The sequence below is a fragment of the Roseinatronobacter monicus genome, assembly GCF_006716865.1.
Taxonomy (GTDB): Bacteria; Pseudomonadota; Alphaproteobacteria; order Rhodobacterales; family Rhodobacteraceae; genus Roseinatronobacter; species Roseinatronobacter monicus.
Genome location: NZ_VFPT01000001.1, coordinates 1352432 through 1410102, shown reverse-complemented (window position 1 = coordinate 1410102; position 57671 = coordinate 1352432). Strand labels below are relative to the sequence as shown.

Annotated in this window: 54 protein-coding genes (2 of these 54 running past the window's edge); 28 read left to right on the top strand and 26 right to left on the bottom strand. The window is 59.6% G+C overall.

What is annotated here, in order from left to right; all coding sequences use genetic code 11:
• Both tsaB and BD293_RS06590 read right to left on the bottom strand, forming a co-directional pair.
• A protein-coding gene (gene tsaB, locus BD293_RS06595; RefSeq protein ID WP_142080404.1) for a tRNA (adenosine(37)-N6)-threonylcarbamoyltransferase complex dimerization subunit type 1 TsaB crosses the window boundary here: on the bottom strand, positions 1-43 show its start. The gene continues 602 nt to the left of window position 1, outside the view; the window shows 43 of its 645 coding nt (coding positions 1-43); the start codon lies at positions 41-43; its stop codon lies off the left edge, out of view.
• Entirely contained in the window at positions 33-590 is a 558-nt protein-coding gene (locus tag BD293_RS06590) for a NifU family protein (RefSeq protein WP_142080403.1), read from the bottom strand. The genes tsaB and BD293_RS06590 overlap by 11 nt, the downstream gene beginning before the upstream one ends.
• A gap of 119 nt (positions 591-709) precedes the next feature.
• Between BD293_RS06590 and BD293_RS06585 the strand changes: the two genes are divergently transcribed.
• Positions 710-1756 carry a threonine aldolase family protein gene (locus BD293_RS06585; protein WP_142080402.1) on the top strand — a complete coding sequence of 349 codons (1047 nt, stop codon included), beginning with the start codon at positions 710-712 and terminating at the stop codon, positions 1754-1756.
• 33 nt (positions 1757-1789) lie between these two features.
• On the opposite strand, the gene BD293_RS06580 is transcribed toward BD293_RS06585, so the two are convergent.
• Positions 1790-4864 (bottom strand): efflux RND transporter permease subunit, encoded by a 3075-nt coding sequence (locus BD293_RS06580; RefSeq protein WP_142080401.1) that lies wholly within the window; start codon positions 4862-4864, stop codon positions 1790-1792.
• Positions 4861-5958: an efflux RND transporter periplasmic adaptor subunit gene (locus tag BD293_RS06575; RefSeq protein ID WP_142080400.1), complete on the bottom strand. Its 1098-nt coding sequence runs from the start codon at positions 5956-5958 to the stop codon at positions 4861-4863. The genes BD293_RS06580 and BD293_RS06575 overlap by 4 nt, the downstream gene beginning before the upstream one ends.
• Positions 5959-6040: 82 nt before the next feature.
• Between BD293_RS06575 and BD293_RS06570 the strand changes: the two genes are divergently transcribed.
• Complete coding sequence (locus BD293_RS06570; protein WP_142080399.1) at positions 6041-6601, top strand: TetR/AcrR family transcriptional regulator; 561 nt, start codon at positions 6041-6043, stop codon at positions 6599-6601.
• A gap of 31 nt (positions 6602-6632) precedes the next feature.
• Here BD293_RS06570 and BD293_RS06565 read toward each other — a convergent pair whose 3' ends face one another.
• On the bottom strand, positions 6633-7685 hold the full coding sequence (locus BD293_RS06565; protein WP_142080398.1) for an ABC transporter ATP-binding protein: 1053 nt from the start codon (positions 7683-7685) through the stop codon (positions 6633-6635).
• A 3-nt stretch (positions 7686-7688) separates the two neighbouring features.
• Positions 7689-8495 (bottom strand): IclR family transcriptional regulator, encoded by an 807-nt coding sequence (locus BD293_RS06560; RefSeq protein WP_142080397.1) that lies wholly within the window; start codon positions 8493-8495, stop codon positions 7689-7691.
• 114 nt (positions 8496-8609) lie between these two features.
• Between BD293_RS06560 and BD293_RS06555 the strand changes: the two genes are divergently transcribed.
• The 11 genes from BD293_RS06555 (at position 8610) to BD293_RS06505 (ending at position 19820) form a co-directional block, all read left to right on the top strand.
• The gene (locus BD293_RS06555) at positions 8610-9857 is read left to right on the top strand and encodes an ABC transporter substrate-binding protein (protein WP_142080396.1); all 1248 of its coding nucleotides are present in this window, start codon (positions 8610-8612) and stop codon (positions 9855-9857) included.
• Positions 9858-9930: 73 nt separating this feature from the next.
• Positions 9931-10842: a carbohydrate ABC transporter permease gene (locus BD293_RS06550; protein WP_142080395.1), complete on the top strand. Its 912-nt coding sequence runs from the start codon at positions 9931-9933 to the stop codon at positions 10840-10842.
• Positions 10842-11192, top strand: a complete 351-nt coding sequence (locus BD293_RS06545; RefSeq protein WP_142080394.1) for an MmcQ/YjbR family DNA-binding protein — start codon at positions 10842-10844, stop codon at positions 11190-11192. The genes BD293_RS06550 and BD293_RS06545 overlap by 1 nt, the downstream gene beginning before the upstream one ends.
• A 1-nt stretch (position 11193) precedes the next feature.
• On the top strand, positions 11194-12042 hold the full coding sequence (locus tag BD293_RS06540; protein WP_142080393.1) for a carbohydrate ABC transporter permease: 849 nt from the start codon (positions 11194-11196) through the stop codon (positions 12040-12042).
• Positions 12039-13391 carry an alpha-glucosidase/alpha-galactosidase gene (gene melA, locus BD293_RS06535; protein WP_142080392.1) on the top strand — a complete coding sequence of 451 codons (1353 nt, stop codon included), beginning with the start codon at positions 12039-12041 and terminating at the stop codon, positions 13389-13391. Before BD293_RS06540 ends, melA begins: the two co-directional genes overlap by 4 nt.
• Before the next feature lie 227 nt (positions 13392-13618).
• Positions 13619-14386, top strand: a complete 768-nt coding sequence (locus BD293_RS06530; RefSeq protein WP_142080391.1) for an SDR family NAD(P)-dependent oxidoreductase — start codon at positions 13619-13621, stop codon at positions 14384-14386.
• Positions 14383-15294, top strand: a complete 912-nt coding sequence (locus BD293_RS06525; protein WP_142080390.1) for a 2-dehydro-3-deoxygalactonokinase — start codon at positions 14383-14385, stop codon at positions 15292-15294. Before BD293_RS06530 ends, BD293_RS06525 begins: the two co-directional genes overlap by 4 nt.
• Complete coding sequence (locus BD293_RS06520; protein ID WP_142080389.1) at positions 15282-15881, top strand: 2-dehydro-3-deoxy-6-phosphogalactonate aldolase; 600 nt, start codon at positions 15282-15284, stop codon at positions 15879-15881. The genes BD293_RS06525 and BD293_RS06520 overlap by 13 nt, the downstream gene beginning before the upstream one ends.
• Positions 15878-16717 (top strand): SMP-30/gluconolactonase/LRE family protein, encoded by an 840-nt coding sequence (locus BD293_RS06515; RefSeq protein WP_142080388.1) that lies wholly within the window; start codon positions 15878-15880, stop codon positions 16715-16717. The genes BD293_RS06520 and BD293_RS06515 overlap by 4 nt, the downstream gene beginning before the upstream one ends.
• A 28-nt stretch (positions 16718-16745) precedes the next feature.
• Positions 16746-18677, top strand: a complete 1932-nt coding sequence (locus tag BD293_RS06510) for a beta-galactosidase (protein WP_142080387.1) — start codon at positions 16746-16748, stop codon at positions 18675-18677.
• A 79-nt stretch (positions 18678-18756) separates the two neighbouring features.
• A protein-coding gene (locus BD293_RS06505) for an IS630 family transposase (RefSeq protein ID WP_142079576.1) occupies positions 18757-19820 on the top strand; the annotation gives its coding sequence in 2 pieces (ribosomal slippage) (positions 18757-19242 and positions 19245-19820; 1062 coding nt in all).
• 63 nt (positions 19821-19883) lie between these two features.
• On the opposite strand, the gene BD293_RS06500 is transcribed toward BD293_RS06505, so the two are convergent.
• Genes BD293_RS06500 through lepB form a run of 4 tightly spaced genes read right to left on the bottom strand, consistent with a single transcriptional unit; the run spans position 19884 to position 22595 of the window.
• Positions 19884-20210 (bottom strand): DUF1491 family protein, encoded by a 327-nt coding sequence (locus BD293_RS06500; RefSeq protein ID WP_142080386.1) that lies wholly within the window; start codon positions 20208-20210, stop codon positions 19884-19886.
• Complete coding sequence (gene era, locus BD293_RS06495) at positions 20207-21127, bottom strand: GTPase Era (protein ID WP_142080385.1); 921 nt, start codon at positions 21125-21127, stop codon at positions 20207-20209. Before era ends, BD293_RS06500 begins: the two co-directional genes overlap by 4 nt.
• Entirely contained in the window at positions 21124-21810 is a 687-nt protein-coding gene (gene rnc / locus BD293_RS06490; RefSeq protein ID WP_142080384.1) for a ribonuclease III, read from the bottom strand. The genes era and rnc overlap by 4 nt, the downstream gene beginning before the upstream one ends.
• A complete protein-coding gene (gene lepB / locus BD293_RS06485; RefSeq protein ID WP_142080383.1) occupies positions 21807-22595 on the bottom strand; it encodes a signal peptidase I in 789 nt (262 codons plus the stop codon). Before lepB ends, rnc begins: the two co-directional genes overlap by 4 nt.
• A 310-nt stretch (positions 22596-22905) precedes the next feature.
• Between lepB and BD293_RS06480 the strand changes: the two genes are divergently transcribed.
• From BD293_RS06480 to BD293_RS06445, 8 genes are all read left to right on the top strand, one after another.
• Positions 22906-24471 (top strand): 2-isopropylmalate synthase, encoded by a 1566-nt coding sequence (locus tag BD293_RS06480; RefSeq protein ID WP_142080382.1) that lies wholly within the window; start codon positions 22906-22908, stop codon positions 24469-24471.
• A 282-nt stretch (positions 24472-24753) separates the two neighbouring features.
• Positions 24754-25791: a rod shape-determining protein gene (locus BD293_RS06475; protein WP_142080381.1), complete on the top strand. Its 1038-nt coding sequence runs from the start codon at positions 24754-24756 to the stop codon at positions 25789-25791.
• A gap of 25 nt (positions 25792-25816) precedes the next feature.
• A complete protein-coding gene (gene mreC, locus BD293_RS06470; protein ID WP_142080380.1) occupies positions 25817-26755 on the top strand; it encodes a rod shape-determining protein MreC in 939 nt (312 codons plus the stop codon).
• Positions 26748-27347, top strand: coding sequence for a rod shape-determining protein MreD (locus BD293_RS06465; RefSeq protein ID WP_142080379.1), 600 nt, complete (start codon positions 26748-26750; stop codon positions 27345-27347). The genes mreC and BD293_RS06465 overlap by 8 nt, the downstream gene beginning before the upstream one ends.
• Positions 27344-29281, top strand: coding sequence for a penicillin-binding protein 2 (gene mrdA, locus BD293_RS06460; protein ID WP_142080378.1), 1938 nt, complete (start codon positions 27344-27346; stop codon positions 29279-29281). Before BD293_RS06465 ends, mrdA begins: the two co-directional genes overlap by 4 nt.
• Positions 29278-30426, top strand: coding sequence for a rod shape-determining protein RodA (gene rodA / locus BD293_RS06455; RefSeq protein ID WP_142080377.1), 1149 nt, complete (start codon positions 29278-29280; stop codon positions 30424-30426). Before mrdA ends, rodA begins: the two co-directional genes overlap by 4 nt.
• Positions 30423-31355, top strand: coding sequence for a 2-hydroxyacid dehydrogenase (locus tag BD293_RS06450; RefSeq protein ID WP_142080376.1), 933 nt, complete (start codon positions 30423-30425; stop codon positions 31353-31355). Before rodA ends, BD293_RS06450 begins: the two co-directional genes overlap by 4 nt.
• Positions 31356-31527: 172 nt before the next feature.
• Complete coding sequence (locus BD293_RS06445) at positions 31528-33675, top strand: malate synthase G (protein ID WP_142080375.1); 2148 nt, start codon at positions 31528-31530, stop codon at positions 33673-33675.
• Positions 33676-33703: 28 nt separating this feature from the next.
• Here BD293_RS06445 and BD293_RS06440 read toward each other — a convergent pair whose 3' ends face one another.
• The gene (locus BD293_RS06440) at positions 33704-33898 is read right to left on the bottom strand and encodes a hypothetical protein (RefSeq protein WP_142080374.1); all 195 of its coding nucleotides are present in this window, start codon (positions 33896-33898) and stop codon (positions 33704-33706) included.
• 185 nt (positions 33899-34083) lie between these two features.
• Between BD293_RS06440 and BD293_RS06435 the strand changes: the two genes are divergently transcribed.
• On the top strand, positions 34084-35112 hold the full coding sequence (locus tag BD293_RS06435) for an IS110 family RNA-guided transposase (protein ID WP_142080373.1): 1029 nt from the start codon (positions 34084-34086) through the stop codon (positions 35110-35112).
• A 430-nt stretch (positions 35113-35542) separates the two neighbouring features.
• Positions 35543-37231, top strand: a complete 1689-nt coding sequence (locus tag BD293_RS06430) for an IS1634 family transposase (protein WP_142080372.1) — start codon at positions 35543-35545, stop codon at positions 37229-37231.
• A 344-nt stretch (positions 37232-37575) separates the two neighbouring features.
• Here the strand turns inward: BD293_RS06430 and BD293_RS06425 are convergent, their stop codons facing one another.
• Both BD293_RS06425 and BD293_RS06420 read right to left on the bottom strand, forming a co-directional pair.
• Positions 37576-38604 (bottom strand): IS110 family RNA-guided transposase, encoded by a 1029-nt coding sequence (locus BD293_RS06425; RefSeq protein ID WP_142080371.1) that lies wholly within the window; start codon positions 38602-38604, stop codon positions 37576-37578.
• Positions 38597-39307, bottom strand: coding sequence for a tetratricopeptide repeat protein (locus BD293_RS06420; RefSeq protein ID WP_170207079.1), 711 nt, complete (start codon positions 39305-39307; stop codon positions 38597-38599). The genes BD293_RS06425 and BD293_RS06420 overlap by 8 nt, the downstream gene beginning before the upstream one ends.
• Before the next feature lie 137 nt (positions 39308-39444).
• Between BD293_RS06420 and BD293_RS06415 the strand changes: the two genes are divergently transcribed.
• Positions 39445-40068, top strand: coding sequence for a hypothetical protein (locus BD293_RS06415; RefSeq protein ID WP_142080369.1), 624 nt, complete (start codon positions 39445-39447; stop codon positions 40066-40068).
• Between the two features lie 18 nt (positions 40069-40086).
• Here BD293_RS06415 and lpxK read toward each other — a convergent pair whose 3' ends face one another.
• From lpxK to BD293_RS06395, 4 genes are all read right to left on the bottom strand, one after another.
• Positions 40087-41082 (bottom strand): tetraacyldisaccharide 4'-kinase, encoded by a 996-nt coding sequence (lpxK, locus tag BD293_RS06410; RefSeq protein WP_142080368.1) that lies wholly within the window; start codon positions 41080-41082, stop codon positions 40087-40089.
• Positions 41082-42284, bottom strand: a complete 1203-nt coding sequence (locus tag BD293_RS06405) for a 3-deoxy-D-manno-octulosonic acid transferase (protein WP_142080367.1) — start codon at positions 42282-42284, stop codon at positions 41082-41084. Before BD293_RS06405 ends, lpxK begins: the two co-directional genes overlap by 1 nt.
• A 184-nt stretch (positions 42285-42468) precedes the next feature.
• A complete protein-coding gene (locus tag BD293_RS06400; RefSeq protein ID WP_142080366.1) occupies positions 42469-43251 on the bottom strand; it encodes an inositol monophosphatase family protein in 783 nt (260 codons plus the stop codon).
• Positions 43238-44599 carry a TldD/PmbA family protein gene (locus BD293_RS06395; RefSeq protein ID WP_425467919.1) on the bottom strand — a complete coding sequence of 454 codons (1362 nt, stop codon included), beginning with the start codon at positions 44597-44599 and terminating at the stop codon, positions 43238-43240. The genes BD293_RS06400 and BD293_RS06395 overlap by 14 nt, the downstream gene beginning before the upstream one ends.
• Positions 44600-44773: 174 nt before the next feature.
• Here BD293_RS06395 and BD293_RS06390 point away from each other — a divergent pair, with 174 nt between their 5' ends.
• Positions 44774-45355 carry a LysE family translocator gene (locus tag BD293_RS06390; protein ID WP_142080365.1) on the top strand — a complete coding sequence of 194 codons (582 nt, stop codon included), beginning with the start codon at positions 44774-44776 and terminating at the stop codon, positions 45353-45355.
• Between the two features lie 97 nt (positions 45356-45452).
• On the opposite strand, the gene phaZ is transcribed toward BD293_RS06390, so the two are convergent.
• Positions 45453-46733 (bottom strand): polyhydroxyalkanoate depolymerase, encoded by a 1281-nt coding sequence (phaZ, locus tag BD293_RS06385; RefSeq protein WP_142080364.1) that lies wholly within the window; start codon positions 46731-46733, stop codon positions 45453-45455.
• Between the two features lie 171 nt (positions 46734-46904).
• Between phaZ and BD293_RS06380 the strand changes: the two genes are divergently transcribed.
• From BD293_RS06380 to phaR, 3 genes are all read left to right on the top strand, one after another.
• Entirely contained in the window at positions 46905-48665 is a 1761-nt protein-coding gene (locus BD293_RS06380; protein WP_342781391.1) for a PHA/PHB synthase family protein, read from the top strand.
• Positions 48666-48799: 134 nt separating this feature from the next.
• Positions 48800-49246 carry a Phasin gene (locus BD293_RS06375; RefSeq protein WP_142080362.1) on the top strand — a complete coding sequence of 149 codons (447 nt, stop codon included), beginning with the start codon at positions 48800-48802 and terminating at the stop codon, positions 49244-49246.
• 141 nt (positions 49247-49387) lie between these two features.
• Complete coding sequence (gene phaR, locus BD293_RS06370) at positions 49388-49933, top strand: polyhydroxyalkanoate synthesis repressor PhaR (protein WP_142080361.1); 546 nt, start codon at positions 49388-49390, stop codon at positions 49931-49933.
• A gap of 56 nt (positions 49934-49989) precedes the next feature.
• Here phaR and BD293_RS06365 read toward each other — a convergent pair whose 3' ends face one another.
• The 8 genes from BD293_RS06365 to BD293_RS06330 form a co-directional block, all read right to left on the bottom strand.
• Complete coding sequence (locus tag BD293_RS06365; protein WP_142080360.1) at positions 49990-51285, bottom strand: NAD(P)/FAD-dependent oxidoreductase; 1296 nt, start codon at positions 51283-51285, stop codon at positions 49990-49992.
• Positions 51282-52637: a glutamine synthetase family protein gene (locus BD293_RS06360; protein ID WP_142080359.1), complete on the bottom strand. Its 1356-nt coding sequence runs from the start codon at positions 52635-52637 to the stop codon at positions 51282-51284. The genes BD293_RS06365 and BD293_RS06360 overlap by 4 nt, the downstream gene beginning before the upstream one ends.
• Positions 52634-53338: a type 1 glutamine amidotransferase gene (locus BD293_RS06355; RefSeq protein ID WP_142080358.1), complete on the bottom strand. Its 705-nt coding sequence runs from the start codon at positions 53336-53338 to the stop codon at positions 52634-52636. The genes BD293_RS06360 and BD293_RS06355 overlap by 4 nt, the downstream gene beginning before the upstream one ends.
• Positions 53339-53422: 84 nt before the next feature.
• Positions 53423-54742 (bottom strand): glutamine synthetase family protein, encoded by a 1320-nt coding sequence (locus tag BD293_RS06350; RefSeq protein WP_142080357.1) that lies wholly within the window; start codon positions 54740-54742, stop codon positions 53423-53425.
• A 3-nt stretch (positions 54743-54745) separates the two neighbouring features.
• Positions 54746-55597: an ABC transporter permease gene (locus BD293_RS06345; RefSeq protein ID WP_142080356.1), complete on the bottom strand. Its 852-nt coding sequence runs from the start codon at positions 55595-55597 to the stop codon at positions 54746-54748.
• Complete coding sequence (locus BD293_RS06340; protein WP_142080355.1) at positions 55594-56475, bottom strand: ABC transporter permease; 882 nt, start codon at positions 56473-56475, stop codon at positions 55594-55596. Before BD293_RS06340 ends, BD293_RS06345 begins: the two co-directional genes overlap by 4 nt.
• 68 nt (positions 56476-56543) lie before the next feature.
• A complete protein-coding gene (locus tag BD293_RS06335) occupies positions 56544-57275 on the bottom strand; it encodes a transporter substrate-binding domain-containing protein (protein WP_142080354.1) in 732 nt (243 codons plus the stop codon).
• 42 nt (positions 57276-57317) lie between these two features.
• On the bottom strand, positions 57318-57671 hold the 3' portion of the coding sequence (locus tag BD293_RS06330; protein WP_142080353.1) for an ABC transporter ATP-binding protein. Its footprint extends 420 nt past the window's final position; only the last 354 of its 774 coding nucleotides appear in the window; its start codon lies beyond the right edge, outside the window; its stop codon occupies positions 57318-57320.

Sequence of the window (57671 nt, the reverse complement as noted above, 5' to 3'; positions counted from 1 at the left end):
CGGCCGACGTGTCGAAGGCCAGAATGCAGGGGTCAGACGGCAACGGGTCGAACCTCGGTCACTTCGGGAATGTAGTGGCGCAGCAGATTCTCGATACCCATCTTCAGCGTCAGGGTCGATGAGGGGCAACCCGCGCAGGCCCCTTTCATATGCAGATAGACGACGCCACGTTCAAACCCGTGAAACGTGATATCGCCCCCGTCCTGTGCCACAGCGGGGCGCACACGGCTGTCCAGCAATTCCTTGATCTGACCCACGATTTCAGAATCGGGGCCGTCATGTGCGGCGTGGCTGGCCGCGGCTTCGCCTTCCATGACAGCGGCACCCGACTGGAAATGCTCCATGATGGCACCCAGAACCTCGGGCTTGATATGCTGCCACTCGACACTCTCTGCCTTGGTGACCGTGATGAAATCACTGCCCAGAAACACGCCTGTCACGCCTGACACCTGAAACAGGCGTTGGGCAAGTGGCGATGGGGCAGCCGCTTCGGCATTCGGGAAATCGGCAGTGCCAAGCCCCAACACTTCCTGACCGGGCAGGAATTTCAGCGTGGCCGGGTTGGGGGTAGATTCAGTTTGGATGAACATTATGCGCGCCTCCTGTTCGTTACAGGGGATATGCGCCTTGACCTGTAATCTGTCAAGGCAAGCGCCTTGACACGGCCCGCACTTGACCGCAGCTTTGCGCCCTATCCTACGGAGGGATCATGTATTTCGCATCAGACAACACCTCGGGAATGCCCGAGCGCATCATCGACGCGATTGCGCGCGCGAATGCCGGCTATGCACCGGGATATGGCACCGACCCCCTGATGGCAGAGGTTCGCGCCCAAATCCGCACGTTCTTTGAGGCACCAGAGGCAGAGGTCTTTCTTGTAACCACCGGTTCTGCCGCGAACGCACTGGCTTTGGCCAGTTATTGCCCACCTTGGGGCGCGGTCTATTGCCATGCGCTGGCCCATATCGAAGTCGATGAATGCGGCGCGCCGGAATTCTACACAGGGGGCGCAAAACTGACGCATGTGGCGGGCGAGAACGGCAAGATGGCCCCGGACGCGCTGCGCGATACGCTGGCGCGCGCGGGACGCGGTGTTGTGCATAATGTGCAGCCCGGCATCCTGAGCCTGACCAACCTGACCGAATGCGGCACGCGCTACACCCCGGACGAGATTGCCGCAGTGTCGGCCATAGCAAAGGCGCACGGCCTGCCTGTGCATCTGGACGGCGCGCGCTTTGCCAATGCGCTGGCGGCCGAAGGGTGTAGCCCCGCCGAGATGAGCTGGCGCGCGAGCGTAGATGTGCTGTCGCTTGGCGGCACAAAGAATGGGCTGATGGGCGTGGAAGCAGTGGTTATGTTCGACCCTGCGCGCGCGTGGGAGTTTCAATTGCGGCGCAAACGTGGGGGGCATCTGTGGTCAAAGCACCGGTATCTGTCGGCGCAAATGGCGGCTTGGCTGCAAGACGGGTTGTGGCTGGAGCTGGCCACGCAAGCAAATGCAATGGCGGCGATGCTGGAGGCCGGCTTGGCAGGGCGGGCAGAGCTGTTGTTTCCGCGCGGCGGCAATATGCTGTTTGCCCGCTGGCCCCGCGCCACACACCAACAGATGCAGCAGGCAGGCGCGCAATATTTCCTGTGGCCCGACACCGAGACCCTCGATGGCCCCGACGACGCCCCTGTCAGTGCGCGGATGGTCTGTTCGTGGAACACCACAGACGCACAGGTGGAGCAGTTTCTTGGGCTGATGGCTGGATAAGCGACCGCTGGCCTTTGTGCCAGCGCTCCCCCCTCACTTAACCGCCACAGTGCCCGCCTGCCTCTCGGGATCAGTGGCAATCTCTTTCTTCGAGATCAGCACATAGAAAGTTGGCACAACGATCAGCGTAAATATCGTGCCAACGGTGATGCCCGAGAAAATCACCAGACCCATAGCGAACCGTGCTGCGGACCCCGCACCATCGGCCAGCATCAGGGGCACCACCCCCAATGCAGTGGCGGCTGTTGTCATCAGGATCGGACGCAGGCGCAGCCGGGCCGATTCAACGATGGCGGCGCTGCGGTCCAGCATCTTTGTGACGCGCAACTGATTGGCAAACTCGACCAGCAAGATACCGTGTTTGGTAATCAACCCGATCAGCGTAATCAGGCCCACCTGCGTATAGATGTTCAGCGTGCCCAGCCCAAGGTTCAGCGGCACAATCACCCCGAAGATCGACAGCGGCACCGACATCAGCACGATGAACGGGTCGCGCAAGCTTTCGAACTGGGCGGCCAGCACCAGATAAATCACCACAATCGCCAGCGCAAAGGCTATGGCAACCGTGTTGCCCTCGGCCATTTCCAGCCGCGACTGGCCCTCATAATCAAGGAAGAACCCGTCGGGCAATTCGGCCTGCGCAATCTCTTCCAGCGCGGCCAGCCCGTCACCGGTCGAGGTGCCGATCATCGGCAGTGCGGTCAGCGTGGCAGAGTTAAGCTGGTTAAATTGCTCGATGGATTGCGGGGCAACTGCGGTTGAAATATCAGCGACAGCAGACAGCGGCACCAACTCGCCCGAGCGCGCGCGCAGGTATATGTCGCCCAACCGTTCGGGGTTGTCGCGGTATTCCTGCGGCACCTGCATGATTACATCATAGCTTTGGCTGTCGCGGTCGAATTGCGCCGTGGCCCCGTCGCCCACAAGCAGGCTGAGGGTCTGGCCAATCTGGCTGGCGGGCAGGTTCAGTGCGGCCACGCGGTCACGGTCAATCGTGACGACAACCTGCGTGGTGTCAAAGGACATGGAGTTCTGGACGACAAGAAACCGCCCCGACGCCTCGGCCTGTTGGCGGATGCGGTCTGCGACCTCATACACCTCTGACGGATCACCCGTGGACTGGATCACCAACCCGATGGGCAGCCCGCCGCCCGCGCCCGGCAAGGATGGCGGCGCAAAGACGAAGGCCTGCACACCCGCAATGGGCGCGATGCGCGCTTGCAGGTCTTGTTGTATGTCCGCCTGACTGCGGTCGCGGTCGGCCCAATCCTCGAACGCCCATAGCATGATGCCGGAATTGGTCTGCCCGCCAAACCCCACAATCGAGAAATTCGCGGCCAGTTCTGGCAAGTCGGCAGTGCGTTCGCGCATCTGGCTGACGTAATGGCTGGTATAGTCGATGGTGGCGTAAGACGGTGCGTTGATGAAGGAAAACAGCGCGCCCGAATCCTCTTCCGGGGCCAGTTCGGACGAGGTGTTGAGAAACAAAAACCCCGTCAGCCCGGTCAGAACGACAACCGCCATCACCGTGACCGGCACAAAGCGCAGTGTCCCTTCAAGGCGGCGCACATACCACCCTTCCAACCAGGTAAACGCCCCGTTCAGCGACCGTTGAAAGCGGTTCTCGCCTCCGCCCGGACGCAGCACCCTTGCTGCCATCATCGGCGAGATGGTCAGCGCCACAACGCCCGAGATAAAGACAGCCCCCGCCAATGCTGCCGCAAATTCACGAAACAGCGCGCCGGTCAGCCCGCCAATGAAGAACAGCGGCAGGAACACGGCAAATAGTGTGGTCAGCATGGCAATGATCGCCACGGACAACTCGCGCATCGCGGTAAAGGCCGCCTCCATCGGGGCCTGCCCCTCGTCGATATGGCGCTGCACGTTTTCAACCACGATAATCGCATCATCCACCACCAGACCGATGGCCAGCACCAGCGCCAGAAGTGTCAGCAGATTGATCGAGTAGCCCATCACGAACAGGATAAACAGAGTGCCCACCAACGACAGCGGAATCGCCACAAGCGGGACCGACACAGATCGGGTCGAGCCTAGAAACAAAAGGATGATCAGGGCCACAATGGCGGTGGCCTGAACGATGGTCAGCAGCACCTCGTTGATAGAGGCCGCGATCTGCTCGGTCGCGTCATACATCAACTCCATTGTCATGCCGTCGGGCAAGCTGGCCTGCAAGGCGGGCAGCTCCTCCAGCACAGCGGCAGACACATCCAGCGGGTTGGAACCGGGGCTGGGGAACACACCGATAAACGTGCCCGCCACGCCGTCGAAACTGACCACCATATCGGTTGAGGCCGCCGCCAACTCTACCCGCGCGACATCGCTCAGGCGGACAACTTCGGTGCCTGACCCCGCCACGGGCAGGTTGCCGAACGCCTCGGGCGTTTGCAGGGTCGAGTCCATTGTGATCGCATAGCCGACCAGTTCATTGCGCGTCCGGCCCGGTGCGGCCAGAAAATTGGCGTCATTTATCGCCTGTGTGACTTCGCCTGCTGTCAGCCCCTGCCCCGCCAGTCGCACCGGGTCAATCCAGACGCGCATGGCGTAATTCGCCGCCCCCATGACCTGACTTTCGGCCACGCCCTCAATCGTGGACATGCGCGGCACGATCACGCGCTCGATATACTCGGTCACCTGCTCGGATGTCATCGCAGGGTTCTGCACCGCCAGATACATGGTTGCGAAGGTCTGGCCGGTGCCCTTGACGATGCTGGGGTCTTGCGCATCCGATGGCAGGCGCGCGCGCACTTCCTGCACCTTGGACATGACTTCGGTCAGGGCAACATCAGGGTCTTGCCCCAGCCGCATCTGCACTGTCACCACCGAGGCAGAGGGGCGCGACTGGCTGGTGATGTAATCCACCCCTTCAGCCGAGGCGACAGCCGCCGAGATGGGTGCCGTGACAAAGCCTTGGATCAGGTCTGCCGATGCGCCGGGATAGACCGTTGCGACAGTAATCACCGTCTCGTCAACTTGTGGATACTGGCGGGTTTGCAGGCCAAAGACGCCCATCAAACCGACAAGCATAATCATGATGCCCAGAACGCTGGACCCGATAGGACGTTTGATAAACGGTGCAGACAGGTTCATCGCGCGGCCCCCGGTGCCTGCGTGTCGGACAGTGTTACCGGCGCGCGGTTCGACAGGCGGTTCTGGCCGGACGAAACCACCCGCTCACCCGCCTCCAGCCCCTCGACAACCTCGATCTGTCCATTGTCGCGCCGCCCCAAGCTGACGAAAACCTGACGCGCTTCGAGTGTGTCAGGATCATCTTCGCGTTCGCGCACGGCATAGACAAAATCACCGTACAGGCTGATGGTAATGGCCGTTTGCGGCAGGGTGATAACGCCGTCTTCTTCGGGCAGGTCGACGCGCAGGCGGGCAAACTGGCCCGGCGTGAGCGCGCGGTCAGGATTGTCGACACTGCCGCGCACCGCAACCATGCGCGAGCCGGGATCTACGCGCGGATCAACGCCCGTGATCTCGCCTTCAAACTCGCGCGTATCGCCATCAATGCGCATATGCAGCCGCTGACCGATGAACAGCGATGGCAAGGCCTGTTCCGGCAGGCTGAAATCCACCCGCATCGTGTCCAGATCCTGCAATGTCGCAACCGTCGCTCCGGGCGAGACATAGGCACCCTGATCCACGCGTGGCAGGCCAATGGTGCCATTGAAAGGTGCGATCAGGCGGCGCTGCGCAATCACCGCCTCGCCGCGCGCGACTTGGGCTGTGGCCGCGTCAAAGGCCGCGCGCGTCTGGTCAAGCCGCGCCTCGCTGGCAACACCACGGCTTTGCGATTCCTGCTCTCTGGCAAGTGTCGCGCGCTCCAAGTTCAACTGGCTGCGCGCGGCGGTCAGATCGGCCTGCTGCACTTCGTCATCAAGTTGCAGCAGCGTCTGCCCAGCCTCAACGTCGGCATTGGCCGCGAACGCAATTTCGCGCACGATGCCAGCGGCCTCAACTGTCAGCTCGACGCCTTGGGCCGCGTTCACTGTGCCAATGGCGGACAGCGAGGGCTGCCATGTCACGGCCTCTGCCGTCACTGTTTCGACCGGCAAGGGGTCGATGGGCCTGTCTGCCAAAAACTGTTGGATCATCTGGTCACGGAACATATTGAAGCCGACCAGCCCCCCGCCGATCAGCGCGAGTAGGACTATTGCGATAGCGAAGCGCTTTTTCATTCGAGGTATCCATCACTTGGGCTTGCAAAATTTGACCGCTCGCTATACCGTCTGGACGGTAAAGTCAACGTATGGAAACAACATGTCCCCCGAACGCTTGCCACGCCAACCAACCGAGACGAAACGCCGCTTGCTGGAGGCAGCGGAATCGTTGGCACGCCGGCTTGGTCCGGGCAATATGTCGCTGGACGCGGTCGCCGCCGAAGCCGGTGTTTCAAAGGGCGGATTGCTTTATCACTTCCCGTCAAAAGCCAAACTTATGGAAGCGCTGGTCGAGCATCATCTGTCGCGCCTTGATGCAGCCTTGCGCGCCGAGGAAGCGACAGGCCGCCCGAACGCTGCGATTAAGGGTTATATGAACCAGTTTCTTGAAGAATGCGCGCGGCACACGCCGCCCTCTTCTGGGCTGCTTGCAGCGCTCGCCGAAAACCCGGACCTGCTGAGTCCCGTCCGTGCGCGCGAGCGCGATTTTCTGGATCGCATTCGTGCCGATGCCACGGACCCGGATTTTGCCACAGTCGCTTTTCTTGGCATCCACGCCTTGCGCGCCATGCGGATGCTGGGCACCGAGGTGCTGGACGCGGACGAAATCGAAGCGATTGTGGGCTGGATGGAAAAGGAAATCGGCGCGCGCGGACAATAACGTTGCACCCGCACCGCCTGCGCGCGCTGCCCTAGCGCAGCCTGTGGCCGGTGAGTTTGTCGAACAAAAACATCTCATCCGGGTCGACATGAACGCTGATATCTGTACCCGGTCGCTCGACATGATTGCCCTTTGTTTCGATCACCAACTTCGGCTGCCCGTCCCGCGCGCAATGGATGAAGGACACGCCACCGAGGGCTTCGGTCATTTCCACGCTGTGAGTGTCACCGGCACCTATTCTAAGGCTTTGCGGGCGGAACCCGGCCACAAGCTCTGACACATGGCCCGGTGGGCGACAGGCAATAACCTCTGGGCCCAGTGCAGGCACATGAATGCCGCCTTCGGTGGGGTGCGCTGGTAGCAGGTTCATTGCAGGCGAGCCAATAAATCCGGCCACAAACAGATTGTCGGGTTCACGATACAGGTCCAGCGGCGCGCCGACTTGTTCAACCCGGCCGCCCCGCAGCACGACGATCTTGTCAGCCAGTGTCATGGCTTCGACCTGATCGTGGGTGACATAGATCATCGTTGCGCCGATTTCGCGGTGCAGGCGCGCAATCTCAACCCGCATTTCAACGCGCAATTCTGCGTCAAGGTTCGAGAGCGGCTCGTCAAACAAGAACACTTCCGGCCCGCGCACAATGGCGCGCCCGATGGCCACACGCTGACGTTGTCCGCCGGACAAGGCTTTGGGCTTGCGGTGCAGATAGTCATCAAGATGCAGGATGCTGGATGCTTTCGCAACTTTCTCGCGGATTTCAGCCTTGGGGTGGCCATTCATCTTCAGTCCGAACCCCATGTTCTCTGCGACAGACATATGCGGGTAAAGCGCATAGGTCTGAAACACCATCGCCACCCCGCGCTGCGCCGGGTCCAGTCTTGTCACATCACGCGTACCGATCCTGATCTCACCCGCCGAGGTTTCCTCTAACCCCGCGATCATGCGCAGAAGCGTGGACTTGCCACAGCCAGAGGGGCCGACAAAGACACAAAATTCGCCCGGATCAACAGTCAATTCCACCCCGTGAATGACCTGCGTTTCACCGTATTTTTTGACGACGTTGCTCAGAGTGACACCGGACATGGATCAGGCCTTCTTGCGGATGGGATGCGCACCCTCTTCGGGGAAACGCCATGTTTCGGCTTCCTGCGCGATGGTCCGGGCGATATCCGAAATAACGGGAACAAGGCCCTCCAGCGCATCAAGGCTGGTGCGCGAGGTGGTCGAGGTGACAGACAGCGCCCCCAATACCCCGCCGCGCGACGACAGGATCGGAAGCGCCACGCAGATGATGCCCGGCTCGTGTTCTTCAGCGTCAAACGCAAACCCGCGCGCACGAATGGTGGCCAGTTCCGCCTGCAACGCGTCCGGTGTGGTCAGGGTGTTGTCAGTGAAGCGATGCCAGCTTTGTTGTGCAAGCAATGCTGGCAATTGGGCATCTGGAAGATACGCCAGCATCACCTTGCCCACACCTGTGCAATAAGCTGGCCCGACCTTGCCTGCCTGCGAATACATATGCACAGGCTCGCGCGCATTACGCTTGTCGACATACAGCACTTGCGCATGGTCCAACTGCGCAAGATGGACCGTCTCGCCCACTTCGCTGGACAGCCGGTCCAGATGCGGGCGCGCTATCGGGGCGAGCGAGCTTTGCGCCCATGCGACATGGGCCAGCCGCACCAGACGAATGCCCATTGTGTAGCACCCGCGATCCGCCTCATAGGCGAGCATTCCTTGGCTGACCAAGGTCTGTAGCAACCGGTAGAGCGTTGCTTTGGGGTATGGGCTGTGTTCCAGCAGGTCCGAAAACCGCACAGGCCGCCCGAAAGCCGCGACAAGGTCCAGCGCTTCGAGCGCTTTTGCAACCGTGCCATCTGATGAACCAGCGGCCATCCCCCCTCCCACTACGCGGACAAACAATTTCTTGACAAACCGTAACGAGTCGCGCCATCTTTTTCAATATATAAAAACAAGTTCCAAATAATGAAACCTGCAAGGGAGGAAAACATGCAGTTTACATTCAAGGGCGCACTGGCGGCACTGGCGACAAGCACGATGCTTGTCGGGACGGCACAGGCCGAACTGACCGGCGATCTGCGCATCTTCTTCAATGACCAGAACCCCGCACCCCGCGCCGCGATTGAGGGCATGGTCGAGCGTTTTCAGGAAATGCACCCGGACCTAAACATCGACCTGACTCTGATCGACCGGGAAGCAAACAAAACCCAGATCCGCAACTACCTGACGGCGAATGCGCCCGATGTGAACGGATGGTATGCGGGCAACCGGATGCGCCCCTATGTCAATGCGGGCCTGTTTGAAGACGTGTCCGACCTATGGGACGGCCCAATGGGCGAGGAACTTGCCTCGACCCGCCCTGCGCTGACACTGGACGGCAAGCAATGGGGCGTGCCCTACACCTATTACCAGTGGGGGATCTATTACCGTAAGGACATCTATGAAGAATTGGGCCTGACACCTGCGACCACTTGGGAAGAGGAAAAGGCCAACTGCCAAGCCATCCTCGATTCCGGGCGCAAATGCTACACAATTGGCACCCGCTTTTTGTGGACGGCGGGCGGCTGGTTCGACTATCTGAACCTGCGCACGCATGGCTATGATTTCCACATGGCCCTGACCGCAGGCGAGGTGGAATGGACCGATGACCGTGTGCGCGAAACCTTTGCCAAGTGGCGCGAGTTGATCGACATGGGGGCGTTTATCGACGACCACACGGCCTATACATGGCAAGAGGCGCAGCCCTTCATGGTCAATGGTGACGCCGTGTCCTACCTGATGGGCAATTTCGTGGTCGAGCCGATGCGCGACGCCGGCCTGACCGATGACCAACTGGGGTTCTACCAATTCCCGGAAATAACCCCCGGCATTCCGATGGCCGAAGATGCGCCTACAGATACGCTGCACATTCCGGCACAGGCCCAGAACAAGGACAATGCGCGCGCCTTCCTGCAATATGTGGCCAGCGCCGAAAACCAGACCATCGCCAATGAAGTGCTGGGGCAATTGCCGATCAACAGCAATGCCGAAGTGGCCGATGACAAGTTCATTCAGGCAGGCTTCGAGATGCTGTCGAATGCCACAGGCGGGATCGCACAGTTCTTTGACCGCGACGCCGATGCTGAAATGGCCTCGGCGGCAATGCAGGGGTTTCAGGAATTCATGGTCATGCCAGACAGTCTGGATGCAATCCTTGACCGGCTTGAAAGCACCCGGCAGCGCATCGCCGAAGACTGAAGAATAGGCCGCAACACTCGGGGCGGGCATTTGCCGCCCCGATCCCTTTCGTGACAACCGGGATTCCGTGCCAATGACGTCCAGCACAGATCAATCGCGGCGAAGCTGGTGGGCACGCAATCAGGTGCGCGCGGCACCTTGGCTGTTTCTGGCCCCCGGCATCGCCTTTTTCGCGCTCTACGTCATCATCCCCATAGTCCAGAGCTTCCATATCAGCGTCTATCGCTGGGACGGGCTGGGCGAGGCGCGCTATGTCGGTATGCAGAATTATGAGCGCCTGTTCGATGACCCGGCCTTCTACACCTCGTTATGGAACAATCTGCGCTGGCTGTTGCTGTATTTGCTGGCCATTCCGGGCGGGCTGTTCATTGCCCTTTTCCTGAACCAGCAAGTGCGCGGCATCCGGCTGTATAAATCGCTGTTCTTCTTTCCCTTCGTAATCTCTCAAGTCGTTGTCGGCCTTGTTTTTGCATGGTTCTACAACCCCTCCATCGGGCTGTTCAATCCGCTGATCGGGTTGTTCGGCCTTGGCCCCATGAACATTCTCGGCAACCCGAATACAGTGACTTATGGCATCATCGCCGCAGGCCTCTGGCCCCAGATTGCCTATTGCATGATCCTGTATCTGACAGGTCTGAACGCGGTCGATCCCGAACAGGTCGAAGCCGCGCGGCTGGATGGCGCCAAGGGCTGGAAGATGCTGTGGTATGTGATCCTGCCACAACTGCGCCCGGCCACGTTTATCGCGGTGGTCGTCACCGTGATCGGCGCGCTGCGCAGTTTCGACATGATCAGCGTCATGACCAGTGGCGGGCCGTTCGGGTCCAGCCGCGTGCTGGCCTATTACATGTTCGAGGTGTCGCTGTCGGAATATGGCTTCCGCATGGGTTACGGCGCTGCGATTGCGGTCATCCTGTTCCTGATCATGCTGGTCTATATCGCGTTTTTCTTATGGCGTATGTGGCGCGAAGAAAGGGGCTATTGATGACATGGCGCGATGAAATCAATGCCATCTGTGCGGCCCTGCCCGGTGCCGAGAAATCCGACCCATGGGACGGCGGGCATGACTGCTGGAAGATCGGTGGCAAAATGTTCGCCCTGCATGGGATGGAGCCGGGCATCTGTGTGAAATGCCGCGACATCGAGACTGCCGAGGTTTTGCGCGACACCATCAATGCCGAGCGCGCGCCATATTTCCATCGCTCATGGGTCCGTCTGCCGGAGGGCACCGACCTGAACGAGGCGCGCCACCGCATACACCTGTCCTACGTGTTGATCCGCTCTGGCCTGACCAAAAAGCTGCAAGCCAGCCTGCCCGCATGGGAGGGGCGCTAAGATGTTCCCCACGCCTGTCGAGCAACGCTCTGCCGCCATTCAGGCCAGCTACAAGGCGCTTTTGCCAGTCGCATTGCTCCTGTGGTTGCTGCCGCTGCTGATGGTCGCGCTGTTCTCCATCAAGCCAGACAGCGATTTCACCCAAGGCAATCTTTGGGGCTGGCCCTCCAGTTTCGCAGGGTTCGAGAATTACGCCCGCGTCTTCACCGACAGCGCCATGCCGCGCTACCTGCTGAATTCGGTTTTCATCACGGTGCCGACAGTTATCGGGGCAGTTGCGCTGTCTTGCATGACGGGCTTTGCGCTGGGCGTTTACCGGTTTCGCGGCAATATCTGGATTTTCTTCATGTTTGTCGCGGGCAATTTTGTGCCTTTCCAGATCCTCATGGTGCCAGTGCGCGACCTGACATTGAGCATGGGGTTATATGACACCCGTTTGGGGTTGGTGCTGTTTCATATCGCGTTTCAAACCGGGTTTTGCACGCTGTTCATGCGCAATTTCATCCGCGCCCTGCCCCGCGAACTGATCGAGGCTGCGCGCGTCGAGGGCGTGTCAGAAATACGCATCTTCTGGTATGTGGTGTTGCCGCTGATGCGCCCTGCCATTGCCGCATTGTCGGTGCTGATCTTCACCTTTATCTGGAATGACTATTTCTGGGCGATCGTGCTGACCCAAGGGGTGGAAACCCAGCCCGTAACCGCAGGGATCACCGCCTTCAACAGCCAGTTTCGTGCTGCCTATCACATGATGAGTGCAGGCAGCATCATCGCTGCATTGCCCCCTGTGATGATGTTCTTTCTGATGCAAAAGCACTTCATTGCGGGCCTGACCCTCGGAGCCGTCAAATGACCAAAATCGCGTTTATCGGGGCCGGATCGACCGTCTTCATGAAAAACCTGATCGGCGATGCCTTGCTGCGCCCTGCGCTGGCCGATGCCCATATCGCGCTGATGGATATCGACAGCGCCCGACTGGAAGAAAGTGCCCTTGTCGCGCGCAAACTGGTCGCCTCGCTTGGGACAGGCGCGCGTGTCAGCACGACCACCGACCGCCGCGCCGCGCTGGAGGGTGCGGATTTCGTGATCGTCGCGTTCCAGATCGGCGGCTATCAACCCTGCACCGTGACAGATTTCGAAATCCCAAAGGCATACGGGCTGCGCCAGACCATTGCCGACACATTGGGCGTGGGCGGGATCATGCGGGGCCTGCGCACTGTGCCGCATCTATGGGCCATAGCCCAAGACATGCGCGCGCTCTGCCCCGATGCGCTGATGCTCAATTACGTCAACCCGATGGCCATCAACACATGGGCGCTCACCGCCCGCTACCCGGACATAAAGCAAGTGGGCCTGTGCCACTCGGTACAAGGCACAGCGTTCGAGTTGGCGCGCGATCTGGGGCTGGATGTGGCCGATCTGCGCTACCGTGCGGCGGGCATCAACCACATGGCCTTCTACCTGTCATTGGAGCTGCGCGATGGCACAGGCTGGCGCGACCTGTATCCCGCCTTGCGCGACGGCTACCGCGCAGGCCGCATCCCGCTGGAAAGCCACTGGAACCCGCGTTGCCCCAATCTGGTGCGCTACGAGGTGATGGCGCAATTCGATTACTTCGTCACCGAATCCTCTGAACATTTCGCCGAATATGTGCCTTGGTTCATCAAATCCCACCGCCCCGACCTGATCGAGCAATTCCGCATCCCGCTTGATGAATACCCCAAGCGCTGCGAGGAACAGATCACCGCATGGGCCACACAGGCGCAGGCGCTGAAATCAGCAGACCGGATCGAACACAGCCCCTCGAACGAATATGCGGCCACCATCATGGACAGTATCACAACCGGCACGCCTTCGGTCATCTACGGCAATGTGGCCAACCACGCCTATATCCCGCAACTGCCCCATGGGGCTGCTGTCGAAGTGCCCATCTTGGTGGATGCCAATGGCCTGCACCCCACATCCGTCAAGGATCTGCCCCTGCATCTGGTGGCCCTCATGCGCACCAATCTGAATGTGCAGGAATTGACGGTGCAGGCACTTCTGACCGAAAACCGCGCCCACATATACCACGCCGCCATGCTCGACCCCCATACAGCGGCCGAGTTGGACCTGCGCCAGATCCGGGCGCTTGTCGATGATCTGCTTGCCGCCCATGGCGACTGGATGCCCGACTGGTGCCGTGCCGAATATGCTGCCTGATCATTTTCTTGCCAAAAATACTCAAATCCAGCCTATGCCACAGGGACGACGCTGCACCATGAAGACACCCCGCCGATCAACCGCACGGGCTGGCAACCTGATCCGCCACATTATACACGCGTCGGTGCGCACCTGCGTATCATTTACCTCCTGCACGCCGACACCGGCACCGATCAGGGTGTTCCTGTCAGCAAGAAGGCCCGCACCGTGACAAAAGAGAGCCAGCAATGACCCTGCCCATCTATCCCGACCTTCACGACACTTCCGTCTTTATCACCGGCGGTGGCTCTGGCATTGGCGCGGGCCTGACTGAAGCGTTTTTGCGTCAGGGCGCGAAGGTCGCCTTCGTGCAGCGCTCGGATGCGTCCGAATTTTGTGATGCGATGGCGCAATCCACAGGCAACCGCCCCCTGTTCACTTCCTGCGACATCACCGACCCGGACGCAGTGCGCGCTGCCATCGAACAGGCCGCCGCAGTGCATGGGCCTGTTCAGGTATTGGTTAATAATGCCGCCAATGACCAGCGCCATACATTGGCCGAGGTGACGCCGGATTTTATGGACTGGGCGCTGGCGATCAATTTCAAATCCTATGTCTTTACCGCGCAGGCCGTGATCCCTGCGATGCAGGAAATGGGGGGCGGGGCGATCATCAACATCACCTCGATCAGCTATATGATGGGCAATGCGGGCTACCCGGTCTATACGGCAGCCAATTCCGCACTCAATGGCCTGACCCGCAGCCTTGCGCGCGAATTCGGCCCCGACCGCATCCGCGTTAACGCCCTTGCCCCCGGCTGGGTTATGACGCCAAAACAGTTGGAGCAGTGGGTCACGCCCGACGCGTTGGCTGAACATCTCAAGCGCCAATGCCTGCCCGATAGCTTGAACCCCGAAGATATTGCAGGCGGTGTGCTGTTTCTGGCGTCCAACACCAGCCGCGCCATGACCGGACAGGCGCTGGTGATTGACGGCGGTGTGGTGGTGACAGGATGAGCGCGCTGGACTGGATCGCCGCCGATTGGGGCACATCGCATCTGCGGGTCTGGGGGCTGGCAGGGGATCATGTGGTCCAGCAAGCGCAGTCAGACCAAGGCATGGCGCAACTTGGCCGCGACGGATTTGAAGCCGCCCTTCTAGCGCTGGTGGGCGACTGGCTGCCTAACGGACAAATCACACCTGTTATCGCCTGCGGGATGGCAGGCTCGCGTCAGGGCTGGGTCGAGGCGCCCTATCGATCTGTCCCCTGCACGCCCTTGGGCGCGACATTAACCCCTGCGCCCACCCGTGAATTACGCTTGTCCGTGCATGTGGTGCCCGGCCTGAAGCAGGTCAAACCCGCCGATGTGATCCGCGGCGAAGAGACCCAGATCGCAGGGTATCTTGCACGCAATCCCGGCTGGGACGGCGTGATCTGCCTGCCCGGCACGCACAGCAAATGGGTGCATATCAGTGCGGGCGAAGTGGTCAGTTTTCAGACCTTCCTGACCGGCGAGATGTTCGCGCTGCTGACGCAGCACTCGGTGCTGCGCCATTCAGTTGCGGGCTGGGATAGCGCAGGTTTCGCTGACGGTGTCGCGCAAGGCATGGAACGGCCAGAGCGGCTGATGGCGCGGTTGTTTTCTATTCGTGCCGAGGGGCTGCTGGACGGGCTGGACCCCGCCCTTGCCCGCGCACGCCTGTCGGGCCTGCTGATCGGCGCGGAACTGGCTGCCGCCAAACCCTATTGGCTGGGCCAGCGCGTGGCAGTCATTGGCGCGGACGGGTTGGCAAAAGCCTATGCGACCGCGCTGGCCGGGCTGTCCGTGCCTGTCAGCATACATGATGCAACCGAGATGACGATTGCGGGGCTCAACGAGGCCCGCGCCCACCTGCCCCCATCGGAGCGGCCATGCGTGAACTGATCGCCATTCTACGCGGCATCACCCCGCCCGAGGCTGTGCGCGTCACACAGTCCCTGATTGACGCGGGTATCACAAGAATCGAGGTGCCACTGAACTCGCCCGATCCGCTGGACAGCATCAGCGCCATGGTGTCCGCCTGTGGCGATCAGGCACAGATCGGCGCGGGCACAGTGCTGGACGAGGCGCAAGTGGCGCAGGTGGCGGCCACGGGCGCGCGGCTGATCGTCTCGCCCGATTGCAACCCTGCGGTTATCGCGGCTACAGGCGCCGCCGGAATGCTCAGCTATCCCGGTGTGTTCACCCCGACCGAAGCCTTTGCCGGGCTCCGCGCAGGTGCCACCGGGCTGAAGCTGTTTCCCGCCTTCAAGCTTGGCGCAGATGGGTTGGCCGCCCTGCGCGCAGTTCTGCCCCACGATTGCGCCGTCTATGCCGTGGGCGGCGTCGGCCCCGATGATTTCGGCACATGGCTGCGGGCGGGCGCGACCGGCTTCGGGCTTGGCAGCGCACTCTATGCGCCGGGAATGTCCGCCAGCGAGGTGCGCGCGCGCGCGCGCGATATCGTCGCTGCTTGGGACGCATGCCAATGACGCCCCTGAATGACATACGGTGCGATCTGGGCGAAGGCGCGTTCTGGCACCCCGCGCGGGCAGAGTTCTTCTGGTTCGACATTACCGGGCAGCGCCTGCATTCGCTGGCCCGAAGCTGGGACTTTGATGAAATGGTGTCGGCTATGGGCTGGGTGGACAAAACCCGCGTGGTGATCGCGGCCCAAACGCGGATGCTAGTGTTTGACCTGCACAGTGGCACCTCCCGCACCCTGTGCGCGCTGGAGGCCGAGAATGCCGCCACCCGCTCGAACGATGGCCGCATCGATCCGCAGGGCGGTTTCTGGATCGGCACGATGGGCAAACGCGCCGAGGCAGGTGCCGGCGCGATCTGGCGGTGGCACAAGGGCGAGTTGCGCAGGCTGTTCGCTGGCCTGACCATCCCCAACGCAATCTGCTTCGCGCCTGACAGGCAAAGCGCCTGCTTCACCGACACAATGACGCGGCGCATCATGCGCGTGGCGCTGGACGCAGAGGGGTGGCCAAAAGGCGCGCCCGAATGCTGGCTGGACCTGAGCGCTGAGCGCTTGAACCCCGATGGCGCGGTTTTCGATGCGGCAGGGAATTTCTGGGTGGCGCAATGGGGTGCGGGCCGCGTGGCGGCCTACGCGCCCAGTGGGCAGTTCTTGCAAGCCGTTGATTTTCCTGCCCCGCATACATCTTGCCCTGCCTTTGGGGGCGATGATCTGCGGCAATTATATTGCACCACGGCGCGGCAAGGCCGCCAGAACCCCAACAACCTTGATGGCGCGACATTCGTGACACCTGTGCCCGTGCAAGGTCTGCGCGAATATCAATTTCACCTTGACGATGCCTGACGCAGTCCCTTCCCCCCGGAGTCCCGTCATGAAACCAACCCTTGGCGTTTGCTACTATCCCGAACACTGGCCCGAAGACATCTGGCCACAGGATGGACGCCGAATGGTCGAAGCGGGGCTAACATGGGTGCGGATCGGGGAATTTGCATGGTCGCGGCTGGAACCCGCGCCGGGACACTATGAATTCGGCTGGCTGGACCGCGCCATCGCGGTCTTGGGCAAAGCTGGTCTTCGCGTGGTGCTGGGCACGCCCACGGCCACGCCGCCCCGCTGGATGATCGCGCGCCATCCCGACATGCTGGCCGTCGATGCGCAGGGACGCCTGCGCAAATTCGGATCACGCCGCCACTATTGCTTCAGTCATCGCGGCTATCTGGAAGACTGCAAGCGGATCGTCACCCTTCTGGCCGAACGCTATGGTCGCAACCCCCATGTCGCGGCATGGCAGACAGACAACGAGTATGGCTGCCATGACACAACCCTCAGCTATTCCGACGCGGCGCGCGCTGCCTTCCGCGACTGGCTGGGGCAGAAATACCAAAGCCCCGACATGTTGAACCGGGCATGGGGCAATGTCTTCTGGTCGATGGAGTATCGCAGCTTTGACGAGATTGACCTGCCCAACCTGACAGTCACGGAACCCAACCCCGCCCATGTGATGGATTTTCGCCGTTTCGCATCGGATCAGGTGGTCGCCTTTAACCGCGCACAAGTGGATATCCTGCGCCGCCACACAGACGCGCCGATTGCGCATAACTATATGGGCCGTGTCACGGATTTTGATCATTTCAAACTGGGCGCTGATATGGAAATCGCAAGCTGGGACAGCTACCCGATCGGGTTTCTGTCAGACCGGCTGGAAGCCAGCGCAGCACATAAGGCCGCGTTCCTGCGGCAGGGTGATCCTGATTTTCAGGCGTTCCATCATGACCTTTATCGGGCGGTCGGTCGTGGCCGCTGGTGGGTCATGGAACAGCAACCCGGCCCGGTGAACTGGGCACCCTATAACCCAGCACCCCTGCCCGGCATGGTGCGCCTTTGGACATGGGAAGCGTTTGCCCATGGGGCCGAGGCCGTGTGCTATTTCCGCTGGCGTCAGGCCCCCTTTGCACAAGAGCAGATGCATGCAGGGCTGTTGCGCCCCGATAGCGCCGACGCACCCGGATTGAGTGAGGCGCGCGAAACCGCACATGACCTGACCAATCTTCCCTACATCGGCAGCCGCGACGGCGATGTCGCACTGGTGTTTGATTATGAGAGCGCTTGGGCATGGGATACGCAGCCACAGGGCGCGGATTTCGACTATTTCAGGCTGGTTTTCGCATGGTATCGCGCGTTGCGGCGGCTGGGATTGAATGTTGACATTCTGCCCCCCGATACGGGTGATCTGTCGCGCTGGAAGCTGGTCTTGGCACCGGGTTTGTTCACGCTGTCACCAGATTTGCGCGCCGCAGTGCATAGTTGTCCGGGGACGGTCCTGTTCGGGCCCCGCGCCAATTCCAAAACTGGTGATTTCGCTATTCCCGACCCTCTGCCCCCCGGATTGCCGGGGCTGGATGTGCGGGTAACGCGGGTGGAAAGCTTGCCGCCTGGGGTGACTATGGACTTGGAGGGCGGCGGCGGGTTCGTGCATTGGCTGGAAGACATGGAAGGCACAGCGCCCGTCATGCGGCGGCGTGCAGATGGACAGGCTGCACTGGTTGGCAATGGCCCTGTCACGTATCTGGCCGGATGGCCGCAGGATGACACGCTGCGCGCAATTTTGCGCGATCTGTGCGACACGCACGGGATCGAGACGCTGGATTTACCCGATGCGCTGCGCAAGCGCGACACAGACACGCTGCGTTTTTGGTTCAATCATGGGGCGCATCCCATAGTTTGGGACGGGCAGGAAATCCCTGCTGCCGGTGTGGTCTGGAAGGCGCGCGCTGAATGTTATACCAAGTCTCGCGAAATCTGACTCTTCTGAGGGTTTTGGGATTCCCAAATCTATGAAGATCTGACTCAATGGCGTCAGATTTTCTGGGGAGGGCCTCTCTATGGGCGCAGCGCTCGCGTTACGGACAGACTACGACGGCATGAAGTTGAGAGAACTTGCGCGAAAGACAAAGGATGCCAACCAAGCCCGCAGGCTTTTGGCGCTGGCGGAGATCTATGATGGCGGTCGGCGCAGCGATGCTGCTCGGATTGGTGGTGTTGGCCTACAAATTGTCCGTGACTGGGTGGAGCGGTTTAATGCCCGCGGGCCTGACGGCTTGATCAACGGCAAAGCTCCTGGTCAGCAGTCTAAGCTTAACGATGAGCAGCGCAGGGCGCTTGCTGCAATTGTTGAGAGCGGTCCGACCTTATCGGTCCATGGGGTCGTCCGCTGGCGCCTGAGTGATCTGAGGAAATGGATTGCAGACACATTTGGGATTTCACTTCACGAGACGTCGATAAGCCGGGAACTCAGGGCGCTTGGTTATGTCAAACTCACAGCACGCCCGCGCCATCACGCGCAAGATACAGCCGCACTGGAGGACTTTAAAAAAAAGGGTTTGCAGCCGCAGTAGCAAAGCTCCGCGCACGGCTCCTGCAAGGCACTGTGATCGAAGTCTGGTTCCAAGATGAAGCGCGTGTCGGCCAGAAAAACAAGATCACGCGCCGATGGGCGAAGCGCGGTACGCGACCTTCCGCCCCACATGATCAGCGCACGAGTTCAAGCTACATCTTTGGAGCGATTTGCCCAGCCCTCGGGAAAGCTGCAGGTCTTGTGCTGCCAGCGTGCAATACCGAAGCGATGGCCCTGCATCTTGCTGAAATCTCCCAAACTGTCGCACCCAAAGCACATGGGGCTGTGCTCGTGGATCAAGCCGCATGGCACATGACTGACAAGCTGGTCATTCCGGACAACATCACCATCATCCCGATCCCCGCAAAATGCCCAGAACTCAATCCAGTCGAAAACATCTGGCAATTCATGCGAGACAACTGGCTATCAAACCTCATCTTCGAAACCTATGAAGACATCGTAGATCATTGCTGCAAGGCTTGGAACAAATTGGTCAGCATGCCCGACACAATCACCTCCATTGGAACCCGCGACTGGGCTCAAGAGTTCTGATCAATGCTGATTGGTATTAGGTGTCAGGACCGTGTGCGCATCTCGATTGCGGTTGGCCGCACTCTAGCCCATCTCAGCCAGAAAATCGCGCCCGCGCGCGTCTTCCACTTCAATTACCCACAGGTCTGGATCAAAGCTGCGCTGGCGGGCAATGGCGGCGTCGACATCGCGCTCGGCCCCCTCCACCAGAACTTGCCAGACGCGGGCATCCGCCTCCAGATCGAAGCCGCGTGTATAGGCGCGCGCCAATCCGTTCATAAGTGCAAGCTTCACCAGCACGGCACCCGCCGTGTCATCACCGCGCGTGATGACATAGGCCGCGATCCCTTCGAGTTGCAGCCGCCGCAGATAGGCCGACACCCAGATGCCCGATGCCAGCCGTGCGGTCATGTGTTCCCGTCGCGGAACTCCAGTCCCATCTCGGAATAGCGCTCTGCCTCTTCCAGCCAGTTTTCACGGACTTTCACTTGCAGGAACAAATGCACGGGGCGGCCCAGAAACTCAGCAATCTCGACCCGCGCGGCCTGCGAGATGGACTTGATCGTCTCACCCTTGTTGCCCAGAACAATCCCCTTATGGCCGTCGCGCACCACATAGATCAGCTGGTCAATCCGGACAGAGCCGTCCTTGCGTTCCTGCCAGTGTTCCGTCTCAACGGTGATCTGATAGGGCAGCTCTTCATGCAGGCGCAAGGTCAGTTTCTCGCGCGTCATTTCTGCCGCGATCATGCGCATGGGCAGATCGGCGATCTGGTCTTCGGGGTACAGCCACGGCCCTTCTGGCAACTCTTCGGCCAGCCAGCCGCGCAGCGCATCCACGCCATGCCCTTTTTCAGCCGAGATCATGAAGGTCTGCGAAAAGGGATATGCCGCGTTCAGTTTCTCCGACAGCGCCAGCAGCACTTCGGCCTTGACGCGGTCGATCTTGTTGATGGCCAGCACCACGGTCCGTCCCGCGCTGACACGGTCTTTCAGCGCATCAATGATGGCCTGCGTACCTTCGGTCAGGCCACGATGCGCCTCAACCAGCAACACCACGATATCGGCATCGGCAGCGCCCCCCCACGCGGCGGCGACCATCGCGCGGTCCAGACGGCGGCGCGGACGAAACAGGCCGGGCGTGTCGACAAAGACAATCTGCGCGGCCCCTTCAATCGCAACGCCGCGAATACGGGTGCGGGTGGTCTGCACCTTATGGGTCACAATGCTGACCTTGGCCCCGACCATGCGGTTGGTCAGGGTCGATTTGCCAGCATTGGGTTCGCCGATGAGGGCGACAAAGCCCGCGCGGGTCGGGGTGTCAGTCATGTGTCGGCCTCCAGCCGTTGAAGAAGGGCGCGCGCGGCCATTTGCTCGGCCTGCCGCTTGGATCCGGCGACAGCTTGCGCGGCCTCGCCACTGTCAAGCTGCGCCTGAATTGTGAATTCCGGTGCATGGTCCGGTCCTGCGCGCAGGATTTCGACATAGGTGGGCGGGGCCTGTCCGCGCGCCTGCGCCCATTCTTGTAGCATGGTTTTGGCATCGCGGGCATCTGCATCGACACCGCTCAGGCGCGTTGACCAGTGGCGCAGGACAACAAACCGCGCCGCCTCGAACCCGGCATCCAGATAGACCGCCGCAATCACTGCCTCAATGGCGTCGGCCAGCACAGCATCCTTGCGCCGCCCGCCAGACAGCATTTCAGAGCGTCCAAGTTTCAGTGCAGCACCCAGATCAATGGCGCGCGCAATTTCGGCGCAGGCTTCTTTGCGCACCAACGCGTTGAAACGTGGTGCAAGCTGGCCTTCGGTCGCGGCTGTGTCGGCCTGAAGCAAAGCCTCGGCCATAACAAGGCCCAGAACCCTGTCGCCCAGAAATTCCAGCCGCTGGTTGTCAGGGCGCGAGGGGGAGGAAATCGAGGGGTGTGTCAGCGCCCGCACCAACAATTCAGGGCGGGAAAACGCATGTCCCAACCGGGCAGCAAAGGCAGTCAGGTCAGCCGACAGTTTCACTGCAACCTCGTGAACAGCCGGTCGCTGCGCCATGTCCAGACGAAGAACAGCGAGCGCCCCTCGGCAGAGAAGACAACATGGCGTGCGCGCCCGATCAGGTGGTCGAACGGAACCATCCCAACACCGCCAACCTGACGCGGCATACGGCTGTCGAGCGAGTTGTCGCGGTTGTCGCCCATGAAGAAATAATGCCCGTCCGGCACAGTAAAGACGGGGGTGTTGTCGCCCGGACTGCCATCAGAGATATTCAAAACGGGATAGCTGACGCCATTGGGCAAAGTCTCGGTCATGCGTGATTTGCGGCATTCACCGCCCTGCCCCACTGGTGCATTCTCGCAGCGCGGAAATTGCCCGGCACTGCCCTGACGCTCGTAAACCTCGACAAACTCGCCTGCGGGTTCCTGCGGCACGGCTTCATCATTCAGCCATAGCTGACCATCGCGCATTTGCACGCGGTCGCCGTGCACGCCGATCAGGCGCTTGATGTAATCGGCGCCGGTGCCGGGGTGGCGAAATACGACAATGTCGCCACGCTCTGGCTCGGTGCCGAAAATCCGTCCGTCAAACGGGCACATTGCGAACGGGCATGAGAAGCGCGAATACCCGTAGGCCATCTTGTTAACAAACAGGAAATCCCCGATCAGCAGCGTTTCTTTCATCGAGCCGGAGGGAATCCAGAACGGTTGAAAGAACAATGTCCGGAACAAGCCCGCAATCAAGAGCGCGTAGATAATCGTCTTGATATTTTCCCAAAGCCCGTCTTTCTTGCCATCCATCGTCGTCATGCGTTCTGATCCATTTCGGCTGCCTGTCGCGGGCTTCATGGGCGGGGCCGCGGGCGGAGTCAAGCAAGACCACGTAGCACGCGCGGTTGTGACGTTGCAAAAATGGGGTTTTCAAGCCTCGCATCGCTGCCTATAGTCGCACTATGATTATTTGCGCTCAAACAGTCAGCTTGCGCTTTGCGCTGCCTTCCAGTGGCCTGCTACTTCTTAGCAGCCTCTGAGCGTGTCCCTTGCGGGCGCGCCGCTCAGAGGTGACCAGCGCCCCGAAATGCAAGACGACATATTCAGACATCCTTGACAGGAACATCCTATGACCATGACCCCAGCTGAGCAGGACCGCGTCCTGATCTTTGACACAACCCTGCGTGATGGCGAACAAAGCCCCGGCGCGACCATGTCCCATTCCGAGAAGCTGGAAATCGCGGCCCTTCTGGATGAGATGGGTGTGGATATCATCGAGGCGGGGTTTCCCATAGCCTCGGAAGGGGATTTCAACGCGGTATCGGAAATTGCGCGCAATGCCAAAAACTCTGTCATTTGCGGGCTGTCACGTGCCAACCTGACCGATATCGACCGCTGCTGGGAGGCTGTGAAACATGCACCCCGCGGGCGCATTCACACGTTTATCGGCACCTCGCCGCTGCACCGAGAGATTACGGCGCTGGATATGGATGGCATGGTTGCGCGCATTCATGACACAGTCACCCACGCCCGCAATCTGTGCGACGATGTGCAATGGTCGCCCATGGACGCAACCCGCACCGAGCATGACTATCTGTGCCGCGTTGTGGAAACCGCGATCAAGGCAGGGGCCACCACTGTTAATATCCCTGACACGGTGGGCTATACATACCCACGCGAAAGCGCCGATCTGATCGCCATGCTGCTGGAGCGCGTGCCCGGCGCAGACACAATCACTTTTGCCACGCATTGCCACAATGACCTTGGCATGGCGACCGCCAATGCGCTGGCGGCGGTGGAAGCGGGCGCGCGCCAGATCGAGTGCACGATCAATGGTCTGGGCGAACGCGCGGGCAACACTGCGCTGGAAGAAGTGGTCATGGCGCTGCGCGTGCGCAACGACATCCTGCCCTACGCAACGCGGATCGACACCACCAAGATCATGGGCATTTCGCGCATGGTCGCGGCCGTGTCAGGCTTTCCTGTGCAGTATAACAAGGCCGTCGTGGGCAAAAACGCCTTCGCGCATGAATCCGGCATCCATCAGGACGGAATGCTGAAGAACAAGGAAACCTTCGAGATCATGCGCCCCGAAGATATCGGGCTGGCGGCCACCAATCTGGTGATGGGCAAGCATTCGGGCCGTGCGGCATTGCGCTCGAAGTTGTCGGATCTGGGCTACGAGTTGGGCGACAACCAGCTCAAGGATGTGTTTGTGCGCTTCAAGGCGTTGGCGGACCGCAAGAAGGAAGTCTATGATGATGACCTGATCGCACTGATGGCCGAAGCCAGCCTGAGCGACGAGGACGCCTATCTGCAACTGCGCAAACTGCGCGTGATCTGCGGCACCGACGGCCCGCAAGAGGCTGAAATGACGCTAAGTATTGGCGGCGTGGAGCAGTTTGTCGACGCCACTGGCGACGGCCCTGTCGATGCGACATTCAATGCCGTCAAGATGCTGTTCCCGCATGAGGCGCGGCTGGAACTGTATCAGGTGCATGCTGTGACCGAAGGCACAGATGCGCAAGCCACGGTCAGTGTACGGCTGATGCAGGATGGCATTGTGTATTCGGGACAATCTTCGGATACCGATACAGTAGTTGCTTCGGCCAAGGCCTATGTCAACGCGCTCAACCGTTTGGTGATGCACCGCCATCGCGGCAACCTGTCTGAACTGATGACCAGCGCAGGCTGACCGCGGCAATGACAGGCGGCCCCGGATTTGATGCCGGGGCCGCCTGCCCGTGGACGAAAGTCGCGCCCAAACACGCGGGGCGCATTGGCAAAAATCACTTTTGGCAGGTGACTTGGCACCCCCACTACCCACCATTCACGCCTCTGTGCGGTTATACCGGCCAATTCCCGCCAATCTCTGGACGCCCCCCCCTTTACCGCATGCCGTGCCGCACCCTATAAGGCCCCAACAGGCTTACATGATAATGTAGGTCCGACTCAGCATGAACGACGGGATATCCGCATGAAATTCTTCCCCAGTCTGTTCTCGTCAGACATGGCGATTGATCTTGGTACGGCGAATACGCTGGTCTATGTAAAAGGACGCGGGATCATATTGAACGAGCCCTCGGTGGTGGCCTATCATTCCAAAGACGGGCGCAAGGCCGTGTTGGCTGTGGGCGAAGACGCGAAATTGATGCTGGGCAGAACCCCCGGCAGCATAGAGGCGATCCGCCCGATGCGCGACGGCGTGATTGCCGATTTCGATGTCGCCGAAGAAATGATCAAGCATTTCATCCGTAAAGTGCATCGCAACACAGTGTTTTCAAAGCCAAAAGTGATTGTTTGCGTGCCCTACGGCGCCACACCTGTTGAAAAGCGCGCGATCCGTCAGTCTGTGTTGTCGGCAGGCGCGCGGCGTGCGGGGCTGATTTCCGAACCCATTGCAGCGGCAATCGGTGCCGGTATGCCCATCACTGACCCGACCGGCTCTATGGTGGTGGATATTGGCGGCGGCACCACGGAAGTGGCGGTGCTGTCCTTGGGTGATATCGTCTATGCCCGTTCGGTGCGGGTGGGTGGCGACCGCATGGACGAGGCGATTGTCAGCTTTTTGCGTCGCAACCAGAACCTGCTGATCGGCGAATCAACCGCCGAAAAGATCAAATGCGCCATTGGCACGGCACGCATGCCCGATGACGGGCGCGGAAAATCCATGCTGGTGCGCGGGCGTGACCTGCTGAACGGTGTGCCAAAAGAAGCCGAGATCACACAGGCGCAAGTCGCAGAGGCCCTGTCCGAAACCGTGACCACAATCTGCGAGGCGGTGATGATCGCGCTGGAAACAACGCCGCCCGATCTGGCCGCCGATATCGTGGACCGCGGTGTCATGCTGACAGGCGGCGGCGCATTGCTGGGCGAGTTGGATCTGGCGCTGCGCGAGCAGACTGGCTTGTCCATATCGGTTGCAGATGAGGCGCTGAATTGCGTCGCCATCGGCACTGGCAAGGCGCTTGAATATGAAAAACAGCTTCGTCACGCCATTGATTATGACAGCTGACGGGGCGCGTCACAGGGTGTAGCGCGTGGCAGAAGATCGCAGACAGGATCAGGATTTTATCCGCCCGGTTCGGCGCATCCTGATCGGGTTGCTGGCGACGTTGATGCTGCTGATCTTTATCGTATGGCGCATTGACAGCCCACGGGTTGAGCAGTTCCGCATGGCCGTCATTGACCGTGTCGTCCCGTCATTTGACTGGGCGATGCGCCCTGTTGCGCGCGGCGTGGCACTGGCCGAAAATTTCCGCTCCTATGCGCGGATCATCGAGCAAAATCAGGAATTGCGGCGCGAATTGCAACAAATGCGCGCATGGCGCGAGGCGGCGCTGCAACTGGAGCAACGCAACGCACAATTGCTGGACCTCAATCAAGTGCGGCTTGATCCGCAATTGACGCATGTGACAGGCGTTGTGATGGCTGATAGCGGCTCTCCCTTCCGCAAGTCTGTGTTGCTGAATGTCGGCGCGCGCGATGGGGTGCGGGACGGCTGGGCGGTGATGGATGGGCTGGGGCTGGCGGGGCGCATTGCGGGGGTCGGACAACGCACGTCGCGGGTTGTGTTGCTAACAGATACGGCCAGCGCTGTTCCGGTGGTTATTCAACCCTCTGGCCAGCGCGCAATGCTGATTGGCGACAACTCGGCCTTTCCAATCCTGGAATTCATCGAATCCCCCGACGACCTGCGCCCTGGCGACAGGGTAATCAGTTCCGATGATGGCGGTGTTTTTCCTGCGGGCATTCTTGTGGGCGAAGTGGTGGCAACAAGTGATCGCAGATTGCGGGTCCGTATTTCTGCGGATTTCGGACGTCTGGAATTTCTGCGCGTTCTGCGTTCGCGCCCGATGGAGCGGATTGTCGACACAGGCGATCTTATCGCACCCGACCAATTGGAATTAAATCCCTTGGAGCTTGAAGAGCCGGACACTTTGATCCCGCCCCTGCAAAGCGATGCCGGCGATGGTTGAACGGCGCCAGACCCAGCGGCTGCTCTATGTGTCCTTGTTTCTGGGGCTTGCCGCGCTGATGACATTCTACCGGCTGTTGCCCTTGGGCAGTTACGGCATTTCACATGACCTGGCCGGGCAGGATGCGATTCCCGGATCAAGCATCGGCTTCACCCTTGGAAGCCTGCCCGCGCCCGATTTCCTGTTATGTCTGACGCTTGCTTGGGTGGTCAGACGCCCCGACATGCTGCCTGCGCCGATCATCGTCGGATATTTCTTTATTGAAGATATTCTTTTGCTGCGCCCGCCGGGGCTGTGGGCGCTGATTGTCCTGCTGGGAAGCGAATACCTGCGCACCAGAACCGAGCAATTGCGCGGCTACGGGTTCTGGCTGGAATTTCTGCTTGTGATCGGGCTGATGCTGACAATGTTTTTGGCCAACCGCGCAATGCTCGCGATTGTGATGATGCCACAAGCCCCACTTGGCTTGAGCTTTGTGCAGTTTCTGGGCACGGTGGCGGCCTACCCTGTTGTGGTCGCAGTGTCGCATTTCATTTTCGGGCTGCGCAAACCAGCAACGGGCGAAGTAGATTCTTTGGGGCAGAGATTGTGAAACGCTCGGAACGCGAACAGGACTTAAGCAGGCGTGTCATCAGTCGCCGTGGACTGCTTTTGGGGGGCTTGCAAGTCGGGGTGGCGGGCACGCTGTTCTGGCGGTTGCGGGACATGCAACTGAACCAGTCAGAGCAGTATCACCTGCTGGCCGAAGAGAACCGCATCAACCTGCGCCTGCTGCCGCCTACGCGCGGCCTGATCGTGGATCGCAATGGCGTGATGCTGGCCGGGAATGAACAGAATTACCGCGTCGTCATCAAGCGCGATGACGCAGGCGATATTGATCTTGTGCTGGCCCGACTTGCCCGCCTGATCCCGCTAAGCGAAGAAGACATTGAACGTGCGCGTCGCGACATGTTGCGCAACCGGCCATTCGTGCCGGTCACTGTGGCAGAGCGACTGAGTTGGGAAGAAATCAGTCGCGTTGCCTCGAACGCGCCGGCTTTGCCCGGTGTCACGCCGGAAATGGGCCTGTCGCGGAACTATCCGCTGCGCGAGGACACAGCGCATGTGGTGGGGTATGTCGGCCCTGTATCAGAACGCGACCTTGAAGCGCTCGAAGCGCCTGATCCGGTCTTGATGATCCCGCGCTTTCAGATCGGCAAAAGCGGGGTCGAGCGGATGGCCGAAGACCGGCTACGCGGGCGCGCGGGCTCGCAACGTGTGGAAGTAAACTCGGTCGGCCGCGTCATGCGCGAGTTGGACAGGGTTGAGGGCACGCCGGGCGGAAATGTGCATCTGACGCTGGATGCACGCCTGCAAAACTATGCGCTGGAGCGGTTGCACGGGCACAGTGCGGCGGCGGTCGTTATGGACATCGAAAGCGGCGATATTCTGGCGCTGGCCTCTGGGCCCAGCTTTGACCCCAATCTGTTCGTACGCGGAATCTCCACCACCGATTTTCGTGGGTTGCTGGACAATGAATACCGGCCCTTGGTGAATAAAACCGTGCAGGGCATGTATCCGCCCGGTTCAACCTTCAAGATGGTCACAGCACTGGCCGCGCTGGACGCAGGCGTCACCGATGGGCAAGAGCGCGTGTTCTGCCCCGGTCATATGGATGTGTCGGGCAATCGTTTCCATTGCTGGAAACGTGGCGGGCATGGCCGCGTGAACCTTGTCTCGGCGCTGTCGGAAAGCTGCGACGTCTACATGTATGAAATGGCGCAACGGTGCGGCATCGACAAGATCAACGAGATGTCGACGCGGCTTGGTCTGGGCATACGCTATGATCTACCCATCACATCCGTGGCGAGCGGGCTGAACCCCACGCGCGAATGGAAACGCAACAACCGCAATTCCGAATGGCGTATCGGGGACACAGTCAATGCCTCGATCGGGCAGGGTTTTGTGCTGACAACGCCGTTGCAGCTTGCTGTCATGACTGCACGTCTGGCGTCAAACAAAGCCATTCTGCCTCGGTTGATGCGCGACCCCGCAGAGAGCGCGCTGCCCGAGGCCGCAAGCCTTGACCTGCGCCCCGAATGGCTGCGCCTGATCCGGCGCGGGATGAGCGAGACTGTCAATGACCGGCGCGGCACGGCCTATTCTTCGCGCGTGGTCGCGGATGATCAGGTGATGGCAGGCAAGACCGGCACCAGTCAGGTGTTCTCGATCACGCGCGCCGAACGCGACGCGGGGGTGCGCAGGCAAGAAGATCTGCCTTGGAACCGGCGCAACCACGCGCTGTTTGTCAATTACGCCCCGGTCGAGGCACCGCGTATTGCGGTTTCCATCGTGGTCGAACATGGGGGCGGCGGATCGTCAACGGCAGCCCCGATCGGGCGCGACATCATGCTGGCCGCGTTGAATGGCGGTGTGCCACCGCTTTCCGCCTACCCTGCCCCGCAACGCAACCGCATTCATTCCGAGCAACAGGAAATGCAAGAGCGCTTGCGCAAACCCGAAGACATGCGGATCAGTCGCGCATGAGCTATCTTGAATACAACACCAAGCGGATGCCTGCGGGGCTTGCCAAGGTTCTGTATCTGAACTGGCCTTTGGTCGCGCTGCTGATTGCGGTGGGCTGTTACGGCGTTCTGATGCTGTATTCCATCGCCGGTGGCAGTTGGTTCCCTTGGGCCGACCCGCAGATGAAGCGCTTTGCCCTTGGGCTGGGGATCATGTTCCTTGTGGCCTTTGTGCCGCTATGGTTCTGGCGGTCCATCGCGGGGGTGGCCTATGCCATATCGGTGTTGCTGTTGTTCGGGGTCGAGTTCTTCGGCACGATCGGTATGGGCGCAAAACGCTGGCTAGAGCTTGGCCCCTTCCGGCTGCAACCCTCGGAACTGGCCAAGATCACGACGATCATGGCGCTTGCCGCCTATTTTGACTGGCTCGACCTCAAGAAAGTCTCGCATCCGTTCTGGGTGCTGCTGGCCGCCCTGATTGCCTTGGTCCCGGCACTTTTGACGCTGCGCCAGCCAGATTTGGGCACGGCAATGTTGCTGGCAGTCGGCGGCGGTGTCGTAATCTTTGCCGCCGGGGTGCATTGGGGGTATTTTGCTGCCCTGATCGGCAGCGGCTTCGCGCTGGTTGCGACGGTCATGTCATCGCGGGGCACCGAGTGGCAAATCCTAAAGGATTATCAATATCGCCGCATTGATGCGTTCATGGACCCCACACTGGACCCTTTGGGCGCGGGCTATCACATCAACCAGTCGATGATCGCACTGGGGTCCGGCGGCTGGTCGGGGCGCGGTTTTATGGAAGGCACACAGGCACGCCTGAACTTCTTGCCTGAAAAGCATACCGATTTCATCTTTACCACGCTCGCCGAGGAGTTCGGTTTTGTCGGAGCATCGTCGCTGCTCATTCTATACATGGCGGTGATTGCGGTGTGCCTGCTGACTGCGATGCGCACGACCAATCGCTTTGGCGCGTTGGTGGTGATGGGTGTTGTGGGCACGTTCTTTTTGTATTTTGCCGTCAATATGGCCATGGTGATGGGGCTTGCGCCCGTTGTCGGTGTGCCCTTGCCGCTGGTGTCTTATGGGGGGTCTGCGCTGATCGTGATCATGGTCGGGTTCGGGTTGGTGCAATCCGCCCATATTCATCGCCCGAGGTTGCCATCATGACGCTGACCGTCCTGTTCGCTGCGGGCGACGCGGCTTTCGCAGAATACCGCGCGCCGCTGACACAGGCCTTCGCGCAACACGATCTTAAGATCGACCTTGTGACCGAGGCCGCGCCGGAAGCTGTCGACTATATCATCTATTCGCCCGCCAGCACCTTGCGCGATTTCACGCCCTACACGCGCTGCAAGGCGGTGCTCAATCTATGGGCCGGGGTTGAGAAGATCGTGGGCAACCCGACCCTGACGCAACCCTTGGCACGTATGGTCGACCCGGCGCTGACACGCGGGATGGTCGAATATGTCTGCGGTCATGTGTTGCGCTACCATCTGGGAATGGATGCCCATATCAATGCCACCCCCGGCGCGTGGGTGCAGGATGAGCCGCCACTGGCCCCGGAACGGGTGGTCGGCATATTGGGCTTGGGCGAATTGGGGCGCGCTTGTGCCAGCGCATTGGCGGCACTTGGCTTTGCCGTCGAAGGGTGGTCATCGCGCCCGAAATCGGTGCAGGATGTGACGTGCCATCACGGGGCAGACGGGTTCAAGACCCTGCTGCGCCGCGCAGATATCCTTGTCACTTTGCTGCCCCACACCCCCCAGACCGAAAACATCCTGAATGCGGCAGCTTTCGCGCAGATGCGCACTGGCACGCGGATCATAAACCCCGGACGCGGCGCATTGATTGAGGATGAGGCACTTCTGGCCGCCCTCAACACCGGCCAGATCGCGCAAGCAACACTGGATGTATTCCGGGTCGAACCTTTGCCCGCGGAGCATCCGTTCTGGGCGCATCCGAATGTCACGATCACGCCGCATATCGCCGCCACCACACGCGCCAAATCTGCCTCGCAGGTCATTGCCGAAAACATTACGCGGGTCGAGGCGGGGGCGGAGTTACTGCACAAGGTGGACCCCGCGCGCGGCTATTGAACCAAGCCAGCGCATCAAGCCCCCTTTGCAGAGCGCCGCGCTTTATTGCATAATCTTGAAGGTTTTTCTTGAAAACCCATCTTTCTTTGCCCTTGTCGCGGCGCTACAAGGCAATACTGTACACCTTTGTGTACAAATCCGACACGACGCGATCAAAAAATAAGGACCAGGCATGAACAAGATGATAGAACGCGGCCACCTGAAGGTAAGTGAGGTACTTTGTGCGTTTATCGAAGACCAGGCCTTGGCTGGTACCGGGCTGGACGCGGCACAATTCTGGCAGGGTTTTTCGGCCCTCGTCCATGATCTGAGCCCCAAGAACCGGGCTTTGCTGGACAAACGTGCCGATCTGCAACAGCAGATCGACCAGTGGCATATCGCGCAGCGCAATCAGGTTCATGACCGCGAGGGCTATAGGTCATTTCTGGAAGAGATTGGCTATCTGTTGCCCGAGGTGGCCCCTTTTCAGATTGAAACAACCAATGTCGACCCCGAGATTGCTCAGATTTCCGGCGCGCAGCTTGTGGTGCCGATCACCAATGCGCGCTATGCGCTGAACGCCGCGAACGCACGCTGGGGCAGCCTGTATGATGCGCTTTATGGCACCGATGCGATGGGCAACATGCCCCCCAAAGGCGGCTATGAACAAGGGCGCGGCGCGCGTGTCGTAGCGCGGGTTCGGGTGTTTCTGGATGCATCCTTTCCGCTTGCGGGGCACAGCCATGCAGATGCGCGGCTATATCACGTCAAGGGCGGCGCGCTGCTGGTTGATGGCAAACCGCTTGAAGACCCTGCAAAATTCGCTGGCTATCGCGGTGATCCGCGCGCGCCTGACTCGGTGTTCCTTGTCAATAACGGGCTGCATATTGAACTGGTCTTCAACCGCGCGCATCTGATTGGCGGGCGCGATCAGGCCTGTATGGCCGATGTGCGCGCCGAATCTGCACTGTCGGCAATCATGGATTGCGAAGATTCCGTCGCCTGTGTCGATGCCGAAGACAAGGTGCAGGCCTATTCCAACTGGCTGGGGTTGATGCGCGGTGATCTAAGCGCCGATTTGGAAAAGGGCGGCAAGACCGTCACCCGCCGCCTGAACCCCGATGTCGAGATTACTGCCCCCGATGGCAGTGCCAAGACCCTCAAGGGGCGCGCGCTGCTTTGGGTGCGCAATGTCGGCCACCTGATGACCAACCCCGCAATCCTCGATCAAGACGGGAATGAGGTGTTTGAGGGGATGATGGATGCCATGGTCACAGCGCTTTGCGCGATGCATGATCTGCGCAAGCAAAGCGGCCCGCGCAACTCTGCCGAAGGGTCCATCTATATCGTAAAGCCGAAGATGCACGGCCCCGATGAAGTCGCCTTCGCTGACGAAATTTTCGCCCGCGTCGAACAGGTGCTGGGACTGGCACCGAATACAATCAAGATTGGCGTCATGGATGAAGAACGCCGCACAACTGTGAATTTGCAGCAATGCATCCATGCCGCGCGCACCCGCGTCGCCTTTATCAACACGGGTTTTCTGGACCGTACCGGCGATGAAATTCACACCAGCATGGAAGCAGGCCCGTTTTCGCGCAAGGATTTCATCAAGCGCAAAGGCTGGATCAAGGCCTATGAGGACCGCAATGTCGATATCGGCCTTGAATGCGGGCTGATGGGACGCGCACAGATCGGCAAGGGCATGTGGGCCATGCCAGACCAGATGGCCGCGATGCTCGAGACGAAAATCGAGCATCCGAAATCGGGTGCGTCAACGGCATGGGTACCCTCGCCCACCGCCGCCACATTGCATGCGCTGCATTACCATCAGGTCGATGTGCGCAAAGTGCAGGAAAAGCTGGCAAAAGGCGGGCGGCGCGCCCATGTCGAGGCGCTGCTGGACATACCGCTTGCGTCGTTCCGCAAATGGGGCCGCGACCAGATCCTGCGCGAGGTCGAGAACAACGCGCAAGGTATTCTGGGCTATGTCGTTCGCTGGATCGATCAGGGGGTGGGCTGTTCCAAAGTGCCCGACATCAATGATGTGGGCTTGATGGAAGACCGCGCCACCTGTCGCATTTCCAGCCAGCACATTGCCAACTGGCTGCATCACGGTGTGGTATCAGAGGCCGAAGCCATGGATGCAATGCGGCGCATGGCCGAAGTCGTGGACCGCCAGAATGCAGATGATCCGGCCTATCGCCCAATGGCACCCGCATTTGACAGCATCGCCTTTCAGGCCGCCTGTGATCTGGTGTTCAAGGGGCGCGCGCAGCCTTCGGGCTATACCGAGCCGGTGCTACATGCCCGCAGGTTGCAACTGAAGGCGGCAAGCTAAACCGCCTTATGCGGCTGGGGGGTGTCCCTCAGCCGCACAGATCGGGGTTGGTTTCGCATTGCGCAACCAGCCCCTCGGCCTGTGCAATCGCATCTGCTGGCATCACCTCGCGCAATGCGTCGATAAGGTGTTCGGCGGGGCCATGCCCCAAGGATTGCGCCATCATCGCCAGTGCCAGTGCCTTGCGGAAATTCTGCACCCCGCCGCGCCCCTGTGCCTGCATCAGCGCCAGATTGTAGGTTGAGGGCGCATAGCCCGCTGCGACCGCGCGCAGATAGTGACGCCGCGCGGCCGCTGCGTCCTGAGGGCGGCCAACCCAAGATGGTATGGTTGCCGCCCTTCCCCGAGAGGCATCAAAGTGCCAACATGAGTGGTGTATACGCCACAGAAATGGAGAAGGACGGCGGGATGTATGATACAATGATCGGGGTAGATTTGGCAAAGCGAGTTTTTCATCTGCACGTCGCGTCGATGACAGGGCATGTGAGAGATCGCAAGAAGCTGACGCCATTGCAGTTTCGGCGCTACATGGCGGACGCGCCGAATTGCGTTGTGGTCTTTGAAGCCTGTGGGAGCGCGCATTACTGGGCGCGGCAAATGATGGAGCTGGGCCACGAGGCGCGGATCATCCCAGCGCAGTACGTAAAGCCGTTTGTAAAACGCCATAAAAATGACCGGAATGACGCAGAGGCGATCGTGGTGGCGGCGCAGCGTCCCGAGATGCACTTCACGACGGTGAAGAGTGAACAGCAGCAGGCACGCGCGGTCGTATTTCGGGCGCGCGAACGACTTGTAAATCAGCGCACTGAGCTGGTGAACGCTTTGCGCTCAACGCTCTATGAATACGGGCACACATTCCCTGTGGGATTTGGCCATGTGAAACGGATCGCCGAACTGTTGGAGGCACCCGATTGCGACCTACCCGCCCTTGTCGTGACGGAGTGTCAGGACTTGGTGGCGCAAATTGCTGAGAAGACAGAACGCATCACAGCGAAGGACAAGCTGATCAAGCAACTCGCAAAAGAAAGCGCTGTGGCGCGGCGCCTGCAAACGATGCCGGGTGTGGGGCCGATGACTGCATTGGCGGTTGAGGCTTTCGCACCGGATATGGAGCAATTCTCCTGCGGACGGGACTTTGCGGCCTGGCTGGGATTGGTGCCGTTGCAAAAATCGACCGGTGGCAAGAGCCGTTTGGGTAAGCTGTCCAAGATGGGCCAGGTCGATATCCGACGTTTGCTGATCATCGGGGCGATGTCGCGGATCATCGGGCGGGCGCGTCATACGATTCCAGATGACAGCTGGCTTGGCAGGAAAGTGGCCATGAAGCCGAAGATGCTGGTTGGCATTTCGCTGGCGAACAAGATGGCCCGCCAGATCTGGGCGATGCTGACGAAGAATGAGGATTACAGAGATCCGGCGCTGGTGGGCGCGGCATGACAGCCATGTCGTAACCTGCAAGCGTCGGTGCCAAGGGGAGTGTGAGAGTGCTATGACCTGAATGGGCGCAACGATCGAATAGATCTGGATTGGGAAAACCATAGTTGAACTTTGCGCCAAAAGCGCTTCCCCAAGATTTGGACCCTATCCGCTGATCACCATACCGGCCGCGGCTTCCGGAAACGCCGCTCAGAACAGGCCTGAAAGAAGCACGCAATCGATCACACGCACTGAAACGGTCAAAAGACTCTTGCATCACGGGCGGCAACCAAAGAAGTTTAACACTTTTGGCCGGGATTCTGGCCGATTTTGAGGGCTAAGGTGTTGAATTCCTTTGGGTTGGAGGGGCAAATTCTCTTAAGCGTTGTTGTGTCACGCGATGGTAATATTGATTATTGATAGATAGCTAAAATAACGGTATCGTCGTGTCATGTATGTGCGCGTATCAAAATCAGGCAACCGCAGCTACCTGCAAATCGTCGAGGGCTACCGCGACGAGGCAGGGCGTGTGAAGCAAAAGGTCATCGCCAATCTGGGCCGGCTGGACAAGATGGGCGAGAAAAATCTGTCGGCGCTGATCCACGGCCTTCAGCGCGCGGCAGGCCGACCAGAAATGCTGCCCGAGCCTCCGAAATTCGACAGCTCCAAGACATTTGGGGATGTCTGGGTGCTCCATCAGCTCTGGCATGAGCTGGGATTGTCAGATGCATTGCGCCGCGCCCTGCGCTCCTCACGCCGTCAGTTCGACGCAGAAGCTCTGGTGCGGGCGATGGTTTTCAACCGGTTGATCGACCCCACCAGCGAGATCGGCGTTGTCGAATGGCTCCGCGCAGAGACAAGCATGCCCGGCATTGATCCTGAAGCTGTTCATCACATGCAGCACATGCGCGCCATGGATGCGCTCGAAGAGAACAAGGACGCGGTGGAGCAGGCGGTCGCGAACCAGCTGCATCCCTTGCTGGATAAGGACCTGAGCGTCGTCTTCTATGATGTGACTTCTGTTCGCATCCATGGGACTGCGCAGCTGGAGGATGACCTGCGCGCCTATGGGCAAAGCAAGGATATCCATGGGATCGGCCGTCAGTTTGCCTTGGGTGTTATCCAGACTGCCGAAGGCCTGCCGATTGCGCATGAGGTCTTCGAGGGCAATGTGGCCGAGACCAGAACGCTAGTCCCGATCCTGCAACGGCTGCAAAAGCGCTTTGCGTTGAGGCGGATTGTTATCGTGGCAGATCGGGGGCTGCTGAGCCTCGACAATGTTGCCGCCCTGGAAGAACTGGGCCGCGCACAAGGCGTGTGCGTGGATTACATTCTGGCGGTCCCAGCCCGCAGATATTCGGCCTTTGCAGAAATCCTGCGCGAGGTGCAGCCTGCATTGGACAGCGCTGATGGCCCGGTTGATCAGGATGTCATCACCGAAACCCTCTGGGAAGAGCGTCGCCTGGTGATCGCGCATAATGCCGCCCGCGCAGCAGAACAGACAGCAGCGCGGCAGAGCATCATCGCTGAGCTTGATGCTCTTGGTGACGCCTTGGCCAGAAAGCTCGACGCGCAAGATGCCGGTGAGAATGGCCGGGGACGGCGTAGTTCCGACCGCGGCGCCTATCAGCGCTTCCACAAGGCGCTGTTGGAAAAACAGATGACCCGGTTCATCAAGACCGATCTTGGCAGCCCCAGTTTCACCTATTCCGTGGACGAAGAGGCTCTTGAACAGGCGGAACGGTTGGATGGAAAGCTCCTTCTGGTCACCAGCCTGTCGGATATGACACCCGAAGAGGTCGTCCATCGCTATCGTTCACTCGCTGATATTGAGCGGGGGTTTCGTGTGCTTAAATCCGAAATCGAAATCGCACCGGTTTATCACCGCCTACCTGATCGCATCCGCGCCCACGCCCTTGTATGCTTCCTCGCCCTTGTTCTCTACCGCATTCTCCGAATGCGCCTGAGGGCCGCGCAAAGCCCTGTGTCGCCATCACGGCTGCTGAAATCACTGGGCAGGATTCAGAAGCATACTGTCCATGTGGGTGCGAATGCATATCACGGAATAACCCGCCCTGAGCCTGAACAGCTGGACCTGTTCCGGACGCTGAACATAGAGCTGCCGAAGCAGCCAGCCTGATCTGTTGTGTCATTTCTTGAAGCCCCGTTTCAAGAAAATCAAACACTTAACGCTCATAAGTGTTAAACTTCTTTGGTTGCCGCCCGTGATGCAAGAGTCTTTTGACCGTTTCAGTGCGTGTGATCGATTGCGTGCTTCTTTCAGGCCTGTTCTGAGCGGCGTTTCCGGAAGCCGCGGCCGGTATGGTGATCAGCGGATAGGGTCCAAATCTTGGGGAAGCGCTTTTGGCGCAAAGTTCAACTATGGTTTTCCCAATCCAGATCTATTCGATCGTTGCGCCCATTCAGGTCATAGCACTCTCACACTCCCCTTGGCACCGACGCTTGCAGGTTACGACATGGCTGTCATGCCGCGCCCACCAGCGCCGGATCTCTGTAATCCTCATTCTTCGTCAGCATCGCCCAGATCTGGCGGGCCATCTTGTTCGCCAGCGAAATGCCAACCAGCATCTTCGGCTTCATGGCCACTTTCCTGCCAAGCCAGCTGTCATCTGGAATCGTATGACGCGCCCGCCCGATGATCCGCGACATCGCCCCGATGATCAGCAAACGTCGGATATCGACCTGGCCCATCTTGGACAGCTTACCCAAACGGCTCTTGCCACCGGTCGATTTTTGCAACGGCACCAATCCCAGCCAGGCCGCAAAGTCCCGTCCGCAGGAGAATTGCTCCATATCCGGTGCGAAAGCCTCAACCGCCAATGCAGTCATCGGCCCCACACCCGGCATCGTTTGCAGGCGCCGCGCCACAGCGCTTTCTTTTGCGAGTTGCTTGATCAGCTTGTCCTTCGCTGTGATGCGTTCTGTCTTCTCAGCAATTTGCGCCACCAAGTCCTGACACTCCGTCACGACAAGGGCGGGTAGGTCGCAATCGGGTGCCTCCACAAGTTCGGCGATCCGTTTCACATGGCCAAATCCCACAGGGAATGTGTGCCCGTATTCATAGAGCGTTGAGCGCAAAGCGTTCACCAGCTCAGTGCGCTGATTTACAAGTCGTTCGCGCGCCCGAAATACGACCGCGCGTGCCTGCTGCTGTTCACTCTTCACCGTCGTGAAGTGCATCTCGGGACGCTGCGCCGCCACCACGATCGCCTCTGCGTCATTCCGGTCATTTTTATGGCGTTTTACAAACGGCTTTACGTACTGCGCTGGGATGATCCGCGCCTCGTGGCCCAGCTCCATCATTTGCCGCGCCCAGTAATGCGCGCTCCCACAGGCTTCAAAGACCACAACGCAATTCGGCGCGTCCGCCATGTAGCGCCGAAACTGCAATGGCGTCAGCTTCTTGCGATCTCTCACATGCCCTGTCATCGACGCGACGTGCAGATGAAAAACTCGCTTTGCCAAATCTACCCCGATCATTGTATCATACATCCCGCCGTCCTTCTCCATTTCTGTGGCGTATACACCACTCATGTTGGCACTTTGATGCCTCTCGGGGAAGGGCGGCAACCATACCATCTTGGGGGCCAAGGCCACGCGCAAGGGCAAGGGCCAAATTATGCCGCGCCTCAACATGGCCCTGATCGGCGGCTGCTTCAAACCAGTCTGCGGCAGCGTCATCCTGCCCCTGCTCGGCCAGTGCTGCGCCAAGGGCGAATTGTGCCGCCCTATGCCCTTGGTCGGCGGCGGCCTGATACCAGCGTATCGCTTGTTGCGGGTCAGGCGCTGTGCCCAAGCCGCGCTCCAGTATCTTGCCAAGTGCAAATTGCGCACGCACCGCGCCAGCCTTGGCCGCCGCTTCATACCAATACTTCGCCGACTGCCAGTCATCTTGCTCTGCCGACATATCCGCGAGGGCCAGTTGCGCGCCAAGATGCGTTTGCTGCGCGGCCGCTTCAAACCAGTGCTGTGCCTGTTCCAAATCGGCCTGATCGCCCGCATCCGTTGCCAGCAAAACCGCCAGATTATACTGTGCCAAAACATCGCCACGTTCCGCCAGCGGTGTCCAGATCGCGCGCGCGGCCTTTGTATCGCCTGCGTCAAGTGCCGCCAGCCCATCCTGCGCACGCAATTGCGCCTGTGCCGACAGTGGCAACCCGATGATAAAAAACAGAAGAATTATTCTGAAGGCCACTAAAATTTCCCGCATCCGCAATCCCTTTTTCGCCTATACGCAACTTTCTTTCGTCTGTCACGCGATTGTGACGCATCTGCGACAGCTTGCGCGGCGCGCTGTTCCGGCCTATGGCGTGGCGCGAAAGGACGGGCCCCATGCAGACATCAGATATTGAACAGCTTTTCACCCGCTCGGACGGCCAGTATCTCTGTGCGCGCTGGGGGCGACCGATTGTTCCGGTCGTCTTTGGGGTGGATGATGCCACTCTCTCAACAGTCAAAGGTGCGATCGAGGCGGTCGTGACTTTGGCAAATCACAAGATGGCCGAAACCGACCCCGAACTGGGTGCCAATCTGATGGTGTTTTTCTGTCGGGACTGGTCCGAGCTGCTAGACGTGCCCAATCTTGACCGGCTGATTGAGGGGCTTGCGCCCTTGGTTGCGCGCCTGCATGCCGCCGATGCCAACCAATACCGGGTGTTCCGATTTGACGCGGATAATGCGATCCGGGCGGCGTTCGTCTTTATCCGTATGGATGACGCGCTGTCACAGGTGCCCGCCGAAACACTGGCCTTGTCGCAGGCCGTGCAGGTGATTTTGCTGTGGTCCGACACTGCCTTTACCGACCGCTCGGCGCTGGCCGTGGCGGGCGAGACGACGATTTTGCGCCCCGAGATTGGCGCATTGATCCGTGCGGCCTATGATCCGGTCCTGCCCTCTGTGGCGACAGACCCCGCACATGCGCTGCGGCTCGGCGCGCGGATCGGTGAGGTGCAGTAACGCCGGTCGCCTAGTCAACTATGGCTGGGTCATCAGCGCAGCCAGCCGCGCCCGCAGCGGTTCGGGGTCTTCAAACTCCAACCGGACCGGCAGTGTCAGCACCTTCATCCGAAACTTCGCGGGCAATCGCACAGCGTCTTTCTCGGTCGTAACCAGTTGCGCACCCAGCGCCTTGGCTTCCAACTCCAGTCGGGCCATCAGCGCGTCTGTCAGGGGCTGGTGATCACTCAGCGCCTCGGCGCGCAGCAATTCGGCCCCTTCGGCGCGCAAGGTGGCAAAGAATTTCTCAGGCCGGCCAATTCCGGCAAAGGCCAGCACGCGCAGTCCTTGCCAACTCATCCCCATTTGCAACGGGCGCAATTGCCCGCGCAGGATGGGCAACCCTTTCAAATCGGCGTTCAGATCAAAGCGGCGCTGCATCTCGGGCGCACCGATGCTGACAATCATGTCCGCCCGTGCCAGCCCATGCGCGACGGGTTCGCGCAAAGGGCCGGCAGGCAGCACGCGGCCATTGCCAAAGCCAATCGCGGCATCCACCACAATCAGCGACAGATCCTTGGCCAGTGTCGGGTTCTGAAACCCGTCATCCATGACCAGAACCCCCGCCCCTGCGGACACTGCATCGCGCGCGCCTGCTGCGCGGTCCTGTGCCACCCAGACAGGCGCGAAGGCCGCCATCAACAACGGCTCATCGCCGACATCTGTGGAAGTGTGTGTACGCTCGACAACACGAACAGGCCCCGACAGCCGCCCCCCATACCCGCGCGAGATGACATGCGGGTTGTGCCCCATCGCATCGAGCATCTGCACCAGTGCAATCACGGTCGGGGTCTTGCCAGTGCCGCCTGCATTCAGGTTGCCCACACATATAACCGGAATGGGCGGGCGATAATCTGGCGCTTTGGCCACGCGGCGTGCGGTTGCCTGTGCATAGAGTGCGGCCAATGGTGCCAGCAGGCGCGCGCGCAAGGCGGGGCGGTGGGACGGGGTGAACCAGAAGGCAGGTGCGCGCATTAACTCGCCTCGGCGCGCGTAGCGGCAGCAAGCACAGCACCGATCACAGTCTCTGTCGCCTCTGACCCGCCAGAGATGACTTTCCACGCGCGGTGGGCCTGATCGGCGGCCTGTTCAGGCCGCAACGCGGTACAAATGGCGGAACCCAGTGCATCGGCGCTCTGGATCATACGGGTCGCGCGGGCCTCGCGCAGCAGATCGAACGGTTCGGAAAAGCGCCCGAACATACGCCCATGCACGATTGCGCAGCCCAGACCTGCGGCCTCCATCGGGCTGTACTGCGCGCCCTCGCCGCCAAGCGAGCCGCCCAGAAAACAGGCGACCGCCAAACGATACCACAAGCCGCGCTCGCCTTCGGTATCGGCGATATACACCTGCGTTTCAGGGGTGATCTGATCGTCATCCGAGCGCAGCGCCGTGATGAACTGCTTTGCAAAAGCATCGCGCAGAACCGGGCCTCGCATAGGGTCGGCAGGGTGCAGGATCAGCGCAAGGCGGTGACTTTCGCGCAGCGCTTCCCGATGTGCGGCAAGGACCGCGTCTTCTTCGCGCTCGGGCACACCTGCGGCCAGCCACACTGTCCGGTGGCGAAAATTCTCGGCCAACTCCTCGCGCTCGGATTCGTTGCACCCTAGGGCCACAGGGGTTGCCGACAGGCGGCCACATGCGATCAACGCAGCATCGGGAACGCCCGCGTCACGCCACGGCGCGCGCGCTGCGGCATTGGGCAAACAGACAGTTGCGATATGCGGCAGAACCGACCGCCCAAACCCCGGCATGCGCCCCCAGCGCGACAAAAACTTAGGCGTGTCCGCTTCGGCAATGATGACGGGGACATAGGCACGCCCCAGCGCGCTGACCATGCCAGCGGGAATATCTTGGGCTGCAATCAGCACGGCCGCAGGTTTCTGACGCGCCAAAAGCCAATTCACCATAGCCGGATCATCGGCAAGCACGGCCATACAAACGCGGCCCGGCAGGTCGGGCGGGCGCTCTGCCCCCTCAGGGTGGGTTAGCAAGACACTGAAACCCGGAGCGCGTTGCAGCAATGTCTCGGATAGCGCAGTCAACACCTGTGCATTGCGCACATCATCGCTGTGCATCCAGACCAGCGGGTCGGTCAACCGCTCCAACGCGAGTGGGGCAGACTGGCTGGGTACGCGCGACAGACGGAAAATCTGATCAATCATGGAAGATGCCATAGAGACCCTTCAGCCCTTTTGACAACAGAATGCCGCATCATCCGACATGCGCAGACACGCGCCGAAATTGCGCAGAAACACAGGTGTCATCATCGCGGCATCCCTTTAAGCTGTTCATACCGACGCCAGTGTTACGCCAATTTCCGCCGAGGGAGGAGGGAAAACTTGTGTGATGGGCGTCAGATCAGCCCCCAAGCCGATGCTGCATCAGCCCCGCATGCAACGCGGGTCCGGCAGCGATGACGCCGTCGGCCGCAGGTTTTTCAGTGTTGAACAGCACTTCATCACCTGCCCCTGTGGTCACAACGCCGCCCGCTTCTTCAATCAGCAACACGCCTGCGGCAATGTCCCAGTGCCATGTGGATCGCAAGCTTAGCATGCCATCGAACCTGCCCTCTGCCACCAAGGCCAGCCGCCACGCTAGTGAGGGGCGGAAATGGCGCTCAATCGCAGGCACACCGCCGGGCCAATTGGCCGGGTTCATCTGCGGGCGCGTCACCAGCATTTCCGCGCCGGTCGGTGTGGCGCGATCTGTCACGCGCAACCTCTGACCGCCAAGAAAAGCGCCTTTGCCGCGCGCAGCCGCATAGGTAAGGCCCATCATCGGCAGATGTACCACCGCAGCGATGGGCCGCCCGTCCTCGACAATCGCCAGCGCATGGGCAAAGCCCGTTTGCCCGTCGAGAAAGGAGCGGGTTCCATCAATGGGATCTACAATAAAGACGCGCGCACAATGCAGGCGCGCCGGATCATCCGTGCTTTCTTCAGACAACCACCCGTAGTCGGGCCGCGCCGCCAGCAGCATGTCGCGCAGCATCGCGTCGATTTCCAGATCCGCCTCTGACACCGGACCTTGGCCCGCGCCCTTGTCCCAAGATTTTGGCCCCTCGCCGAAATGACGCTTTGCGATTTCGCCTGCGGCATGGGCTGCTGCAACAAGTAGGGTCAGATCGTCACTCTCCCGCAAGGGTCATCCCTTCGACCAGCAATGAGGGGACGACACTGGACAGATGGTCGCGCGCGTCATTGGCAGGGATGATCCGGCCCAGAATTTCGCGCAGATTGCCAGCAATCGTGCATTCATTGACAGGATAGGCGATCTGCCCGTTTTCGATCCAGAACCCACTGGCCCCGCGCGAATAGTCGCCCGTGGTGGAATTGATAGTCGATCCGATAAGCGAGGTTACCAACAGCCCCGTGCCCATCTCGGCGATCAGTTCTTCGCGGGATTTGTCACCCTGCGTCAGGATCAGGTTCGAGGTCGAGGGGGATGGCGGCGCAGAGGTGCCGCGCACAGCGTTGGCAGTGCTCTCCATTCCCAATTTGCGCGCGGTTGCCAGATCCAGCACCCAAGATTGCAAGATACCATCGGACACCAGATCCTTGACGCGGCTTTGCAGCCCTTCCGCATCGAACGGGCGAGAGCCAGAGCGGCGCACGCGCACCGGGTCTTCGCGTAGGGTCATGCCCTTGGGCAAGACCTGCTCGCCCATCGCGTCACGCAGCCAGCTTGACCCGCGCGTGATGGCGCTACCGTTTATCGCGCCCAGCAAATGCCCGATCAGGCTGGAGGCAATGCGTTCGTCATACAGAACTGGGTAGGTGCCGGTTTTGGGTCTGCGCGCACCGTGCCGCGCCACTGCACGCTCGGCGGCCAGTTGGCCAATCTCTTCTGGCGCGGGCAGATCAGCCTGAAAAATGCGCCCTTCGCCGCACCAGTCGCGCTCCATGCCTGTGCCCTCGCCGCTGATTGCGACACAAGACGTATGGCGCGAGCTGCGCCCATAGCCGCCCTGAAACCCGTTTGTGGCGGCCAACCAGATGGCTTGCGACCCGTAAGCGGCAGAGGCCGATTGCACCTGAGACACCCCCTTGACCGCTTCTGCCGCCGCTTCGGCGCGGCGCGCGTCTTCTTGCAGGGTTGCGGGGTCTGGCTCTGGCGCGGGATCGAACAACTCCAACCCTTCGGCAGAGCGCAGCATGGCAAGCTGAGCTGTCTCTGCCAGACCGGCATAGGGGTCTTCGGGCGCTTCGCGCGCCATCGCAACTGCGCGGGCGGCCATCGCTTCCAATGTTTCGGGTCGGGTATCTGACGATGAAATGCACGCCTGACGCTGCCCGACAAAAACGCGCAGTCCTATATCCAGCCCCTCAGCCCGTTCGGCCTGCTCCAACCCGCCCTTGCGCACATCAATCGAAATCGAGCGCCCCTCAATGGCAACTGCATCGGCGGCATCTGCGCCAGCGGCGCGCGCCGCTTTCAGCAGAGCATTTGCAACGGGCGCGAGTGCTTTGGTCAGGTCTGTATCATGCATGCGAAAACTCGGCCTTCCTGAGGATATAGATAGCATCATCTAATGCGCATGGGGCTGAAATGAAATGCCCTCAGGCGAAAAACGCGCCAGCCATTACTTTGCGCAGGATACGGGTCGCGCAAAGTGCCAGCAATGTGGCACAGACACACATCCATCCTTTGAAAGGTTTAAGGCATGTTCGTCGCGCTGCTCTTGTTCCTGCTCCCACTTGCCTATAGCCCCGGCCCCGGCAATCTGGTCTTTGCAGCCATCGGCGCACGCTATGGATGGCGCGCCAGTCTCGCGCCAAGCCTTGGCTATCATCTGGCAACATGGTTTGTAACATCCGCAATCGGGTTGGGATTCGCGTCGGTCGCACCCATGGCGCCCGCGCTATTTGTGGCCATTGGCTATGCCGGCAGTGCCTATATCCTGTGGCTGGCCGTGCGGTTCTGGGCCGCAGGCCAACAGCGCCAAAAGGGTGACACCGTCAAGGCCAGCGTATTGGACGGGGCAGTTCTGCTGGTATTCAACCCCAAGGCCTATGTCATCATCGCCGCCATGTTCGCGCAATTCCTGCCGCCTGCGCCGGGTGTCGCACTGGTGCTTTGTGTCACGACAGTGTTCACGCTGAACAATCTGGTGGCCTTTAGCCTTTGGACCGTCGCAGGTGATCTGTTTTTGCGGCGCTTTCGTGATCCGCGACAGGCGCGGCTACTTAATCGGGGGTTTGCGCTGGTTTTGGCCTGTGTCGCGCTGTGGATGTTGGCGCGTTGACACGGTCGCGCAACAACGATCGATTGCCGAACCTCTCGCCCATGCAAAAGGCCCCGGAACATGTCCGGGGCCAAGAGCGCGGTGGTCGCAAATCTGGTTAGCCGTTCGACGCGGCCAGTGTCAGTTTCGCTTTCTTGCCACCGTCGTCACCAGAATGGGCATCCATGAATTCCATCACCAGCGGGCGGATATTGTTGCGCCAGGATTTTCCTGCGAAAATACCGTAATGTCCCGCGCCCGGCTCCAGATGGCTGGCTTTTTGGTCGGGCTGAAGCCCTGTCAGCAAATCGAGCGCAGCAAGGCATTGCCCCGGTGCGCTGATATCATCCTTCTCGCCTTCCACGATCTTGACGGCGACATTGGTGATCTTCGAGAAATCAACCTTGTGCCCATCCACCGTAAAGGCGTTGCGCGCAATTTCGCGGTCTTTGAAAATCCGCTCGACCGTCGAGAGATAAAATTCAGCGGTCATGTCCATGACCGACAGATATTCATCATAAAACCGGTTGTGCTTGTCACGCTCGCCGCCATCGCCGCGCGCTTCGGCAGATATCTTGTCTGCAAAAGCCTGTGCATGTCGCTCCATATTCATGGAAATGAACCCGCCGAGTTGTAGAAGCCCCGGATAGACCAGCCGCCCGACCCCCTGATTCTTGAAGCCCACACGCTGAATCGCCAGATGCTCCAGCTGTCCCATCGTCACGCGGCGGCCAAAATCCGTAACTTCGGTCGGTGCGGCGTCGGGATCAATCGGCCCGCCGATCAGCGTCAGTGTCAGCGGTTGTGCATCGGGGTCTTGTTCGGCCAGATAGGCAGTTGCGGCCAAGGCCAGCGGCACCGGCTGACACACAGCAATCACATGCGTGTCCGGCCCCATATGGCGCATGAAATCCATCAGATAGATGGAATAATCCTCAATATCGAATTTACCTTCGGACACTGGAATGTCGCGCGCATTGTGCCAGTCGGTCACCCAGACTTCGCAATCGGGCAACAAGCTGGCCACGGTCGAGCGCAGAAGCGTTGCATAATGCCCCGACATCGGCGCGCAGAGCAAAACGCGGCGTTCCTTTTCAGGACGCCCATGTACCTTGAAGCGCAGCAGATCACCGAAGGGGCGCGGCACTTCGACAACTTCTTCGACCATATGATCGCGCCCATCCTCGCCCACTATGCTGGTAATGCCCCAGTCAGGCTTGATCACCATGCGTGCAAAACTGCGTTCCGCAACGCGGCCCCAAGCGGACATGACCTTGAACATCGGGTTGGGGGTCAGCCCCCACATTGGATAGGAAGCGAAGGCGCGGGCGGACGCGCCCATCCATTCATTCGTATTCCGAATCGACTCCATCATGTCGTAGGTCGCCATACCCTTCATGTCTGTCCCCATTCTGCGTTGACGACATATTCCATACAGAATCGTCGCTTTTCATCGTACCTGTACAAGGTTAAGATCACGTGAGGAGATCTTTGCTGCACCTGCAAAGGATACGGGGGAATTCATACTATGACAACTTCTGAATATGAAGATGATCAAAAAGTAGTACGCATGCGGGCAAATTTAGCGCGCATTGAGGAACTGACCCAACGCTTGACCGAAGCGCTTGCGCATCGTGATCCCCCCCGACAAAGCTTGCAAGCGCCCGATTCGGATCTGTTCATGCATGCGGCAACCGCCTATTGGACCGAGATGGTCAAGCAGCCCTCTAAGGCATTGGAACAACAGCTTGAATATTGGGGCAAGGCCCTGAAACACCATGTCGAGGCGCAAGAAGTGTTGCGCAAGGGCAAGCTGGTAGCCCCCGAGGACAACACTTCGGATGATCGGCGCTTTGCCAACCCGTTGTGGAAATCGCACCCCTATTTCAATTACCTCAAGCAACAATACTTGATCGCAACCGAAGCGCTGCACCACACCGTGCAATCGCTCGATTCGATCCCGGAACGTGAAAAGCGGCGTCTTGCCTATTTCACGCAGCAGATCACCGACATGATGGCGCCTACGAACTTTCTGGCCACCAACCCCGATGCCTTGATGAAAGCTGTCGAGACAGAAGGCGAAAGCCTTGTGCGCGGGCTGGAAAACCTTGTGCGTGATATCGAAGCCCATAAGGGCGAACTTCAAGTCACACTGGCCGACAAAGACGCCTTTACCGTTGGCGAGAATATTGCGACCACACCAGGCAAGGTGGTGTTTCGCAACCGCATGTTCGAGTTGATCCAATACACCCCCACAACGGAAAAGGTGTATCGCACACCGCTGATCATATTCCCGCCGTGGATCAACAAATTCTACGTCATGGACCTGAAGCCGCAAAACAGCCTTATCAAATGGATTGTCGACCAAGGTTACACGCTGTTTGTCGTGTCATGGGTGAACCCCGATGCCTCTTATGCGGATGTCGGCATGGATACCTATGTCGAGGAAGGGTATCTGGAAGCGATCCGTGTCGCGCGTGAAATCACCAAGGAGAAGCAGGTCAATGTCATCGGCTATTGCATCGCGGGGACAACCTTGTCGATGGTTCTGGCGCTGATGAACAAGCGCAAGGACAAATCCGTGCGCTCGGCCACCTTCTTCACCACATTGACGGATTTCTCGGATCAGGGCGAGATTGGCGTCTTTCTGGAAGATGATTTCGTCGACGGGATCGAGGCGGAATGCGCGGACAAGGGCTATCTTGGCAGCTCCTTCATGTCGCAGACTTTCTCGTATCTGCGCTCCAACGATCTGATCTATGGGCCAGCCATTCGCAGCTATATGATGGGCGAAGCGCCGCCCGCATTTGATCTGCTGTACTGGAATGGCGACGGCACGAACCTGCCCGGCCGGATGTGTGTGGAGTATCTGCGCGGGCTTTGCCAGAATGACCGCTTCGCCGCCGAGACATTCCGCATCTGTGGCGAGGATGTGAATATTTCCGAGGTCAAGCATCCGCTTTGTGCGATTGCATGTGAGACAGACCACATTGCCGCGTGGCGGTCCAGTTTCCGCGGCATCTCGAAGATGGGCAGCCGCGACAAGACATTTGTGCTGTCCCAATCAGGCCATGTCGCAGGGATCATCAATCCCCCCAGCAAGAAGAAGTATGGTCACTACACAGGGGAAGCGCCATCGGGCGTGCCAGAGGATTGGCTAGAGAGCGCGACATTCAATGAGGGGTCGTGGTGGCCGCATTGGGAAGAATGGCTGCGCAGGCGCTCTGGTGCGCAGGTTCCCGCGCGTATAGCGGGTGATTCGGAGTATGAAGCCCTGTGTGACGCGCCTGGCACCTATGTTGTAAGTTCTAAAAATGACGCGATGTCATAGGGTTGGAAAAAATCTCAAAAATTATGCTGCAGTGCAGAAAAAATACTTGAAATGCTGCACCGCAGCATGCATATTGTTTGCAGAGGCAGAGAGCACAGTGCGATCTGCGGAATTAAAACGCAAGGAGAGCTGACATGGCTGCTGCAAACAACGATTACACAAAGATGATGAAAGACATGATGGGCGCGTTCCCAATGGACACTTCTGCAATGCAGGACATGTTCAAGTCGCAAGCCGCAATGGCAGAAAAGATGAGCAAAGTTGCTCTCGAAGCTGCTGAAAAGTCCACAGAAGTTTCGACCAAATGGACAAAAGCAACGCTGGCGAAAGTTGGCGAAGTGTCGACCATCAAGGAAGACCCTGCTGATTACTCCAAAGCCATGTCCGACTTCGCTTCGGCTTCGGCAGAGATGACATCAGAGCATGTCGCTGCTTTCGCTGAAATCGCGAAAAAAGTCCAGATGGACACAGTTGAACTGATGATGGCTGCTGGCAAAGACATGCAGGAAGAAGCTTCTGCTGCTGTCAAGAAAGCAACTGACACAGCAACCAAAGCTGCAAAGACTGCTTCGACCAAGTAATCTGACGCGAAAAATTTACGGGCGTCACTTCCTCCCGGTTGATGCCTGATCAAAGGGCGAGCGCATGACGCTCGCCCTTTCCTTTTATGCAAACCTCGCCTAGTCTTGAGGCAACGCATATTCATGGGCGAGGGGATATCCATGTCAGACACCGCAAAGCCGCTGTTGATCAAGCGCTATGCCAGCCGCCGCCTGTATAATACTGAAACCAGTGACTATGTGACGCTGGAAGATATTGCAGGTTTCATCCGCTCTGGCCGCGAAGTTCAAATCGTGGATCTGAAATCCGGCGACGACCTTACGCGGCAATATTTGCTGCAAATCATTGCCGAGCATGAAAGCCGGGGCGAAAGTGTGCTGCCCCTAGAGGTGCTGAACGATCTGGTGCGCAGCTACACCACGCAAGCCCAAAGCGTTGTGCCGCAATTTCTGGCCATGTCATTCGAGATGCTGCGGGACGGGCAGTCCACAATCGTGGACAACATGACCCGCGCCAATCCGATGGCAAACATGCCGGGTTTCGAAGAAATGCAGCGCCAGCAAAAAGCCTTCATGAAAACCATGATGGCCGGTTGGCCGGGCGTTCCAACATCAACCACCACGCCATCAACCGACAGTGATGAGTTGGACGAGATCAAGAAGCAATTATCTGAATTGCAGCAAAAACTTTCGACCCTGAACAAGTAGCAGATGCTGCGCGCAAGGCGGCGCACGCCGCCGCCCTGCCCCCGATGTCTGACAGGCTAAATCCCAAGCCTGTCACGCAAAGCAAACCACGTCATCGCCAACACCAGAACAGGGCTGCGCAACGCGCGACCGCCCGGAAAACTGGGCAGGCGCACGCGGGCCATTGTATCGAACTGTTCCGATTGTCCCGCTATCGCTGCAGCCATGATCTTGCCCGCCATTGTCGCCATCGCCACGCCATGCCCGGAATATCCCGAGGCAGACAGGACATTTGGCGCAAGCCGCATGAAGCAAGGCAACCGCGTCATCGTGATTGCCAGAGTGCCGCCCCAACTGTAGTCAATCCGCGTATCCTTTAACTGCGGAAACACCTCCAGCATCGGCTTGCGGACAGTCTTGACGATATCGGGGAAGCGGTAGCCATAGCTTTCGCCCCCGCCAAACAGCAGCCGCCCATCTTCGGACAAACGGAAATAGTTGATGACAAATTTGCTGTCAGCCACAGCAACATCGCGGCTCAGTACAGTATCTGGCGCAAGGGGTTCGGTCGCAATGATAAAGTTGTTGATCGGCATGACCTTGGCGGCAACTTGCGGCACCAGCCCGCCCATATAGCCATTGGCAGCCAGCAGGACATGATCTGCCTCGACATGGCCGGTTTGTGTGTGCACTTTGACAGTCGCGCCTTGCTGAATATCAACCACGAGCGAGCCTTCGCATATCTGTGCGCCAGCGGCCTGTGCGGCCCGCGCAAGGCCAAAGGCAAAGCGCAACGGGTGCAAATGCCCTGCCCCGCGATCCAGCGTGCCCCCCTGATAGGCCGCCGATTTGACGCTCTGCTGGATCGCGGCGCGGTCCAGCGGTTCGATGTCGTGATAGTCATAGTCCCGCGCCAGTTTCTCGGCATAGGCATGGGCGTGGGGGACGTCGCGCGCGTTCCAATCGGCATGGATAACACCGGGTTTGAACGGGCAATCCATATCATGTCGCGCAATCAGATCACGCACCAGATCGCGCGATTCCAGCCCGATATCCCACAGTTTGCGCGCATCGTCCTGACCAACCATGCCCTCGATCGCGTCCTGCTCAATGCGCTGGCCGGGACTGACCTGTCCGCCATTGCGCCCCGATGCGCCAAAGCCCACGCGGTGCGCCTCCAGCACGATGACGGAATAGCCGCGCTCTGCCAGATGCAACGCAGCCGACAATCCGGTATAGCCCGCGCCAATGATGCACACATCTGCCCGCACCGCCCCTTGCAGCGCAGGGCAAGCCGCAGGCGGCGTGGCCGTTGCCGCATAGTAGCTGGGCGGATATTCCCCCGCGCGGTCATTGGCAAACAACAGGTTCATACGTTCAGCAACAGATGCTCGCGCTCCCACGGGCTGATGACCTGTAGGAATTCGTTATATTCATCGCGTTTGACGGCAGCGTATATCTTGCAAAATTCCGGTCCCAGAATTTCGTGCAAGACGCTCGCACCCTCGAACATATCCACGGCTGCGCCAAGCGTCATGGGCAACTCGTTGTCATCCATATAGGCGTTGGTGCGGCATTCCTCGCGCGGGCCAAGCTGTTCCTTCAGCCCCAGATAGCCACAGGCCAGCGACGCCGCAATGCCAAGGTAAGGGTTACAATCCATGCCGGCCAAACGGTTCTCGACACGGCGCGCCGCAGGCGAGGAAATGGGAATCCGCAACCCTGTTGTGCGGTTGTCATTGCCCCATTCCAGATTGATTGGGGCCGCGAAATCGGGAACATACCGGCGATAGCTGTTCACATAGGGCGCGATCAGCGCCACCGCAGAGGGCAGGTGCCGTTGTAACCCGCCGATGAAATGCATGAACGCATCCGTGCTTTTCCCTTCATCGGTCGAGAACAGGTTGCGCCCGGTGCTCGTGTCCAGAACCGAGTGGTGCATGTGCATCGCGCTGCCCGGCTCGCCCTCGATGGGTTTTGCCATGAAGGTAGCGAACATGTCATGGCGCAGGGCGGCTTCGCGGATCATGCGTTTGAAATAGAACACCTGATCGGCGAGCGTAATCGGGTCGCCATGTGCAAGATTGATCTCGACCTGCCCTGCCCCGCCTTCTTGCAGGATGCCATCAATCTCAAGCCCCATCGCTTCGGCGAAATCATAGATGTCATCAATGACTTTGCCGTATTCATCAACCGCCGACATGGAATAGGCCTGCCGCGCCGCCGCGCGCCTGCCGGTGCGGCCCATCGGCGGGATGATCGGCATGTTCGGGTCCGTGTTCCGGGCAACAAAAAAGAATTCCATTTCGGGGGCAATGATCGGCTGCCAGCCTTCGGCATGATACAACGCCAAGACCCGTTTGAGCACATTGCGGGGCGCGGTCGGAATGGGTGCGCCGTCAGCATCTTCGGCGTCATGGATGATCTGCAAGGTCCAGTCAGCGGTCCAAGGTGCGGCGGTTGCGGTCGAGAAATCGGGGCGCATGATCATGTCAGGTTCCAGATCGGCCCCATCTCGAAACTCAGCCCAACCGCCGGTGATGGTTTGCAAGAAAATCGAGGTGGGCAGATAGTAGGTCGACGCCTCGTCGAATTTGAAGGCTGGCATGGCCTTGCCACGCGCAACGCCAGCCATATCGGCGATGATGCACTCGATCTCGTCCAGTCGCCTGCCGGACAGAAAGTCCTGCGCAGGCTGTGGGATCATATCTTTCCAGGTGCTCATTGGGTCTCCGATCCGGCGGTTGAGGGGGCAAATTGCTTGAAATGTGCGGCGATGCGCTGTGCAACACGATGAGAGTCGCGCGCGCCGCCCTGCCCCGCTTCCGCCTGTCGCAGCAGGGCATCCGGCACGACACCACGCCCCCGCGTGTCAATCAAGCCTTGAATAAACGCGTCGTCATATTCGGGGTGTGGCTGCACGGAATAGCCCTGTGCGCCGTAGGCAAGTGCTGCATGTTCACAAAAGGCATTGCTGCCAAGCGTTTGCGCACCCTCTGGCGGGCGGATGACCTGATCTTGATGCCACGCATTCAGGACAAGCTCTTCGCCCTCCATCTCATAGCTTTGTGCGCCGACGGCCCAGCCGCCGGAAAACTTTTCAACCTTGCCCCCCAAGGCCTGCGCCATGATCTGATGCCCAAAACAAATGCCAACGACAGGCAAACCTGCGGCGAAGGCGGCGCGAATATGCTGCTCCAGTGGTGCGATAAAGGGGTGATCCTCATACACGCCATGCCGCGAGCCGGTGATCAACCAGCCATCGGCCTCGTGCACCGAGGTGGGGAACTGCATCCCCTCGACATGCCATGTCTCGAACGCAAAGCCATGATCTGCGAGCAACACCTCGAACATGGCCGGATAGTCGTCAAACTTCGCACGCAAGACGTCAGGCGCCTGCCCGGTTTGCAAAATTCCGATTTTCATGCCGTCTTCACCCATAATTTGATCAAATCTTACACACCCGCTCTGCCCCGCGCAAGGGTCGGCGTTGATCGCGTGCGGCGGCGTTCAGACCGATTCCAGATACAACTCGCGCACGGCCTGTTCTGACATCTCGCTCAGACCTGCCATTTCCTGACGCTTGGTACGGCACATATTGTCGATCAGCATCGGATCAAAGATGCGCGCCATCACCTTGGAGTGTGCGAATTTGTCCAACGCCTCTGACCACGTTTCGGGGATTTGCGGCAAATCCTGCGCATAGGCATCGCCAGTGACAGGCGCGGGCGGATCGGTTTTATCTTCAATCCCGACCAACATGGCCCCCAACACGGCCGCCATCATCAGATAGGGGTTCACATCGCCGCCCGCGGTGCGGTGTTCCAACCTGCGGGCCTTGGGCGCGCCAAGCGGCACCCGTACCGAGGCCGTGCGGTTTTCATAAGCCCAGCAAACACCTGTCGGCGCGTGGGCGTGCGGGACAAGGCGCTGGTAACTGTTCAGATGCGGCGCGAACAGCAAGGTCGAGTCCGGCAATGCCGCCAGCACACCCCCGATTGCATGATGCAACATGTCGGACCCTTCCGGCCCGCCATTGTCAAACACATTGCGCCCAGACCCATCCAGAAGCGAGGCATGCATATGCAACCCGCTGCCAGACACACCGGCATAGGGTTTGGCCATAAAGCTGGCCGCCATGCCGTGCTGGCGGGCCAACCTGCGCACCAATATCTTGAACAGCCATGTGTCATCCGCCATTTTCATGGGGTCCGGGCCGTGGTCGAGGTTGATTTCAAACTGGCCCGGCCCCGCCTCTGATGTGGCGGTGTCGGCCTCGATGCCCATCGCCTCGCACCCGGCATAGAGCGCATCGAAAAAGGCGTTGAACTCGTCCAGCATCCGCATCGACAAGGTGGCCGCACCCAAAGCGCGCCGCCCCGAAATCGGGCTGGCGGGGGGAAGAAACTCCGGCCCGGAATCGTCGATCAGGTAAAATTCCAGCTCGGTCGCAGTAACAGGGTGCAGATCGCGCGCGTGCAGGCGCTGCACGACACGCGCCAAGGCATGGCGCGGATCGCCCTCGAACGGGCGACCATCCTCATGATACATCCACATTGGCAGCATCGCCGCCTCTGGCCCGATCCAAGGCATGGGCAGCAGGCCGCGCTCGGTCGGGCGCAAAAACCCGTCTGCATCGCCGGTTGCGAAAACCAGCGGGCTGCCATCAATGTCATTGCCCCAGATATCGAGGTTCAGCGCAGAGAGCGGCATTTTCGCCTCACCCCGCATCATCTTGTCAAATTGCACAGCAGGCACGCGTTTGGCGCGCGCCTGTCCATTCAGGTCTGGAATGGCAATGCGGATATTGTTCAAGCCTTCGGGCCTCATGATTCACCGGATATATTGCGGACGAAAGCGGATACGCCGACGGCGTTCTTTGGGCAAATGCCGGTTCAGGCGCATATTGACCAGCCCGTACAGCCCGATAATTGCGAGCGTCAGCAGGACAAAATACCCCGCGACGATGGGATACGCCACAAACGGGTTGAATGTCTGATCCACGAAATACCGGGCGTAATAGAACGCCTCGCCCGCTTGTTGGCGCGCCGGAAAGGCAGACAGGAAAACAAGCGTTGTCGAATGCGTCAAAAAGATTGCTTCATTGGTATAGCTGGGCCAAGCCAGTCGCAGCATGGACGGGAACACCACGCGGCGAAATTTGGTCAAAGGGCCCATGCCGTAAGCATCTGCGGCTTCCAGATCGCCCTTAGGGATAGAGCGCAGCGCGCCGAAGAACAACTCTGCCGAATAGGCAGTCGTGTTCAGCAGCAGTACAATCAACCCGCCCACCTGTGCCGTCGTCAGCGCAGTGGTGTTCACTGTCAGCGTGACAAAACCCAATGGAATATCAATCCCGGAGCGCGGCAACAGCACAAAGGCGGAGTAGAAGAAAAAGAACTGAATGAACAAGGGCGAGCCGCGAAAGACGAAGACAAATGCACTCGCGGGCACGCTGAACAGACGGTTCTCACTGAATTTCGCAACGGCCACCGCTACAGCAAGAAAGAAACCGACAAAGATCGCCAGTGCTGCAAAATAGATATTCCAGATCAGACCGCTGGCGATCAGGAAAAGCTGGTCACACAGCGTAATATCCAGATTGCGCGGCAACAAGCGCTCGCCATAGTCACGCCCCAGCGCGCGCAAAATATAGCCTTCAAAACTCTCGGCGCAGGTTCTCATGTTGCGCCCCTTCGATGACGCTCGCCTGCCGCTGTGGCCTGCCCGCGTGACAGGCGATTGTTCAGCCGTGCAAAGCCCCGCTCTGACGCCCATGTCAGGAACAGGTAAAAGCACAGCAGCGCCAGAAAATACCACATGCGCCAATCGGGGTGTGGATAGGTGTAAAGCGAGGTTTTCTGCCCGCCCAACTCACGCGCCCAATAGACCGCATCCTGCAAGCCCAGCAAAAACAACAGCGGCGTGGCCTTGATCAGGATTTGCCAGATGTTTGACAGGCCCGGAATGGCATAGACCCACATCTGCGGCATGATAATACGGCGAAAAGCCTGCGCGCGGGTCATGCCGTAAGCTTCCGCAGTCTCGATCTGGGCTTTGGGCACGGCTTGCATGGCACCATAGAGCGTGTTGGCGGCAAATGCCCCGAAAACCAGCGCAAATGCGACAACTGCCATCGAAAACGCATAGGCATTGCGCACCCATGCAGGCGCGTTCACGCCCGGAACTTTTGCCTCTCGACAGACAATGAAATCATTGCCTTGCCGGATAGGCTGATCCCAATCGGGGCATTGAATATGGTGAAACACCCATTCGATACCTTGGCCGAGGGCAATGGGCACAAACATGAAAAATACGATATCGGGCACACCGCGCACAATGTTCACATAGCCCTTGCCAAGCCAACTGACCGGCCAGATCCGTGAACGCACGGCCATTGCCCCCACCAGCCCCAAAGCCAGTGCAACCGGGGCCGTTATGGCCAGCAACAGCATGACCATCAGGAAAGAGCGGTAAAACGCGAAATGTGTCGGTGTCGTGAGGTAACACGCGAACCATTGCCATTGCGGCAGCGTTGCAGGGTCAGTGCAAAAGGAAAACATGTGAGAGGCCCGCGCTCGGCGACCAAGGCCCCCGCGTAGGGGGCCTTGGTGCTATGGTGTCAACAGGCTCAGAACTTGGCGATACCGTCGCCAAACCATTCCTCGATCATCGCGTTGATCGACCCGTCTACCTTCATCTCTTCGATGATGTTGGTGAAGGTCTCGCGCAGTTCGTCATCCGACTGGCGGATGCCTGCACCTGTGCCTGCACCGGGGTAGAAGTCATCACCGATGAATTCCAGCTCGCCACCCGAATCGTTCACATAAGGTGCCAGAAACGCCTTATCGGCCAGAACGGCATCTGCCTCGCCGTTGCGCACCGCCGAGATGGTTTCATCCGGTGTGGGGAATTCCAGCCCGTCAGCAGTGCCATCTGCGACGACACCAGCCTGCACCGTGTTGGACTGCACCGCAATCACGCCGTCATCAATGACCGAAACATCTGTTCCCGCCAGACCCATATAGGCCGAAGGGTCCGATGGCAGATAGTTGGTTGTGAAGGAAATCACCTGACTGCGTGCCTCGGTAATGCTCATGCCTGCCATGATGACATCATAATTGCCCGCGACCAGATTGGGGATGATCGTATCCCAATCGTTCAAAACCCATTCACAGGTTAATTCCGCGCGCGCGCAGATTTCATTGCCCAGGTCAATCTCGAACCCGACCACTTCATTCGCATCATTGATGAAGTTCCAGGGGGGATATGCGCCCTCGGTGCCAATGCGGACGACATCCTGTGCCATGGCGCTCGATGCCATGACGGCAAAGGCGGCCAGTGTAAGTGCTGTTTTTTTCATCAGTCTCTCCCGTGTTGTGACGTTTCTTTGAGATTTAACTCCTCAGTCCACCAGTGAGTGGCTGAGAAATTGCTTGAGTCGTGCCGATTGCGGCGACTTGAACAGTGACGCGGGTGGTCCCTGCTCCTCAATCCTTCCATCATGCAAGAAAACGACATGATTGGAAACATCTGCCGCAAGGCGCATGTCATGGGTTACGATCAGCATGGTGCGCCCCTCAATCGCCAAAGCCTTGATGACGCGGATAACTTCCTGCTCCAACTCGGGGTCGAGGGCGGATGTCGGCTCGTCGAACAGCAGCGCCTCCGGCTCCATGCACAGGGCGCGGGCGATGGCGGCGCGCTGTTGCTGGCCACCCGACATCTGCGCCGGATAGACATCGGCCTTGTCCCCGAT

Bases quoted from the DNA above. Each gene is read 5' to 3' on its own strand.
- lpxK (WP_142080368.1), bottom strand. From the start codon at position 41,082: ATGCGCGCACCTGCCTTCTGGTTCACCCCGTCCCACCGCCCCGCCTTG.
- BD293_RS06555 (WP_142080396.1), top strand. From the start codon at position 8,610: ATGCAGTTTACATTCAAGGGCGCACTGGCGGCACTGGCGACAAGCACG.
- melA (WP_142080392.1), top strand. From the start codon at position 12,039: ATGACCAAAATCGCGTTTATCGGGGCCGGATCGACCGTCTTCATGAAA.
- BD293_RS06375 (WP_142080362.1), top strand. From the start codon at position 48,800: ATGGCTGCTGCAAACAACGATTACACAAAGATGATGAAAGACATGATG.
- phaZ (WP_142080364.1), bottom strand. From the start codon at position 46,733: ATGAAGGGTATGGCGACCTACGACATGATGGAGTCGATTCGGAATACG.
- BD293_RS06340 (WP_142080355.1), bottom strand. From the start codon at position 56,475: ATGTTTTCCTTTTGCACTGACCCTGCAACGCTGCCGCAATGGCAATGG.
- BD293_RS06450 (WP_142080376.1), top strand. From the start codon at position 30,423: ATGACGCTGACCGTCCTGTTCGCTGCGGGCGACGCGGCTTTCGCAGAA.
- BD293_RS06520 (WP_142080389.1), top strand. From the start codon at position 15,282: ATGCGTGAACTGATCGCCATTCTACGCGGCATCACCCCGCCCGAGGCT.
- BD293_RS06350 (WP_142080357.1), bottom strand. From the start codon at position 54,742: ATGAGGCCCGAAGGCTTGAACAATATCCGCATTGCCATTCCAGACCTG.
- BD293_RS06540 (WP_142080393.1), top strand. From the start codon at position 11,194: ATGTTCCCCACGCCTGTCGAGCAACGCTCTGCCGCCATTCAGGCCAGC.
- BD293_RS06545 (WP_142080394.1), top strand. From the start codon at position 10,842: ATGACATGGCGCGATGAAATCAATGCCATCTGTGCGGCCCTGCCCGGT.
- BD293_RS06395 (WP_425467919.1), bottom strand. From the start codon at position 44,599: ATGCATGATACAGACCTGACCAAAGCACTCGCGCCCGTTGCAAATGCT.
- BD293_RS06445 (WP_142080375.1), top strand. From the start codon at position 31,528: ATGAACAAGATGATAGAACGCGGCCACCTGAAGGTAAGTGAGGTACTT.
- BD293_RS06405 (WP_142080367.1), bottom strand. From the start codon at position 42,284: ATGGCATCTTCCATGATTGATCAGATTTTCCGTCTGTCGCGCGTACCC.
- rodA (WP_142080377.1), top strand. From the start codon at position 29,278: ATGAGCTATCTTGAATACAACACCAAGCGGATGCCTGCGGGGCTTGCC.
- BD293_RS06425 (WP_142080371.1), bottom strand. From the start codon at position 38,604: ATGTATGATACAATGATCGGGGTAGATTTGGCAAAGCGAGTTTTTCAT.
- BD293_RS06590 (WP_142080403.1), bottom strand. From the start codon at position 590: ATGTTCATCCAAACTGAATCTACCCCCAACCCGGCCACGCTGAAATTC.
- BD293_RS06575 (WP_142080400.1), bottom strand. From the start codon at position 5,958: ATGAAAAAGCGCTTCGCTATCGCAATAGTCCTACTCGCGCTGATCGGC.
- BD293_RS06525 (WP_142080390.1), top strand. From the start codon at position 14,383: ATGAGCGCGCTGGACTGGATCGCCGCCGATTGGGGCACATCGCATCTG.
- BD293_RS06515 (WP_142080388.1), top strand. From the start codon at position 15,878: ATGACGCCCCTGAATGACATACGGTGCGATCTGGGCGAAGGCGCGTTC.
- BD293_RS06365 (WP_142080360.1), bottom strand. From the start codon at position 51,285: ATGAACCTGTTGTTTGCCAATGACCGCGCGGGGGAATATCCGCCCAGC.
- BD293_RS06580 (WP_142080401.1), bottom strand. From the start codon at position 4,864: ATGAACCTGTCTGCACCGTTTATCAAACGTCCTATCGGGTCCAGCGTT.
- BD293_RS06360 (WP_142080359.1), bottom strand. From the start codon at position 52,637: ATGAGCACCTGGAAAGATATGATCCCACAGCCTGCGCAGGACTTTCTG.
- lepB (WP_142080383.1), bottom strand. From the start codon at position 22,595: ATGACGACGATGGATGGCAAGAAAGACGGGCTTTGGGAAAATATCAAG.
- BD293_RS06585 (WP_142080402.1), top strand. From the start codon at position 710: ATGTATTTCGCATCAGACAACACCTCGGGAATGCCCGAGCGCATCATC.
- BD293_RS06500 (WP_142080386.1), bottom strand. From the start codon at position 20,210: ATGACCGCACGGCTGGCATCGGGCATCTGGGTGTCGGCCTATCTGCGG.
- BD293_RS06465 (WP_142080379.1), top strand. From the start codon at position 26,748: ATGGTTGAACGGCGCCAGACCCAGCGGCTGCTCTATGTGTCCTTGTTT.
- BD293_RS06430 (WP_142080372.1), top strand. From the start codon at position 35,543: ATGTATGTGCGCGTATCAAAATCAGGCAACCGCAGCTACCTGCAAATC.
- BD293_RS06390 (WP_142080365.1), top strand. From the start codon at position 44,774: ATGTTCGTCGCGCTGCTCTTGTTCCTGCTCCCACTTGCCTATAGCCCC.
- BD293_RS06565 (WP_142080398.1), bottom strand. From the start codon at position 7,685: ATGTCCGGTGTCACTCTGAGCAACGTCGTCAAAAAATACGGTGAAACG.
- BD293_RS06530 (WP_142080391.1), top strand. From the start codon at position 13,619: ATGACCCTGCCCATCTATCCCGACCTTCACGACACTTCCGTCTTTATC.
- BD293_RS06345 (WP_142080356.1), bottom strand. From the start codon at position 55,597: ATGAGAACCTGCGCCGAGAGTTTTGAAGGCTATATTTTGCGCGCGCTG.
- BD293_RS06415 (WP_142080369.1), top strand. From the start codon at position 39,445: ATGCAGACATCAGATATTGAACAGCTTTTCACCCGCTCGGACGGCCAG.
- BD293_RS06435 (WP_142080373.1), top strand. From the start codon at position 34,084: ATGTATGATACAATGATCGGGGTAGATTTGGCAAAGCGAGTTTTTCAT.
- BD293_RS06440 (WP_142080374.1), bottom strand. From the start codon at position 33,898: ATGCAGGCACAGGGGCGCGGCGGGGTGCAGAATTTCCGCAAGGCACTG.
- BD293_RS06335 (WP_142080354.1), bottom strand. From the start codon at position 57,275: ATGAAAAAAACAGCACTTACACTGGCCGCCTTTGCCGTCATGGCATCG.
- BD293_RS06475 (WP_142080381.1), top strand. From the start codon at position 24,754: ATGAAATTCTTCCCCAGTCTGTTCTCGTCAGACATGGCGATTGATCTT.
- BD293_RS06355 (WP_142080358.1), bottom strand. From the start codon at position 53,338: ATGAAAATCGGAATTTTGCAAACCGGGCAGGCGCCTGACGTCTTGCGT.
- era (WP_142080385.1), bottom strand. From the start codon at position 21,127: ATGACTGACACCCCGACCCGCGCGGGCTTTGTCGCCCTCATCGGCGAA.
- BD293_RS06380 (WP_342781391.1), top strand. From the start codon at position 46,905: ATGCGGGCAAATTTAGCGCGCATTGAGGAACTGACCCAACGCTTGACC.
- BD293_RS06480 (WP_142080382.1), top strand. From the start codon at position 22,906: ATGACCATGACCCCAGCTGAGCAGGACCGCGTCCTGATCTTTGACACA.
- phaR (WP_142080361.1), top strand. From the start codon at position 49,388: ATGTCAGACACCGCAAAGCCGCTGTTGATCAAGCGCTATGCCAGCCGC.
- BD293_RS06550 (WP_142080395.1), top strand. From the start codon at position 9,931: ATGACGTCCAGCACAGATCAATCGCGGCGAAGCTGGTGGGCACGCAAT.
- BD293_RS06510 (WP_142080387.1), top strand. From the start codon at position 16,746: ATGAAACCAACCCTTGGCGTTTGCTACTATCCCGAACACTGGCCCGAA.
- BD293_RS06560 (WP_142080397.1), bottom strand. From the start codon at position 8,495: ATGGCCGCTGGTTCATCAGATGGCACGGTTGCAAAAGCGCTCGAAGCG.
- BD293_RS06570 (WP_142080399.1), top strand. From the start codon at position 6,041: ATGTCCCCCGAACGCTTGCCACGCCAACCAACCGAGACGAAACGCCGC.